General features: G+C 47.6%; 52 protein-coding genes (2 of these 52 only partly in view). 38 read left to right on the plus strand and 14 right to left on the minus strand.

Annotation, left to right across the window (positions count from 1 at the left end; all coding sequences use genetic code 11):
• The 9 genes from MHH28_RS26200 to MHH28_RS26240 all read left to right on the plus strand — a co-directional run.
• Positions 1-188 carry the 3' portion of an SPASM domain-containing protein gene (locus tag MHH28_RS26200; protein ID WP_405106973.1) on the plus strand. 901 nt of this gene lie to the left of the window's left edge, so the window shows 188 of its 1089 coding nt (coding positions 902-1089); its start codon lies off the left edge, out of view; it ends in the stop codon at positions 186-188.
• Positions 189-302: 114 nt separating this feature from the next.
• The gene (locus MHH28_RS26205; protein WP_405106976.1) at positions 303-1409 is read left to right on the plus strand and encodes a radical SAM protein; all 1107 of its coding nucleotides are present in this window, start codon (positions 303-305) and stop codon (positions 1407-1409) included.
• A gap of 32 nt (positions 1410-1441) precedes the next feature.
• Entirely contained in the window at positions 1442-2446 is a 1005-nt protein-coding gene (locus tag MHH28_RS26210) for an ATP-binding cassette domain-containing protein (RefSeq protein WP_405106979.1), read from the plus strand.
• 31 nt (positions 2447-2477) lie between these two features.
• Positions 2478-3233 carry an ABC transporter permease gene (locus tag MHH28_RS26215; protein ID WP_405106982.1) on the plus strand — a complete coding sequence of 252 codons (756 nt, stop codon included), beginning with the start codon at positions 2478-2480 and terminating at the stop codon, positions 3231-3233.
• Positions 3234-3315: 82 nt separating this feature from the next.
• Positions 3316-4050: an ABC transporter permease gene (locus MHH28_RS26220; RefSeq protein ID WP_405106984.1), complete on the plus strand. Its 735-nt coding sequence runs from the start codon at positions 3316-3318 to the stop codon at positions 4048-4050.
• Between the two features lie 39 nt (positions 4051-4089).
• The gene (locus MHH28_RS26225) at positions 4090-4938 is read left to right on the plus strand and encodes an FkbM family methyltransferase (protein ID WP_405106987.1); all 849 of its coding nucleotides are present in this window, start codon (positions 4090-4092) and stop codon (positions 4936-4938) included.
• Between the two features lie 5 nt (positions 4939-4943).
• A complete protein-coding gene (locus MHH28_RS26230) occupies positions 4944-5897 on the plus strand; it encodes a class I SAM-dependent methyltransferase (RefSeq protein WP_405106989.1) in 954 nt (317 codons plus the stop codon).
• Positions 5898-5943: 46 nt separating this feature from the next.
• On the plus strand, positions 5944-6978 hold the full coding sequence (locus MHH28_RS26235; protein WP_405106992.1) for a hypothetical protein: 1035 nt from the start codon (positions 5944-5946) through the stop codon (positions 6976-6978).
• A gap of 417 nt (positions 6979-7395) precedes the next feature.
• Complete coding sequence (locus MHH28_RS26240) at positions 7396-11433, plus strand: S-layer homology domain-containing protein (RefSeq protein ID WP_405106995.1); 4038 nt, start codon at positions 7396-7398, stop codon at positions 11431-11433.
• Positions 11434-11525: 92 nt separating this feature from the next.
• Here MHH28_RS26240 and MHH28_RS26245 read toward each other — a convergent pair whose 3' ends face one another.
• A complete protein-coding gene (locus MHH28_RS26245) occupies positions 11526-12281 on the minus strand; it encodes an SDR family NAD(P)-dependent oxidoreductase (RefSeq protein WP_405106998.1) in 756 nt (251 codons plus the stop codon).
• A gap of 145 nt (positions 12282-12426) precedes the next feature.
• Between MHH28_RS26245 and MHH28_RS26250 the strand changes: the two genes are divergently transcribed.
• The gene (locus tag MHH28_RS26250; RefSeq protein ID WP_405107001.1) at positions 12427-13290 is read left to right on the plus strand and encodes an AraC family transcriptional regulator N-terminal domain-containing protein; all 864 of its coding nucleotides are present in this window, start codon (positions 12427-12429) and stop codon (positions 13288-13290) included.
• A gap of 378 nt (positions 13291-13668) precedes the next feature.
• Here the strand turns inward: MHH28_RS26250 and MHH28_RS26255 are convergent, their stop codons facing one another.
• The 6 genes from MHH28_RS26255 to MHH28_RS26280 form a co-directional block, all read right to left on the minus strand.
• A complete protein-coding gene (locus MHH28_RS26255; protein WP_405117258.1) occupies positions 13669-13749 on the minus strand; it encodes a putative holin-like toxin in 81 nt (26 codons plus the stop codon).
• A 213-nt stretch (positions 13750-13962) separates the two neighbouring features.
• Positions 13963-15021, minus strand: coding sequence for a hypothetical protein (locus tag MHH28_RS26260; RefSeq protein WP_405107003.1), 1059 nt, complete (start codon positions 15019-15021; stop codon positions 13963-13965).
• The gene (locus MHH28_RS26265) at positions 15022-16860 is read right to left on the minus strand and encodes an HSP90 family protein (RefSeq protein ID WP_405107006.1); all 1839 of its coding nucleotides are present in this window, start codon (positions 16858-16860) and stop codon (positions 15022-15024) included. It abuts the gene before it with no gap.
• 213 nt (positions 16861-17073) lie between these two features.
• Entirely contained in the window at positions 17074-17850 is a 777-nt protein-coding gene (locus MHH28_RS26270; protein WP_405107008.1) for a class I SAM-dependent methyltransferase, read from the minus strand.
• Between the two features lie 161 nt (positions 17851-18011).
• Complete coding sequence (locus MHH28_RS26275; RefSeq protein WP_405107011.1) at positions 18012-19892, minus strand: leucine-rich repeat domain-containing protein; 1881 nt, start codon at positions 19890-19892, stop codon at positions 18012-18014.
• A gap of 231 nt (positions 19893-20123) precedes the next feature.
• Positions 20124-21344, minus strand: coding sequence for an MFS transporter (locus MHH28_RS26280; protein ID WP_405107014.1), 1221 nt, complete (start codon positions 21342-21344; stop codon positions 20124-20126).
• Positions 21345-21903: 559 nt separating this feature from the next.
• Here MHH28_RS26280 and MHH28_RS26285 point away from each other — a divergent pair.
• From MHH28_RS26285 to MHH28_RS26315, 7 genes are all read left to right on the plus strand, one after another.
• A complete protein-coding gene (locus MHH28_RS26285) occupies positions 21904-23868 on the plus strand; it encodes an ABC1 kinase family protein (RefSeq protein ID WP_405107017.1) in 1965 nt (654 codons plus the stop codon).
• Positions 23869-23886: 18 nt separating this feature from the next.
• The gene (locus MHH28_RS26290) at positions 23887-24309 is read left to right on the plus strand and encodes a hypothetical protein (protein ID WP_405107020.1); all 423 of its coding nucleotides are present in this window, start codon (positions 23887-23889) and stop codon (positions 24307-24309) included.
• 264 nt (positions 24310-24573) lie between these two features.
• Positions 24574-25578, plus strand: coding sequence for a tRNA dihydrouridine synthase (locus MHH28_RS26295; protein WP_405107022.1), 1005 nt, complete (start codon positions 24574-24576; stop codon positions 25576-25578).
• Positions 25575-26294, plus strand: coding sequence for an SDR family NAD(P)-dependent oxidoreductase (locus tag MHH28_RS26300; RefSeq protein ID WP_405107025.1), 720 nt, complete (start codon positions 25575-25577; stop codon positions 26292-26294). Before MHH28_RS26295 ends, MHH28_RS26300 begins: the two co-directional genes overlap by 4 nt.
• A gap of 30 nt (positions 26295-26324) precedes the next feature.
• Positions 26325-26771 (plus strand): copper amine oxidase N-terminal domain-containing protein, encoded by a 447-nt coding sequence (locus tag MHH28_RS26305; RefSeq protein WP_405107028.1) that lies wholly within the window; start codon positions 26325-26327, stop codon positions 26769-26771.
• Positions 26772-26994: 223 nt separating this feature from the next.
• Positions 26995-28221: an RtcB family protein gene (locus MHH28_RS26310; RefSeq protein WP_405107031.1), complete on the plus strand. Its 1227-nt coding sequence runs from the start codon at positions 26995-26997 to the stop codon at positions 28219-28221.
• Between the two features lie 73 nt (positions 28222-28294).
• Positions 28295-28864 (plus strand): hypothetical protein, encoded by a 570-nt coding sequence (locus MHH28_RS26315; protein ID WP_405107034.1) that lies wholly within the window; start codon positions 28295-28297, stop codon positions 28862-28864.
• A gap of 25 nt (positions 28865-28889) precedes the next feature.
• Here MHH28_RS26315 and MHH28_RS26320 read toward each other — a convergent pair whose 3' ends face one another.
• Together MHH28_RS26320 and MHH28_RS26325 are read right to left on the minus strand one after the other, a co-directional pair.
• On the minus strand, positions 28890-29579 hold the full coding sequence (locus MHH28_RS26320; RefSeq protein ID WP_405107037.1) for a response regulator transcription factor: 690 nt from the start codon (positions 29577-29579) through the stop codon (positions 28890-28892).
• 22 nt (positions 29580-29601) lie between these two features.
• Positions 29602-31746 carry an ATP-binding protein gene (locus MHH28_RS26325; protein ID WP_405107040.1) on the minus strand — a complete coding sequence of 715 codons (2145 nt, stop codon included), beginning with the start codon at positions 31744-31746 and terminating at the stop codon, positions 29602-29604.
• Between the two features lie 380 nt (positions 31747-32126).
• On the opposite strand from MHH28_RS26325, the gene MHH28_RS26330 reads away from it, so the two are divergent.
• Positions 32127-33140 (plus strand): carbohydrate-binding protein, encoded by a 1014-nt coding sequence (locus MHH28_RS26330; protein WP_405107043.1) that lies wholly within the window; start codon positions 32127-32129, stop codon positions 33138-33140.
• A gap of 117 nt (positions 33141-33257) precedes the next feature.
• Complete coding sequence (locus MHH28_RS26335; protein ID WP_405107046.1) at positions 33258-33608, plus strand: hypothetical protein; 351 nt, start codon at positions 33258-33260, stop codon at positions 33606-33608.
• 107 nt (positions 33609-33715) lie between these two features.
• On the opposite strand, the gene MHH28_RS26340 is transcribed toward MHH28_RS26335, so the two are convergent.
• From MHH28_RS26340 to MHH28_RS26350, 3 genes are all read right to left on the minus strand, one after another.
• Positions 33716-34693, minus strand: coding sequence for a phosphotransferase enzyme family protein (locus tag MHH28_RS26340; protein ID WP_405107049.1), 978 nt, complete (start codon positions 34691-34693; stop codon positions 33716-33718).
• A 115-nt stretch (positions 34694-34808) separates the two neighbouring features.
• Positions 34809-36014 (minus strand): MFS transporter, encoded by a 1206-nt coding sequence (locus MHH28_RS26345; protein WP_405107052.1) that lies wholly within the window; start codon positions 36012-36014, stop codon positions 34809-34811.
• Between the two features lie 612 nt (positions 36015-36626).
• Complete coding sequence (locus MHH28_RS26350; RefSeq protein WP_405107055.1) at positions 36627-37367, minus strand: class I SAM-dependent methyltransferase; 741 nt, start codon at positions 37365-37367, stop codon at positions 36627-36629.
• 205 nt (positions 37368-37572) lie between these two features.
• Here MHH28_RS26350 and MHH28_RS26355 point away from each other — a divergent pair, with 205 nt between their 5' ends.
• From MHH28_RS26355 to MHH28_RS26420, 14 genes are all read left to right on the plus strand, one after another.
• The gene (locus tag MHH28_RS26355) at positions 37573-38190 is read left to right on the plus strand and encodes a type 1 glutamine amidotransferase family protein (protein WP_405107057.1); all 618 of its coding nucleotides are present in this window, start codon (positions 37573-37575) and stop codon (positions 38188-38190) included.
• Between the two features lie 122 nt (positions 38191-38312).
• A complete protein-coding gene (locus tag MHH28_RS26360) occupies positions 38313-38621 on the plus strand; it encodes a hypothetical protein (protein ID WP_405107060.1) in 309 nt (102 codons plus the stop codon).
• A gap of 95 nt (positions 38622-38716) precedes the next feature.
• A complete protein-coding gene (locus MHH28_RS26365; RefSeq protein ID WP_405107063.1) occupies positions 38717-38962 on the plus strand; it encodes a hypothetical protein in 246 nt (81 codons plus the stop codon).
• A 599-nt stretch (positions 38963-39561) separates the two neighbouring features.
• Complete coding sequence (locus tag MHH28_RS26370) at positions 39562-40014, plus strand: peptidoglycan-binding protein (protein WP_405107066.1); 453 nt, start codon at positions 39562-39564, stop codon at positions 40012-40014.
• Positions 40015-40028: 14 nt separating this feature from the next.
• Positions 40029-40664, plus strand: coding sequence for a hypothetical protein (locus MHH28_RS26375; RefSeq protein WP_405107068.1), 636 nt, complete (start codon positions 40029-40031; stop codon positions 40662-40664).
• Positions 40665-40813: 149 nt separating this feature from the next.
• Complete coding sequence (locus tag MHH28_RS26380) at positions 40814-40951, plus strand: hypothetical protein (RefSeq protein ID WP_405107071.1); 138 nt, start codon at positions 40814-40816, stop codon at positions 40949-40951.
• A gap of 30 nt (positions 40952-40981) precedes the next feature.
• Positions 40982-41758, plus strand: a complete 777-nt coding sequence (locus MHH28_RS26385; RefSeq protein ID WP_405107074.1) for a hypothetical protein — start codon at positions 40982-40984, stop codon at positions 41756-41758.
• A gap of 210 nt (positions 41759-41968) precedes the next feature.
• Complete coding sequence (locus MHH28_RS26390; RefSeq protein ID WP_405107077.1) at positions 41969-42481, plus strand: RNA polymerase sigma factor; 513 nt, start codon at positions 41969-41971, stop codon at positions 42479-42481.
• Positions 42481-42807, plus strand: a complete 327-nt coding sequence (locus MHH28_RS26395) for a DUF3139 domain-containing protein (protein WP_405107080.1) — start codon at positions 42481-42483, stop codon at positions 42805-42807. Before MHH28_RS26390 ends, MHH28_RS26395 begins: the two co-directional genes overlap by 1 nt.
• A 44-nt stretch (positions 42808-42851) precedes the next feature.
• Positions 42852-43259 (plus strand): hypothetical protein, encoded by a 408-nt coding sequence (locus MHH28_RS26400; RefSeq protein WP_405107083.1) that lies wholly within the window; start codon positions 42852-42854, stop codon positions 43257-43259.
• A gap of 156 nt (positions 43260-43415) precedes the next feature.
• Positions 43416-43739 (plus strand): nucleotide pyrophosphohydrolase, encoded by a 324-nt coding sequence (locus MHH28_RS26405; protein WP_405107086.1) that lies wholly within the window; start codon positions 43416-43418, stop codon positions 43737-43739.
• Between the two features lie 197 nt (positions 43740-43936).
• Positions 43937-46042: an AAA family ATPase gene (locus MHH28_RS26410; protein ID WP_405107089.1), complete on the plus strand. Its 2106-nt coding sequence runs from the start codon at positions 43937-43939 to the stop codon at positions 46040-46042.
• Positions 46029-47075: a 5-methylcytosine restriction system specificity protein McrC gene (locus tag MHH28_RS26415; RefSeq protein WP_405107092.1), complete on the plus strand. Its 1047-nt coding sequence runs from the start codon at positions 46029-46031 to the stop codon at positions 47073-47075. Before MHH28_RS26410 ends, MHH28_RS26415 begins: the two co-directional genes overlap by 14 nt.
• 374 nt (positions 47076-47449) lie before the next feature.
• Positions 47450-48766 (plus strand): hypothetical protein, encoded by a 1317-nt coding sequence (locus tag MHH28_RS26420; protein WP_405107095.1) that lies wholly within the window; start codon positions 47450-47452, stop codon positions 48764-48766.
• Positions 48767-48862: 96 nt separating this feature from the next.
• Here the strand turns inward: MHH28_RS26420 and MHH28_RS26425 are convergent, their stop codons facing one another.
• Positions 48863-52225, minus strand: a complete 3363-nt coding sequence (locus tag MHH28_RS26425) for an Eco57I restriction-modification methylase domain-containing protein (protein WP_405107098.1) — start codon at positions 52223-52225, stop codon at positions 48863-48865.
• A gap of 705 nt (positions 52226-52930) precedes the next feature.
• Between MHH28_RS26425 and MHH28_RS26430 the strand changes: the two genes are divergently transcribed.
• From MHH28_RS26430 to MHH28_RS26450, 5 genes are all read left to right on the plus strand, one after another.
• Positions 52931-53218, plus strand: coding sequence for a hypothetical protein (locus tag MHH28_RS26430; protein WP_405107101.1), 288 nt, complete (start codon positions 52931-52933; stop codon positions 53216-53218).
• A gap of 142 nt (positions 53219-53360) precedes the next feature.
• Positions 53361-54047: a nuclease-related domain-containing protein gene (locus tag MHH28_RS26435; RefSeq protein ID WP_405107104.1), complete on the plus strand. Its 687-nt coding sequence runs from the start codon at positions 53361-53363 to the stop codon at positions 54045-54047.
• 5 nt (positions 54048-54052) lie between these two features.
• Positions 54053-54376, plus strand: coding sequence for a phosphoribosyl-ATP pyrophosphohydrolase (locus tag MHH28_RS26440; protein WP_405107107.1), 324 nt, complete (start codon positions 54053-54055; stop codon positions 54374-54376).
• 54 nt (positions 54377-54430) lie between these two features.
• Complete coding sequence (locus MHH28_RS26445; RefSeq protein WP_405107109.1) at positions 54431-55270, plus strand: copper amine oxidase N-terminal domain-containing protein; 840 nt, start codon at positions 54431-54433, stop codon at positions 55268-55270.
• Positions 55271-56309: 1039 nt separating this feature from the next.
• Complete coding sequence (locus MHH28_RS26450) at positions 56310-57413, plus strand: slipin family protein (protein ID WP_405117259.1); 1104 nt, start codon at positions 56310-56312, stop codon at positions 57411-57413.
• A gap of 96 nt (positions 57414-57509) precedes the next feature.
• On the opposite strand, the gene msrAB is transcribed toward MHH28_RS26450, so the two are convergent.
• Positions 57510-57671 carry the final stretch of a bifunctional peptide-methionine (S)-S-oxide reductase MsrA/peptide-methionine (R)-S-oxide reductase MsrB gene (gene msrAB, locus MHH28_RS26455; RefSeq protein ID WP_405107112.1) on the minus strand. It continues 1392 nt past the right edge of the window, so only the last 162 of its 1554 coding nucleotides appear in the window; the start codon falls outside the window, past its right edge — the gene reads right to left on this strand; its stop codon occupies positions 57510-57512.

Consider the following 57671-nt stretch of genomic DNA (forward strand, 5'->3'; position numbering starts at 1 on the left):
ATGCGGAGATTACGGCAAGGGGCGATGTTTCGCCCTGCCATGCCTTCTATGATTTGACCTTCGGCAACGTGAATGAAGAGAATTTGCTGGATATCTGGAGTAGTGACAAGTACAAAGAGTACCGCGCGTATATGAAAAAAAATATGCTTCCGATTTGTACGGCTTGTTCAAGATATTATATCTACTGATTCATGTGAATGACCTATCACATTTAAGAAGGGTGTGTTGATATGAATCCGAAATCAGAGATTAAACATTCCGCAAAGGATTTGCAAATATTGAAACGTACCATCAGGAATACATTGGAAACCAAGCGGAATATGGAGAAAATAGCGGGTTACGCGACACCATTGCCGGAGTCGGTCGGGATTAAACTGACGAACCAGTGCAACTTGCGCTGCAAGCATTGCTATCAATGGAACGACACCGGCTACCATCACTTCATGACACCGGAGCAGCAGCGGGAACAGCTCGACTTCGGGCTGCTGGAGAAGCTGATCCTTGAGACGGAACCCGCCAAGTCGAGACTCTATATCTGGGGGGGCGAGCCGCTCGTATACAGCCATTTCGACCGTTTGGCCGATTTGCTTGTAGCCTATCCCCGGGAGACGACGATCTGTACGAATGCGGTGCTGATCGAGCGAAGGCTGGACGCCTTGCAGAGAATCTCCGACAACCTGGAGCTGCTCATTGCGCTTGATGGATTCGAAGACGAGAATGACGCGCTTCGCGGCAATGGGGTATTTAATAAGGCGATAGCTGCCATCCGCAAGCTGGTCGAGCTGCGCAAGGAGAATCGGTTCAGGGGCAAAATTTCGATCCATACCGTTGTTAACGATGGTATGACCGACAAGCTGTACGATCTGTTGGATTTTCTGGAGGGCATCGGCGTAGATCTGGTCATCGTCTGCTTCCCGTGGTACATCTCGGACGAATGCTCCCAGGGAATGGACGATCACTTCGACCAGAGGTTCGACTTCCTTCCGGCGAGCGGGCACAAGGGCGAACGAAGCTGGCACGCCTTCAACTATAAGCTCGATCCGGAGCGTATCCCTACTCTCATGAGCGAGTTGGACCGGGTGAATCATCGGGTCTGGAAAATGCGTCTGCGCTACCAGCCGAATCTGGATCAAGACCAGATCGAAGATTTCGTGCTCGGCAAAGAGGTGAAGGGCAAAGGCACGATGAACAAGAAGTGCCTGGCGCTCTCGAACCGGATGGACATTACGCCCGATGGAACGATTATCGCGTGCAAATTCTTCAAGGAGTTCGAGATCGGCACATTAAAGGAAGCGTCCGTACAGGAATTATGGCATAGCATGACCTACAGCAGGATAAGGGAAATGATGGACGAACGGCTGACACCGGCATGTTCCAAGTGCAGTGTCTTGCATTTGCACGGTGTTTAACGATTCTAAATGAACATAAATGAGGTGCACCAGTGAGCATTATCCAAGTGGAACACTTATCCAAAAGCTTCAAATACTACGAAAAAGAATTGGGACTCAAAAAATCTCTGAAAAATTTAGTGAACCGGAAATCACTGATCAAAGAAGCGGTTAGCGAAATATCATTTGTCATCGAGCAAGGCGAGATGGTCGGATTCTTAGGCCCGAACGGTTCCGGCAAAACGACTACGCTTAAGATGCTGTCCGGCATCTTGTATCCGACAAGCGGGCAGGCGAATGTATTAGGCTATGTCCCCTGGGAACGAAAGAAAGAATTCAAGATGCAGTTCTCGATCGTGATGGGGCAGAAATCGCAGTTATGGTGGGATTTACCGGCGAACGAATCGTTGTACCTGAACAAATGCATCTATGAGGTCGAGGATGAGCCCTACAACCTTGTCCTGGATGAGCTTACAGAGATGCTTGATGTTAAAGACCTGCTCAACATTCAGGTACGGAGACTCTCGCTGGGAGAACGGATGAAGATGGAGCTCATTGCATCGCTCATCCACCGGCCCAAGGTGATTTTCCTGGATGAGCCTACCATCGGACTCGATCTGATTTCGCAGAAGCGCATTCGGGAGTTCCTGAAGTATTATAACCAGCAGACGAAGGCAACGGTCATTCTGACAAGCCACTACATGGCGGATATTGAGGATCTGTGCAAACGAACGATCATCATCAATCAAGGGAAGATCGTATACGACGGTGATCTTCGGCGTGTGAACGAGCTGTTCCATGCCAAAAAGATCATCAAGCTGCAATTTACGGACGAAGTGCCGAGACAAGCGCTAAGCGACTATGGCACTATTACTCAACATGACGGCATGAATGCCATCATGGAGATCGATAAGCATGATCTCCAGCGGCTTTCCAAGATGATGCTGGACCGGTTCCCGATCCTCGACTTCACAGTTGAAGATATACCTGTCGAGCGAGGCATCGAAAGCTTATATCAGAAAGATGGGGTCAGACATGAAAGCCTTGCAAAAGTATAAAAGGACGTACACTCTTGCGCTTCAGAATGCGATGGAATATCGGACTGATTTCCTGATGAGTATCATCAGCGGCGGCTTCATCATACTCGTCCAATGCTTTCTCTGGACGGCCGTGTTTCGCAGCTCGCCGCAAGAGATCATTAACGGCTATTCGTATTCGCAGATCATCATTTATTCCGTGTTGTCCGGCGTCGTCTCCAAGCTGGTTTCTGCCGGCTTCGAAGGGGAGATCGCGAATGATATCAAGACGGGTGGACTGAGCAAATTTATCGCTCAGCCCATTCATTATTTCAGCTATCGGATATGCAATTTTTTCGGGGGGAAAACGGTTCAGACCGGGGTCGTCCTTGTCTTATTCGTCATCCTGATGATCGTGTTTACTCAGATTTGGGAGTTTCAGCTTAGAGCGGGGCAGATCGTGATGTTCCTGGTCAGTATTCTGTTCGGGCTGCTCATCAACTTCCTGCTCTTTTATTCGATTAGTGCGCTTGCGTTCATCATTACTGAGGTTTGGGGCGTTTTTATCGCGTTCAACCAAGGCGTATACCTGCTCAGCGGCGCCATCTTTCCGCTTAATATTTTCGGAGATACGTTTGCCAGAATCTCCAGCTATTTGCCGTTCCAGTATGTCGTATTCTTCCCGGTGAAGATCATCAACGGGAGCTTGGCGGTTCATGAAATCGTGAACGGGCTCCTCTTACAGGCGGTTTGGGTCATTGTGCTTATGATCATTTCTAAGTTGTCTTGGGATTCCGGGATGAAGAAATATGTAGCCGTTGGAGGTTAGATCTGTGAGTATCCGCTTGTCTGAGATTCGGAAGCACGTACGTATGTATTTTATTTTCGCAAAGAACAGTTTGATCGGTTACATGGAATACAAAGCGAATTTCTACTCCGGTTTGATCATGGAGACCGTATTTCTGTTTTCCAAGCTGATCTATATCATCTTCGTTTACCAGCTGGGGATCGAAATTAATGGAATTTCTCCTGACCAGATGATGATCTTCACCGGGACCTATACGATTATGATCGCAATCTATACTGGACTGTTTATGGATAACTTTTATAGATTCGCCGGCCATATCCGCAACGGGACGCTGGACTTGTATATGACGAAGCCGCTATCGCTGCAATTCATGATTTCATTACGGCACGTGAACTTCGCGTTTCCGATTCCGAACCTGATTGCCGGGATCACGATGATCGTAATAGCCTGGCAGCGGCTTGGCATCGAACCAAGCTTTATCCACTTGGCCGGATATATCGGCGTGATCTTGAGCAGTACGATCGTGACCTACTCAGTGCTTCTGCTTCCGCAGATTCTCGCCTTCTGGACGGTGAAGTCCGGTGCGATCTTCGACATACTGGACAAATGCTGGGATTTGAATAATATGCCGATGTACATATACCCCAAATGGCTGCGGAGAATAGGACTGTATGTCGTGCCTATCTTGTTTATCACCAACATGCCATCGGTTTATTTGATCGACCGGTTGGACTTGTTCCTTGGGATATGGATTTTTGCAGCTCCTGTGATATCGCTTGTAGTGGTCAGGCTGTTCTGGAAGCTGGCCGTCAGACACTATGAGAGCGCCAGCAGTTAGAGAAATGCCAAAAAACAAATTGTTGAGAAGGTGAATCGGATGAGCAGGATGGAGCATGAGCGCCTTTCGTCGCAGACAGAGGCCATCGCCAAGAAGCGGCTGCACAACGGGATCGAAATCTATCAAAACAATGAAGGCGAGACCGAGTTCCTCTACAACGAGATTTTCCACAAGGAGATGTATTTCAAGCACGGGATTACGCTCCCGGATCATGGCACGGTCATGGATGTCGGGGCTAATATCGGCATGTTCACCCTATATGTCAGCAGCAAGAGCAACTGCAGGGTGTATGCCTTTGAGCCACTGCCTCCGACGTTTGAACTCTTGAAGATGAATACGGGCTCGCTGCCTCGCGTAACGACGGTTAATGTTGGGCTATCCAATGAGATCAAGGATGCGGAGTTTGCCTATTTCCCTACGATGTCCACGGATTCTGTCCAGATCAAATACCGGGAGAACCACGATCAGGATCTCCGGTACGGGTTAATCAACCATTACAGAGATGATTTCCCTGACCCGCGAATGCTAAACCGATTTGTTGATCATCTGATGTCGCCGAGGCTTCTGAATGAACAAATCTATCGCTGCAAGCTAACTACGATCTCCGAAATGATCCGCTATTACGATCTGAACCCAATTGATCTGCTCAAAATCGACGTGGAAAAAAGTGAATTTGAGGTGCTGGAAGGCATCCGTCCGGAGGATTGGGGCAAAATCAGGCAAATTGTAATGGAGGTACACGGGCTGGACGGAGAACAGATCAGCAGGCTCGAAAACATCTTCCGAACCAACGGCTTCCATGTCTCGATCGATTACTACGAAGACTTGAATATCCCAAATTACTATAATGTGTACGCGTTGAATCAAACGCATACATCGACTGAGTGATAGTCATGCTACAGCATCTGCATGCAAGGTTGGTATGCTCCAGCTGCAAGGGCGGGCTGGTCCGGTCGGATGCATTGCTGCAATGCCGCAACTGCGATGCGGCATATACGATCGATCATCGTTATGTATCGATGCTCGACCGGCGGGAGCAGTTTGTCCACCCTTCCGATTGGAATCGTAAAGAGGGCGAAATTCGAGATTATAGCGAGATTTCGAATTCCCTTGCGCTTTCCGGCATCGGCCGGTTCGCCACCTTCTTAAACTATGGTTACGTCCCGCACGGGAATGAGCAACATGCGGTGATCGAGCCCGACGATGCATGGAATAGAAATTCAGTCAAGCTGCTGCTCGAGGTAGTGGGCAGAACGGCGATCCGGGAGCGGCTGGTTATCGACATCGGATGCGGCAGGGGAGGGAATATAGCAGCTTTATATAAATATTTCAAGCCTCTGTCTGTTGTTGGTCTCGACATCTGCCCTTCGAATATTGCGTATTGCAGTGCTAAATCCCGATGGGCTGAAGCTTTCTATCTCGTCGGCGATGCGGAGAATATACCGTTTGCAGACGAGAGCTTCGATGTTGTATTGAATATGGAATCCGCACATGCCTATCCGAATCGATCACGCTTCTATGAAGAAGTGTACCGGATCATGAGAACTGGCGGCGTATTTCTGTATACGGAGCTGATGCTGGAAGAGCAGGTAGCGCAGAACGTGAGGCTGTTAGAGGAAGCAGGCCTGTCCGTAATCCGCAATCAGGATGTGACTTCGAATGTCCTTCTGTCGTGTGAGGAGAATGCAAAGCAACGTACGGGCACACAAGGGATTGCGAACAACGCCAATGCAAGCACGAATATTGGAGATATCAATGATTTCATCGCATTGCCCGGCTCGAAGAAATATGAAGAGATGAAGGCTGGAACGTGGCAATACCGGATGATGAACCTGGTTAAGAGGTAACATCGCTGTACTATCGACAATAATTTTAGTATAGGAGAACTATTTTATGGATGAAATTGTTTCCCTGAATACCTTTCAACCCTTCGACGGTATGATCAAAATGTTTCCTCATCATAATTTTCCTTATTTTAATTGCGACTACAATTTGTTATTAACGCTTGCTAATTATTTCGAAAAAGATGAGCTGCCGATTTTGAATAATGTCATTACTATTTATAGATTTGACAAACAAAAAATAAAAACAAGAGGATATTTCAAGTTAGAAGTGTTGGATCTCGAGAATGAAGAGAAGATACTTGAGGAAATGGGTATCTCTGTTCGCAGAACATCTCCTGCATTAGATACTTTACAAGATGAGATCATACACTCTATTTCTAGTGGTCATCCGGTTTCCATTTTTATCGATTTATTTTATCAACGCGGGAGAGACTTTTACTATAACAAAAAACATGGACTGCACCCTGTTTTTGTCTATGGCTTCAATCTTACGAACGGGGAAATATATACGGTGGATGATATTACAGAATACAGACAATATTCTCTGCCATTTTCAGAATTTAAATTATCATGCCTGACATCGGAACACGTCAAAATGCCAAACTACTTTTGGGAATATGCCCTAGTGTCCCCTGGTGATCATGAGATTTCGAACCATAAGAAGATAGCACACACCAATATCAATAAATTTGTAGATAATATGTTCAGGTATCAAAATGAAATCACGGAAAGCTTGAATAATATATTGTTGCTGGCAGAAAATTACGAGCTCATTCTAACCAATGAAACGATTATAGAAACACTAAGCAGTACTATTTATAGAAAATGTTCTGAGAAATACAGGTTAAATACGCTCTATAAGTACAACCTTGATCATATCCATGCCAAAGATACGCTTGACCCGTTACTGGACCAAATTATTAATGACTGGAAGACGGTAAGGTTCTATTCGAATAAAGCCATCATGTCCCAAACGTTCACTGGGGAAATCATGGACAAGTGCGTGGGTTTATTTACAAAAATATATAAGAATGAAGTGCATTTTCATCATCAATTTTATTTAATGTTAGAGGCTGCGAGATAATTAAAGCTGAATCCACGAGCCAACCGTTGTAATTACAAGACCGCAAGCCTTTGCTGGGAGGGCGGTCTATTTTGCGTTGACCTGAAGATATTCCATTACCACACCAGATTTCCTTTTTCCTGGCAGGGTGAGCCGAGAAGTGTGTCCATTTTCGTAATATATTATAATGAATCGTGCATTACCCGTATTTAGACTTTCGCTTCCTGTTGTTAATATGAGAGCAGTTAGAAGAGTTATAAGCGTTTCAGCGCTGCAAAAGAAGGCGTTTACAGTTGCTGCCCATCTGCTTTTGTGAATACGCTTTCAGTGGATGTCCCATTTCAGTTCAGAGGGGGTGTATGGAGCTGTCGTCAAGCCAGGCATGATCATTACTACAGGAGTAAATATGGTTTCCTTAAGAAAAGGAGTCAAACTAAGATGAACAGTAGAAAATATGTAGTCAGTATCTCCCGCCTTCTCGTACTCATCATGTTGTTCTCCATCTTCACGTATACTCCCGTCCCGGCTGCTGCGGCCGAAGACGCACCAATAACCGAACTGAGCGACCTTATTGCGCAAGCCGAAGCCCTAAAAACCGGCAATGCGGAGTTCCCGCTCCAAGTCAGCCAGTCTGTGTATGGGTCGGTCTATGGTTCAGATGTGAACCAGGCGTTGCCATGGGTGCATGTCGACGAACTTCAAGCACTTAACGATGCGCTTGAGTTCGCACGTAATGCGAACACTCCTGCCGAAGAAGCTATTGCAAGTCTTAAAGAAGCTATAATGAAATTTACTGCAAATATCAAATCTGACGGCTCTGACCCGTATTTCCGGCTTGATCCGGGTCCGGGTAAGGTTCCTGTCAAAGTGACCGCGCCTACGAATGCCTGGAAAGCTAGAACTCCGCTGGATAACCGTGTCCCTGCCGACTTTGCCGGCGGCACATTCAAGACGATCGCGTATCCTTTTGCAGATGCCCAAGGGAAAGCGGAAGTGCTCCAGATTAACTACGCCCACAACGGGAAAAGCACGTTCGGCGGCATCAGTCTGGAATCCCCGTTGTCCCCGGCCGTTAATGTCACAGCGGGTTCAACCATTGAATTCGATGTCTACTATCCCAAGAGTGCGCAAGGCAAATTCATGAGATGGAGAGTCAGAAATACCAATGACAACCTTGACAGCTACCTCAGGGATTACCAGTATAGCAACCTGAATCCTGACTGGGTGGGCAGCTACAACGGTGAATCCTGGCTGAAGGCGCATCACAGTATCACCGCCTCAGCAGGCAATTCCTCAAACTTCATTCTTGAGCTTCATGGGGAGAATGCCCGGCCTGAAGAAACGGGGATTCTGCTGGTCTCGAACATCCAGATTACCGCCCCAGATCCGAATGGCGAGGCCCTTCCGAACGTAGTCAACAAGGAACACCAGAGTGCCGTAGCGCCTCTAAAGAGTGTGTACAATAAGGAGAATGGCCTGTTCATGGTCGGCGCAATCGGCACCGGGCCCGTAACCGGAACCCGCGCCAATCACTATGAGATCTTCGTCGACGGCAACAATCTGAAGGCCGAGGGTACGCATCCCCGTGGCCCGGAATGGCTGAAGAACGTGAACGGCGAGGCGCTGAACGGCGCAACCGCTGCCCCCGGCTTAGCGGAATACAGCTTCCCTACCAGTTCTTATCAGGCGATCCGAGATTCGGGAACTCCCGGACAGTACAAGTCTCATGGCCATGTTCTGGCATGGTATAACCAGGCCCCTGGTTGGATGGCGCAGATGATTCCTGCAAGCCTTCCTTCCGGTTATAACGGCTCTGCCAATTTCTACGGGCTGGGCAATGGCGTTACAACCACGGTTAAGGTAGACAAAGACATGGCGAGAAGAGTGCAGTTTAACCACACCATGTATGTGATGAGGCACTTCCTGACTACAGATACGAAGTATGGCTCAAGCGAAGCCCGTGGCGTCATTCCTTTCAATTCCTGGGATGTACTCAACGAAGAGGTACACGAGAGCCGCCACAGCGAGATCATCCCGGGGGATGCGAACAGCTGGAGAGCGAGCCTGAAACACACCAACTGGCTTGCTGCGATGTCGGATGATCAGATTGGCGGCGACATCACCGACCATTACATTTACCTGCTCTTCCGAAATGCGCACATCGCGGCCCCCAACGCCAAGATGGCGGAAGCTTACAAAGCCAATTACGCGAACCTTCCAGAGTACATGAAGTTGGATGGACACGACACTAAAGGCAGCATTGACAGTTACATCGTTGACAATCCTCCGAAGCTGACCTACAACGATTACGGGCTTGCCACCCGCAGTAAAGCTAGAACCGTATACAACATGGTTCTCGAATTAAATACCGCATGGCGCTCCGATCCGCTGTATGACGGAAGACCCCTGATCGAGGACATCGGTATCCAAGGACATGATGCGGTGGGGAAGACCCTTGCCAGCGATAACCAATACGCGATGGCCCTCTATGCCTCACTGGTTGACCGCGGCCTGTTGTCGGGTATTACCTATTCAGAGCTTGACCTGAAGGTGCCGACGGATGCCCCCGGAGGCGGCGCGACCGCTCCCGCAGTGCTCAATGTGAGACAGTCGGACGCCCTGGGTTATCAGTACGCACTGCTCTACAAAATGTTCAACAAATTTGCCCCGTATATCGATCACATCATCAGCTGGGGCGTAACCGGTTCGGGATGGCAGGGAAGCTATGTCCTGTTTGACGGTCAGAGCAATGCGAATGCCGGTTATTATGGCGCCATGAAGCCGGACCGATTCATTCTGGGGCATTCGTATCTGGATGATTATTTTGCAGGCGAATACGGGCAAATCCAGAACAATGCCATCGACCTTGGCGATCTTGGAGTCTATACCCCAAATAGTGTGAATGCCGACCTCAGCAGCTTGTCCCTGAGTGCGGGAACACTCGAGCCGGCGTTCATCGCAGCCACCACAGAGTACGAGGTGTCCCTGAAGGATGCCAGCAGCATTACCGTGACAGCGGCAGCGGCAGATAGCAGGTCAACCCTTAAAGTCAACGATAAGGTGGTTGCTAGCGGTACAGCTTCCGAAGCTATAGCGCTGACACCGGGCACCAAAACAGATATAAAGGTTGAGGTCACAGGTGCTGACGGCAGGGTTAAGATATATACCCTACAAGTAACCAATAGCAAGACGGAGACTCCGTCCACTCCAGAACCAGGAACACCATCTGCAACACCTGAACCAGCAACACCAGCGCCTGCAACGCCTGCACCTGGTGGAACCTATGCAACCTCTGCACCTGTTGCATCTGCAACACCGTCACCTGCAGTACCCGTTGTAGAAGGTCAGACAGTAACCATGCAGGCAACAGTGAACAATGGGACTGCATCAGTTAAGGTATCGGATCTGGCACAAGCAAAGGAATTCATCAAGAACAATGTGACGCTGGACATCCCTGCCGTGCAAGGAGTGAATACCTACTCGGTAGGCTTGCCTGCCGCAGCGCTGACCGGCGGAACCAGGGATAACAAATTGACCCTTTCTACCGAATTCGGTCAGGTCGTCATCTCCGGTAATATGTTGACAGGCACACCTGAAAGCAGCGGCAAGGAAGTATCGCTGGAGATTGGAAGAGGCGACAAGTTGGGGCTCCCGGCAGAAGTGCAGGCGGCTCTTGGTGATAAGCCAGTCATTCAGCTTAGTCTTAAGGTGGACGGCAAAGAAACAGCCTGGAGCAATCCCGGTGCACCTGTAACCGTATCCGTGCCCTACCAGCCGTCAGCGGACGAATTGAAGAATCCTGAAATGATAGTTATCCGGTACATGGACGGAAGCGGAAAGGTGATGACCGTACCAAGCGGACGTTATGCTTCCAAGACCGGTATGGTAACCTTCACAACTACTCATTTCGGCGACTTCGCAGTAGCTTATGTATCCAAGACATTCACAGATCTCGGAAAGGCAGGATGGGCCAAGAACGCAGTCGAAGTTCTTGCATCGAAGGATATTCTTAAGACAGAGGGCCAATTATTCAATCCGTCAACAGATATCTCCAGAGCGGATTTCCTGTACTCCCTTGTCAGAGCACTTGGCTTGAATGCAAAGGTAAATGGCAATTTCAGCGATGTACAGGAAAATGCTTACTACTATAATGAGATTGGAGTGGCCAAAGCGCTTGGGATTACGAATGGCCTGGACAATGGCAGATTCGGCAGCGCGCTTAAGATCACAAGACAGGACATGATGGTCTTGACCGAAAGAGCTTTGAAGCTGGAGAAGAAGCTGAATAACCAGGGTACGGCTGCGGATCTGCAGAAATTCTCCGACAAGTCCAAGGTTGCATCCTATGCGCTTAACAGCGTAGCCGCCATGGTCAAGGAAGGGCTTATCCAAGGCAGCGGTAACAAGGTCAATCCGGCTGGCAACACCACTAAAGCAGAAGCTGCTGTATTCCTCTACAGATTGTATAATAAGTAAGAGATTCGCATAAGAACAGGGCATGTCAAATAGACCGCACTCCCTTTGCCGGGAGGACGGTCTTTTGGCTTTTATCGGGCAGGGGCATGATCTTAAAGCAAATGTCCGCCAGATACTTCAATGTCCTGGGCTGTTACCCACCCGAATTCATCGGACAACAAGCTCATAATAACCTTCGCTATATCTTCGGGGTGGCCGATTCTGCCAAATACAGATTGCTCCGCCAGCGGCTTAATGAATTCGGGATGTTTATCGAATACTCCATCGCCAAAATTGCTGTGTGTTGGACCAGGCGATACGGCGTTGACCCGAATCTGGCGGGGGGCAAGCTCTTTGGCAATGTAGCGGGTCCAAGTTGAGAATGCTGCTTTTAACGAGCCATAGACGGAATAGCCCGGAAATGATTGATTTTTGGATGAACTCGTAGTATTTACAATAGCTCCGGCGTCCTCCATGAATCCGGCAAGCTGTTGGGTTAGAAAAATCGGTCCTTTAAAGTTCGTATTCAGAATCTTGTCGAAATATTCTTCACTCATCTCACTGAACAGGATGGGTCCGCCGATACCGCCATTATTCACCAAGTAATCAAAGGTTGTCCGGTTCCAAATGTCTTGGAGGCTCTGTTTCACTTCTAGAATAAAGCCTGCAAAAGTTGAGATCTGAGTCAGATCCAGCTTCAGTGCGACTGCCCGGACACCTGCATTTTTCTCGATATCCAGTACGACATCTTCTGCACGGTCCTTATAGGAATTGTAGGTGAGAATGACGCTAATTCCGTGATTGCCAAGCTCCAGTGCCGTCGCTTTTCCAATGCCATTACTTCCACCCGTGACTATCGCAATTTTCATAAGATCCTCCTTGTTTTGTGTTCGGCCTGGTTCTAATTGTAGCGGCAGCTGACATATCAAAATAGACCTGAAAGTGCCTATTGATTGCCTAAAAGCACCATTCGTGTGATAAACTATGTGCATGAAAAACGTCCTTGAAGAAATAATGGAGCTGATGAAAGATGCGGGCACCAGGCAGATGGAGACCGGAGTACCGGGGCTGAGTATGATTAAGGGAGAGATCCCCAATCATCAACTTGCAGCGCTATACGAGCCAATGATTGGCTTTACGGTTCAAGGAAGAAAGATTCTATCAATAGGGGGGCGCAGCACGGAACTGGCAGGGCCATCATATTACGTGTTACCCGTGCATGTTCCTGCAACGGCGATTGTACATCCAGACCGCTATGGCCATCCTTACATGTCCCTTGGTCTCAAGTTGAATCAGAATGTTCTTCAGAGTCTGCTAAGAGATCTCCAGGAGAATCTATTACCGGCTGCCTCCGGGCCATTCGCAGCTTGCGACATGGATATTGAATTGATGGAGGCCTGGCTGCGTTTATTGCGATTATCAAAAGCATCCAGAGATATTCCGGCTCTTGCACCAGCTTATGAGCGCGAAATCCTGTATCGCGTACTGATGGGACCACAAGGAGGGAATCTGAGGCAATTTGGTCAGCGGGAAAGTGATTTGTCCAGGATATCTCAAATTGTAAAATGGTTTCGGAGTAATTTTATGAGTCCAATAGACATTGGCGAGCTGGCATCGAAATCGGGGATGGCTATAAATACCTTTCACCGACAGTTTAAACGGGCTACGGGGTTAAGTCCTATTCAATTTCAAAAGCAATTAAGGCTCCTGGAGGCCAGAAACCTCATTGCCTTCGAGGGCTATCCAGTAGCAAGTGCCGCATATCATGTTGGCTATCAGAGTCCCTCGCAGTTCAATCGGGAGTATTCTCGCTTCTTCGGTGCATCTCCAGCCCGGGACACGGAGAGCCTAAGACGAATTGAAAGCATGAGGGATTAGAAGGTCAGGCAAGAGCTGCGGGGAATGCAGGAAGTCACTCCTGAGCTCCCGCGGCTGTCCCCGCTTCATTGAATAACGCCGGCTGTTTGCCGAAAAGCATGTTCAGTGTCTCCAGCACTTCCAGCGGATTGTCCTCGTTAAACTGAGTAATAAGCAGCTCCTCAATACGGGAGCTGCGTCTTCGGACTGGAGCTCACAAATTTGTTAACCACTGTTAACATGAGTTAACACCTGTGGTATAGTATAAGCAGAACGGGCGTACAATGCTAAGAGAGCCGTGCGTCAACACGACTCTCCAGAGCAATAGCCGCTTTTAAGGGCGGTAGGCATCAACAACAGGATACGACAAATAGACCGCATACCTTTGTGGGGGGCGGTCTATTTGCGTGTATTGGACAGCAGCGCTACGATAAGCGAACCAAAGGTTAGCATCAGCATGATTGCTTCAAACACTGTCACAAGGCATCCCTCCCTTCTGAGAGAGGTAGCCGACCGGCCCTTCTAAGCCTATTCTATTGCTCAATCAGTATAACATATCAGATGCCGTAATATTACCTATGTTTGGAAAAGTTTTGACGTAAATGCGTAATTATTATGCGTAAAGAGCAGCCCCCCAATACGGGAGCTGCTCTTATTTGCGCTTATCCTTACACATCGGTGCAGGAAAGCATCCTACAACTTCTCCAGAAGCTCAGTATAGTACCCGTTACCATTCCGCTTATCCAGCTTTTCTGCGGTGGCTTGAGCTAATTGCCGGAAGTACTTCGCAAGCGCTGCTACATCCTCAGACTGACGATCACACGGGTGTCCGGCTGGAAGCTTGACCTGGAACCGGATGGATTCCTCGGACAGACGGCGGAACATCTTGGCCGAATAAGCATTGAAGATCATCTGATCGACCGGGTTCTCATGATCGAGCGAGGAGGCGATATACTCTTCGAAGACCTCCAGCGCCTTGACCGGGTCGGTCAAGGTCAGGTAACCGATATGCTCTCCCTGATGATACAGGAAGTCGCGGTTGCCTTTGACCAGCTTGTAGCCCTTCTTCTGAAGCTTATCCGCTTCCGCCTGGCGGCCCAGCCGCAGGAGAGGGAACAGCACCTTCGTAATGGTCACATGAGGGACCTCACCGCAGGTCATCCGGCCCTTGAGAATCGGCTCGGCTGCCTTCACGGTTGCTTCGTCGTCCCCCCGCTTCGCCAGGAACTCGACCAGGCTATGCTGCTCACAAGCCTCACAATCGCTCATCTCGTCCCGGTCCATGGTCTGGACAATCGCCCATTCGGCCTGTGAAGCTTCCAGCTCCCCGAAATCTTCGAGAATATTTGCCCGGTAATAGTGATAGGTACGGCTGCTGTAGCCTTCGGCCGCATAGCGGGCCTTCATATCCTCGAGCAGGTTCTCAATCTGAGTGCGGCTGATATCTGCAAAAGCAGTGATACGGTCCAGCACCCATTTGTACGACCACATCAGGCTGTAATCATCGAACCGGCCCGGGTTCTTGTCATACTGACCAAGCTGCCAGGAGAAGGCGACCAGCGCCTTCATCGGATACCCGTGGAAGCTGCCCAGCTCTACAATTTCACTGCGGGCCTCATAGCCCTGATCGATATCGCCTGCGGCGTCGGCCACCCGTACCGCCTGCTCCAGCAATTCCAGCTTAGCCTTGCCTCCGGGCAGGCTATAGGCTTCTTCCATCAATTCATCGAAATCCATCTCGGTAACGTTCATTTATTTCTCTCCTTCTGCGGATCGACTGGCCGTCAATCCCCAATCAATAAATTGAATAATGCCTTGGTTCAGGAGCGCGATCTCCTGGCGGTTCATCGGATAATGTCCCATCAATAGCGCATTGCAGTATAGCATCTCGACAATAGAAGGCAGCGTGGCCTGATTCCCCTGATGGAATACCTTCTCAATGACGGGATTGTTCAGGTTAAAGTAAAGGGTAGCGTATGCCGTATCCTTAAGCGAAGCGCCCAGGCTGCCTAGCACGGAGGAAAGAGCGTCGGTGCTCACTTCCTTCGTTGCCTCAAGTACCCGCCACTGGGCGGATTCCTCGGACAGTGTGTAGAGCACCGGAATCTCTTCCGGCTTGAAACGGCGAAGCTGCACCTGACAGCGGAATTTCTGCAGGACACTGTCTGCGAGTCTTACAGATTCATAGTAGTCCAGACGCTCTTGAGGGGTAATGTCGGTAAAGGATAACGAGACCTCCTCCGGCAGCAGCCGTTCCGTCTGCACATCCGGGTCAATGAGCGGCAGCCGGGACAGCAGCTCAGCATCATAAATATACCCGCCGTTCACCACTAGCATGGATTGGGCAGAAGCCACATGCGTAATCTGACGGTATTCGTCCAGCGTTGCCGTGAAGTACAGGGGAGGCTGCTGCTTCAGCTCGCCAAGCGTTTTTCTGCCATACGTGCTCTCAAACGGCAGCCACTCATGAATGATAGAATAGAACGACGAATCTTCCACCGCGAGCGCCTTCATGGATAAGGCGTGCAGTGAAATGATCGATTGCAGGCGGTCCGGGTCATACTCGGCCATCCGCATCAATTCCTGACGAATGGCATTCCCGAGCTCTTCCCGCACCTGCTCCAACTGGGCATTCTCATAGAAATGCTCCCGGGACGCGGTCGGCTGGAGTTCATCGGTCCAGATCAGGCATTTCACGAAGAAGGCCCAGTCCGGCAGGATATTGCTGGCAGCTTCGGAGACCAGCATGTGCTTCAGGTACACCCGATGATTGCGCTTGGCGTTCAGATTCACCGCATGTGGCAGAATGAAGGCGATGCCTCCCGTCCGGCCCGAGGCGGTGTGCAGGGGGATGAAATCGCGGAACGTCTCTCCAAGCACCTGCTTGCCGAAGGCCAGCACCTCTTCACGGTGCTTCCGGGCCAGCTGCGGATCTTTGACCCACGGCGGGGTCAGCGGATTAATCAGGCGGGTGTTACGGTCCGACACCAGCTGAATCGGATAAGGCAGTAGTGCGCCGTAATGGAACAGCCCTTCCTGCAGGTTGTTCTCCTCGAAGTAGGCTTCGGAGCCTTCTTTGCAACGCAAAAAAACCTTGGTGCCAGGAGCATGTTGCCCCTCGAGCTTGCGGATCGTATAGGTGCCGTCCGGCTTCCCGCGCCATTCCAGGGCAGGGCCGCCCTTGGCCGATTGGGTAACCATGACGATATCGTCACTCACCATGAAGCAGGACAACAGCCCGATGCCAAACCGGCCGATAAAAGAGGTATTGGTGGAGAGGAAGTCCTCGCCCCGCTTGGAGGATTGTCCGATCATGGCCAGGAACTCATGAATCTCTGCCTCGTTTAACCCGATTCCGTTATCTTCGACCAATAAAGTCGCCCCGGTGGACGTTCCGCTGACCTCGACATGAATCTTGCCCTCGTATCCTTCCGGCGAATAAGCCTGCCGTGCAGTAATCGCGTCTATGCCATTCTGGAGCAGCTCCCTTAAGAATACCTTCGGGCTGCTATACAAATGGTTAGACAAAATGTTGATCATACCGCTTAAATTCACCTGAAAGCGGTAGGTATCCCGGTCTTGGTTCTCCATCTTGATTCTCCTGTTCTGTAATCATTTTGCTTGTGCTCATGCCAACAATCAATAACTATGTAGACGGACGCAACCCTATGTATTACCCAGATGCTGTATGATGAGAAACATATATTCCCAAGCGTTCTCTATCATTGCATTATAAAAGAAACCCAAGGTCTTGAAAGGACCGGGGCTTCTAGTCAATATGAAGGCAATCCGCTTATCTAATACTCAGTTTGCCTGCTGCACTGCACAGACCCGCAGCCGCCGGTAGTCGGCGATCCATTGCCCCTGCCGGTAATGCTCCGGCCGCAGCTGTTCTTCAACCCGGTGATAGACTGCAACCTTGTCCGCTGCGTTGACATCGAAGAAGAAGTCATCGGCCATCATGTCCAGCCAGTCCCGGATGCCGCTCTCTCCCTGCAAGGGAGTCGGCCGCTCGAAATGCTGGACCAGCGTGACCAGGAAGCCATGTGCCTCCAGCACTGCCGCATATTCTCCGGCGGTAGGGAAGTACCATGGATTGCGCCCCTGCGGGTCATAACCATGCGCGGCCAATGCCGCCTCGGTAGCTTCAACTAGAGCGGCAACGTTGCGGTAGCCGCCGAATTCGGCGACGAACCGCCCGCCGGGCCGCAGTGCACTTGCTACCGTCGCGGCAACGGCGTGTGCGTCCTTCATCCAGTGCAGCGCAGCGTTGGAGAATACCGCATCGAAGGGCTGAGCGGTCCGGTAAGTATACGCATTCCCTACGCTGAGATTCAGATGCGGGTACTTGCTGCTGCCGCGCGCGATCATCTCCGGCGACAGATCAATGCCGACAGTCTCAGCTCCGGCGGCTGCAATCTTCGCCGTGAGGTCGGCTGTCCCGCAGCCGATATCCAGCACGCGTTCGCCGGGCTGAGGCTGCAGCAGCGAGAGGACATCGCCGCCCAGCTTGGAGACGAAATCCAGTTTGTGATCATACGTGTCCGCCTGCCATTGGTTGTTGGAAGTTGGTTGAGTCATGTACTTCTCCTCCTTTTGAAATTCAGTATAGTGCTGCGCATCTTATAAATGAAATATATAGTGTCTATACAGTTAATAAGATTTCCCTATAAGAGTACTGTCGACAAAATAGACCGCGAACCTCTGCCGGGAGGGCGGTCTATTTGCGCATTCATGGGGATTTAATATACCAGCACGCCCGCATCAAGCACGGACTTATTCGCCACGGAATTACCAGCCAGGAATACCTGTTGCAGCTTGGGCAGCTTGCTCAGAAGCTCTATATCGGAAATCGCGTTGTTCTCCAGATGAAGCTCTTCAACAGCCTGCCACTTGCTCATGAACTCCAGAGAAGCAAGGTTGTTGTCCTGCAGGGTGAAGGATCGCAGGGCGGACAGGTTCGCGAAATAAGGCATTATCTGGTCAACCTCACTGATAGAGGTGTTGTTCCTAGAGAAATAGGGCCGGTCCAAGGTCAGACGTTCAAGCGCGCTGTTTGGCGCGGCTGCCGCCTGACCGAAATTCAGGCGGCATTCCGAGCACACGAGTGAGTTCACCTGCTTCAGGCGGAACAAGGCGTCGCTCTCTGAATACAGCGATGAATCGTAGATGCTTAGTGTCTTCAGCCGTGGCAAGCTGTCCAGCTTGCCAAGCTGGGTGATATCATCAATGCCCCAGAGGGACAGCTCCGCAAGCGCCGGGAATTTCCCCAGACCGGCCATGCTCAGCTCCCCGTTTCCGCCCCGGAGTGTCAGGTTCGTCACCGCAGGAGCCTTCAGTCCGGAGAGAAGGGAGGTTGGGATCTCTACCCGCTTGGCTCCTGGCAAGGTTAACGCCTTAGCCTCCTCATAGTAACCGGACAATGTGAATTCCCTCAGAGAGGTCAGGGTGTTCACAGCCGCTACCGATCCAAGCTTGCTTAAGGAAGCCAGGCGGAGTGAAGTAAGGGAAGTTTTGCCGGCCAGACGCTCCAGGCTGGAGATATTAACATTTTCGAGATCAAGCGTCTGCAGGGCAGGCATATTCTGCACGAAGTCGATCGATTTCACATTGGCCAAATAGGATAGCTTAAGCTTCTGGAGCCCGGTTAAGGCGTATAACGGCTGCAGATCTGTGGTTTCACTGTGATAGATAGCCAGAGAAGACAGCCCGGTCATGGAAGATAACCACCCCAGGTCATTAACGAAGGTAAGGGACAGGGACTTCAGCGGCAGCTTACTCAGCAGATGCAAATCCGTTACCGACTCGTCGACATAGGTAATGGCCAGAGAGCTTAGATTAGGGAAATCCAGCAGCATGGCGAGTTCCTGATTGCTGCGCAGCTGAGTGGACAGCTCCGTAATCTTAGACTTGTCGCCGAAGTAGCCGGAGAATTTACTGAAAGATTCGTTAAAGGCGCCGCCGTAGCTTTTTAATCCGGGCATGTGGGCAAATGTAGTCTGATCTGGCTGGTTGATCTCATAGGTACCCTTCAGGTCCAGTGCCGTCAGCCCCTTGAACGCCTCGAAATCCCGCTGATCAATCCGCTGGGTATTCAGCTTCTTGTCTTGGGTCACATAAGTGAGCTTCTCAGCCTGCGCATTGCTGAAGGGGTCGGAGAAGCTGTAGGTAAATTGCCACTGGTCATTGTCTGTACGTTCCACGGTCAGATAGCGCAGAGAGGCCAATTCCTCCTCTGTCGGCATCGCTGATCCCTTATTCAGAATCTCCCGCAGGAAGGTGAGCAGGACCTCGCTTTCGGGCATCGTCCGTACAGACAGATTCGCTTTGGTTGCCTTCTGCGGAGAGCTGAGGCTGGAATAAAGATAAGTACCGACGGCCCCTCCCAGCACCAGCAGCAGAATCAGCACCAGCCTTATGGGGATGGAGACGGAGACGGTTGGCTTCGGCGCAGCCTCAGGAGGGGGTGTCCCGTGATAATGATTAATGGTCTGATCCACATAGTAGACATTATTTTGCTTCAGCAGCAGCTCTGTTTGGCAATAAGGACACTTGAGGATGGTCCCTTCCTTGTATTCAATTCTTCCGCTGCAATTGGGACAGTTCAAGGGAATAAAAGCCACGAATGCCTCCTCCTTCATGATGTGATGATGACCTCTTTAATATTGCTTTTATTCCATTATACCTGCCTGAGAAGAGAGAGCCAGCCAACTGATGGCAAAAAGAATTTTATTTGAGCGCAGCAGGGTGTGGCTGCCTCTGGTGGAATACTGCGGCATTGCGGGGGATGAGTGCCGATGTAATACCAATAGACCGCCTTCCCTCTACAGGGAGGACGGTCTATTTTCCTCTATCTACTCACTGGCAGGCTGCTTCTCCGTGCCTCTACCCGCGAACCTGATAAACAGGAACAGGCCGATCAGAACCACGACTATCCCCGACCAGAAGAACCAGAACGGCACCCCGAACCGGTCGGCCACAGGTCCTGCCAGTGCCAGCCCGATCGGGGAAGACAGCAGTCCGATGCTCGTCACAAAGGAGAGCACACGCCCCAACAGCTCAGGCTCATAAGACTTCTGGATCATCGCCATGTAAGGGCCGTTGAACAAGGGCGCTGCGGCACCCATCAGGAAGGAGAGGACGGTAAAAGCTAGAAACGCCTCGCGCCCTACTACCCCGCTCAGGACACAGGTAAGTCCAATTACGACCAGACTCACACTCATGTAGGTGGTGTCCTTCCACCTGGAAGCAAGCACCGATAGCAGCGCGCCGCCAAGGATCATCCCGATCCCGAAGACGGCTTCAATCAGGCTGGCGCTGTACCCGCCGCGTCCGAAGTGGGACAGCGTCATCAAGGGAAACAGCATCGCCAGCGGCATGAACACCACGCTAAAGACCGCCATGGCCACCGTTATCGTAACAATGGGTTTTTGCGACAGAAACGCTCTCCAGCCCAGAGTAAACTCCTTACGGAACGAAGGTGTCTCTACGATCTCCGGCTTCGGCTGATGAATCTGTACGAACAAGAGCATCAGATTGGCGATTAAGGCGCCAGCGACATCTAAGAGCAATACGGTTCCTAGCGAAGTAGCCGAGTATACCGCTATTCCAAGGGCCGGACCAAGTACGCTGGAAGCGGAGAATACCAGTTGATTCCAGCCTGCTACCCGGGTTAGTTGGTCTTCCGGCGCAATCAGTGGGATCGCAGCCTGGAACGAAGGGGCATGGAAGGATGAGGCTGCTGAACGAATGAGCAGGATGGCATACACAATCCATAAGCTCGGCTCCCCCCATAGATAATAAGCACCCAGAATCAGACTGGTTAGTGCAATGGCGCTATCCGCGGCGATCATGGTGAGCTTTCGGTTCCACCGGTCGAGCCAGACGCCGATGAACGGGCCTAAGACCGCTTGCGGCAGGAATCCGGCCAGACCGGCAAGCATCAGCACGGCAGCCGACCCCGTGGTTGCAGTCAGATGCCAGATGATGGAGAACTGAACCATCGCAGAGGTTAAAATTGAGAAGATTTGCCCGCTGAAGATGAAGGCGAACGTCTTTTTCCATTGAATATTCATAAGTTTGTACCCTCCCTAAATAAAGACAGACCCAAGTCCGCATAGGGGCTTGGGTCTGCAACAATTACATGATGGGACAGTGCGAAACCGGGCATAGTGAAATAAGCCGTAGCGGATCGCAGCCGATGTCCTTAACGTAAATAGCAGCAGCTCAAAAAAGCCCACACATGGTGAGAAATCAGCTTTTGTTGAACGTGCTTACCATATACGTGGAATCATCGGCTGCCATCCTCCTCAAATTTTATAGCTGGAGTTTAACATTGGAATGTTGGAGATGTCAATAGTATTGAAACCTGCATCAATGTATCCGTCTGCTCGTAAACAGCCATCCGCCAGCCACGAAAAAATATAAAGCAGCAGGTTAAAGCCGACGCCCAGCCAGAGAGAGCCGCTAAGCAGACGCGTTATCCAGCACTCACCAGCAAATCCCGGATCCATATGATCAAATCGCTGAAGGGTTTGGAATAGCGGCGGGACGGCTGCGTCTTGATCCTGTTTCCGTAGCTTCAGCCTCCTATGCTATAGTGGGATTAATGAAGCGGATACAGGGGGCTGGAAGATGTTCTTTTTCATTGTATTGGTTGTGTGTTTCCTCGTGTTTGTGACGCTGGCTTATGTATTCAATGCGAAGCATAAGATTGTGATGCCGATTGTCAGCGCGGTGGCGGTCAGTATGCTGGTGCAGGTGCTGGAGCAATTCTACATGAGCAGTATTATTGTCGTGGCGTTCATTCTGTATTTCATCATAAGCAGCATCAGGACCTTCAAGCACGAACAGTTCCAGTTGATGGTAGCTATCTTGTTCAGCACATCTATCGTAACCCTGGTCATAACCTCAACCTACTTCAAGCAGCCCGTGGTTCCCTCCGAAGCGGAGATGGTCAGGGTGATGTTCATCTATTACCCGCTGCTGATTCTGTTTATCTCCTGCTATGTCTACATGCTGCTTAGCGTATTCCAGTTCAAGCTGCTGCAGTCCGGGAACCCGCTCCGGTATATCATGGGCAAGCTCCGCGGCTTCAGGCGTATGATCCGTCTGCTCTGGATCGCTTCGCGCAAAGGCCTGAACCATCTGCTCCAGCAGGATCATGCGAAGCTGCCGCAGGTCATTGCTGCCATTCTGGATAACATGGGCGGAGTCTTCGTGAAGTTCGGGCAGGTCTTATCGACCAAGAAGGATACGCTGCCGGCGCAATACATCGAAGCGTTCTCCAGTCTGCATGACCAGGTCAAGCCACTCAGCCAGAAGGAGCTGAAGGAGATCATCGACAGTAAGATTGGTGATCTTGAGGAGACATATGAAGACTTCGGGATGGAGCCCATTGCAGCCGCTTCGATCGGGCAGGTACATCTGGCGCGGCTGAAGTCTACTGGAGAGAAGGTCGTCGTCAAAATCCTGCGGCCGGATGTGAAGCAGAAGATGAGCGTGGATCTGGATTTGTTAATCCAATTCGTGTCCTGGCTCTCCGAACGCTCCTCCAAAATTCAGAAGCTAGGCTTAATCCAACTCGCCCAAGGCTTCAAAACGAATCTTATTGAAGAGACGGACTTCGATATCGAAGCGCTCAATACCAACCTGCTGCGCCAAGCGTTCCAGGAACACGATATTCCGATACAAGTGCCGAAGATCTACGCCGAATATTCGACCAAACAGATTCTGACCATGGAATATATTGAAGGGCACCGGTTCACGAAGAAGGTGACCAGCGACGTATCGGAAATGATCATGCACGCGTTCCTGCAGCAGATTCTGATGATCGGCATCTTCCATGCCGACCCGCATCCCGGCAATCTGATGCTGACCCGGGACGGGAAGGTGGCGCTGATTGACTTCGGTTCCGTGGGGTATCTGACGGAGGAAGAGCGGGCCGGGATGTTGAACTTCCTGGTGGGCTACAGCCGGAAGGATACGAAGCAGATGGCCCAGGGCCTGGCCGGGGTCTGTGAAGAAGGAGAGCTGCTAGATGTCAAAATGATTGAGCAGCGCCTCGGCAGACTTTTATCCGAAGCCTCCTTCTCACCTGATCCTACCAGTGTCATGATGAGACGGCTGATGTCGATGATTACCGAGCTGGGGATGTCCTTGAAGCCGACGGTGGCCGGGGCCTTCCGGGCGATTATTACCGTGGACGGGACCTTGTCCTCTGTAGATGAATCGTATTCCTTATCCGCAGCAAGCCAGTCGTTCGCAGGCCAGATGGATCAGGGAGAGATCGTCAAGGAACAGTTGGGCAAGGTTAAAGGACGGCTGGAGGATTATATCCCGAAGCTGCTGGAGCTACCTCTCTTGAAGGAGAACCGGATCACGCTGGCGCGTGAGGACAATCATAGTCTGACCGATTTCGTGGGGACGCTGACGGTCGGGATGTTCACGATGATCTGTATGGTGATCATGCTTGCCAGCTTCTGGGTGCAGGGGGAGATCATGCGGTTTGTCCTGGCCCCGTTATCGATGTCAGGCTTCGGCACGGGGATGATCATCCTGATCATGTCTGTAATTAAGCAGTTGAAACCCAAGAGCTAACGGAGGGCAGATCAGACTATGGCAAACCCGCTCCTGAACAAGAAAAAAATACGCGGCTGGAAGCGCAGAGTGAAGCAGATTGAACAGTGGAAAAACCGGTATATGCACCTCGACCTGGAGGAGCTGCGAGCCAGCCCGAGAGATTATGTGAAGCTGTGGATCGACCCCTTCTACAGACTAACAAGGCGCAATCCGCCGGTGTGGTATTCCCGCCTGCTGCTGGCGGCGATGATTAAGGTGTACCACTCCTGGTCCCGGCAGATGGCCGGGTTCAATGAACCTTTTTACCTGAGAATCTGGTTCTATCATCCGAACTTCATCCAGTCGCAGATCGTGGTCGCCTTCCGGGATGCGCTGCATTTCTACGATAATACCTTCGAGACAGGGGGGGGAGAGCCAGAAGTTCCCTTGGGAGCTGTACGGGGCAGTGCCCGGTCTTGAGGACTTCACCTGGGTGCCTGCCGCTGAACCGGAGCCGTACTGTCTGCCCGGACAGCCGAGGTCCCAAGCCGCACAGGTATGGTTAGGCAGAATTCAATAGCAGTGAATACACACACAGCCTCAGAGACTTCTCTGGGGCTTATTGTCTGTAGAAGGGGGAGACCTCTTGGCTGGCGGCTACAAATCCCAAGGAGTTATGATATAATTTAGTTTTACTACGGCCGGATAAGGGATTATCCCGGCACGCATAGAGAGGTACTTCAGATGATAAATAATTTCTGGCGTGAATTGCCACGCCCTTTCTTTATACTGGCCCCGATGGAGGATGTGACGGATGTGGTGTTTCGTCATGTAGTGAGCGCGGCGGGCCGGCCGGATGTGTTTTTTACGGAGTTCGTGAATACAGAGAGCTATGCTCACCCGGAGGGGAAGCAGGCGGTGCGGGGGCGTTTAACCTTCACCGAAGATGAACAGCCCATGGTCGCGCATATCTGGGGGGACAAGCCGGAGTATTTCCGGAAGATGAGCATCAGCATGGCCGAAGAGGGCTTCAAGGGCATCGATCTGAACATGGGTTGTCCTGTAGCGAATGTAGCCGAGAATGGCAAGGGCAGCGGCCTGATCTGCCGTCCGGAGACCGCAGCGGAGATTATCCAGGCAGCGAAGGCCGGAGGACTGCCCGTCAGCGTCAAGACCCGGCTCGGGTTCACGGATGTGGACGAATGGCGGGGCTGGTTGACTCATATTTTGCAGCAGGACATTGTGAATCTGTCCATTCATCTGCGGACCAGAGAGGAAATGAGCAAGGTGGATGCCCACTGGGAGCTGATTCCAGAGATCAAGAAGCTGCGGGATGAGATCGCGCCGGATACGCTGCTGACGATCAACGGGGACATACCGGACCGGGAGACGGGCCTGAGGCTTGCCGCAGAGTACGGAGTGGACGGGATTATGATCGGGCGCGGGATTTTTCATAATCCGTTTGCGTTCGAGCAGGAACCGAGGGAGCACAGCAGCAAGGAGCTCCTGGATCTGCTGCGGCTGCATCTGGATCTCCATGACCACTATTCTGCGCTGGAACCCCGTTCCTTCAAGCCGCTGCCCCGCTTCTTCAAAATCTACGTCCGCGGCTTCCGCGGCGCCAGTGAACTCAGAAATCATCTAATGAACACCAAGTCCACCCGCGAGGTGCGTGCGCTGCTGGATGAATTCGCCAGCAAAGAGCAGGACGGGACCGGAGAGCTTGGGGAAACGAGGGAGGGCGTATGAGAAACTTTATTATTTTCGGAGCAAGCAAAGGCTTAGGAGAGGCCTTCGTCAAGGCGTTGCCGGTGCCGGGCGATCAGGTCTGGGTGGTCTCCAGAACATACCCGGACAGCATGAAACTGGAGGATGGGGTGCAGCGGACCTGGATTGAGGCTGACTTGGGGAAGCCGGATGCTGCGGGCCGGATTGCAGAGACATTGAACGGCGTTCCCCTGGATGTATTCATCTATAATGTTGGCGTATGGGAGAGCAAGGGGTTCAGCGATGACTATGATTTTGAACAGGACGACCCGGCTGAGATTACCAGCATCATTAACATTAATGTGACTGCGGCGATTACGTGCATTCAGAAGCTTTTGCCGAATCTGAAGCAGTCTGAGCATGCGAACATCTTCTTCATCGGTTCTACGGCAGGCCTCGATCATAATGACTACACCCAGGTCTCGTTCACCGCTTCCAAGTTCGGTCTGCGCGGAATTACCAATGCCATCAGGGAGCATGTGAAGCCGTATGGCATCGGGGTGACCTTAATTAATCCCGGTGAGATTGCTACCCAGATTCCGCTGGAAGCCGGGGTAGAGCCCGTCTTGTCCGCCTACAACGGCGCGCAGATCCCGCTTCAGGACATCGTATCACTGGTGCAATGCGTCATGAACCTGTCCAAGGCTTCCTGTGTGAAGGAGATTAACATTCCGGCGATGCTGGATACGAATGCGTAGGGATGAACTCTTAATTTGGAGGAGAGCCTTATGAAAATGAAAGTTATAATACCGTTTCTTGTTTTCATCATGGCCGCATTAGGCTGTATTCCAGTATCCAGTGTGAGTGCAGCAACACCTACTACGTATGGCTCCGTTATTGTTGACGGGAAGCCTCTCGGCTTCGATACTAAGCCCATCATCATCAATGGGAACACAATGGTACCGTTTCGTAAAATATTCGAAGCATTAAATATGGAAGTCCAATGGGATTCCAAAACCGGAAGTGTTACGGCCCAAACTACGGGGACAACGATTAAAATGACAGTGGATAGCCTTAAGGCCAATGTCAATGATAAAGAATTTACTTTAACTCAAACGCCATTTAATACTCCTGAAGGTACGGTTTATGTGAACCTCCGTTTTATTAGCCAAGCCATAGGGGCAACGATAAGCTGGGATAATGTGAGAAAGATTGCAACCATAAATACTAAATAAAATCTTATGTGATAGTAAATAGGCCGATTCCGTTACCGGGGCGGTCTATTTATGTTCTCGAATTCCGGCAGCGTATGCTACATTGTTAGATATCCCCAGTTCGTAATACTTCCGCCATGTACTTGGGGTCCCGGATAAGCGAATATAGACACAGAAGCTTAAGAGAGCATAGAGGACACTGCAGCATCATCGTAGTGTCTCGATCATAGGAGGTTGAACAAATATGGCGTATCAGAATATAGACGGTGTGCGCGTGTGGGGGAAGCCGGATGAAGGAGCCATGGTGCAGGCCCGGATGTGTGCGGAGAATGGCAACGTGGTGCAGACCCTGCTCATGGCGGATCATCATAAAGGCTACAGCCAGCCGATCGGCGGCGTGGTGGTGTACGATGGACAGATTTCCCCGTCTGGAGTGGGCTACGATATCGGATGCGGGAACAAGGCGGTGCGGACCGGCTTGACGATGGCGGAGCTGCGGCCGCGGCTATCGGGGGTTATGGATGAGATTGCCCGCCGGATCTCCTTCGGTGTAGGCCGCGTTAATAACGAGCGGGTAGATCATGAACTGTTCGATGACCCGGATTGGGCCGTGTTCAATGCGGTTGGTAACGGAGTGCACGATAAACTTAAGACTCTGGCCCAGAGCCAGCTCGGCACCGTCGGCAGCGGGAACCACTTCGTAGACATACTAGAAGAAGACGCAACCGGCCGGGTGTGGATCGCCAACCATTTCGGCAGCAGAGGGTTCGGGCATAAGACAGCGAGCGGCTTCCTTAACCTGGCAGCAGGCAGAGACTTCTTGGCGAATGCCCCCGGTGAAAAGATGGATCAGCCGCCCGTTCTGCTCGACCTGCACAGTGAGCTGGGCGACATGTATTACAGAGCCATGAAGCTGGCTGGACGCTACGCTTATGCGGGAAGAGACTATGTCATCCGGCAGGTCCTGGCGATTCTGGGGACGGAAGCGGACATGGAGGTGCATAACCATCATAACTATGCCTGGAAAGAGACGCATGACGGCAAGGAGGTCATTGTTGTCCGCAAAGGAGCTACTCCGTCCGCACCCGGCCAGATGGGCTTCATCGGCGGGAGCATGGGAGACATCTCCGTGATCGTCCAAGGCAAGGACAGCGCGGAGAACCGGGAGGCTTATTACAGCACCGTTCATGGAGCGGGCCGAATCATGAGCCGGACCCAGGCAGCGGGCCGGATGAATTATAAAACCCGTACCCGCAGCGGCGGTCAAATTACGACAGCGCAAATGCTGGAGGCGGTCCGGCAGTTCGGCGTAGTGCTGCGCGGCGCGGGGACGGACGAGAGTCCGTTCGTATACCGGAAGCTGCAAGAGGTGCTGGATGCACACGCCGGAACCATTGAGGTTATGCATGTGCTGAAGCCCGTAGGCGTATGTATGGCTGGTGCGGATGAGTTTGATCCGTATAAGGATTGAGGGGGAAGTATGGTATCATAGGACTTCAGGAAGAGGCCGGCAGGCCTTTTCCCATTTTCATGGAGGTGAATACATGTCCTGGAGCAAACTAAAGCAACAATTGGAGGGCTTCCTCAGTCCTGCGGTAGAGGGCCGGGTGGAGTACCGTGCGCCCGCTTACCGATATTCGCCAGATAAATCAGGTACCTGTTATATTACGGTGGACAAGAAGAACATCCTCACTATGACCGATAAGTCCAGCCCCATCCGCTGGTACTCGTCCGAGCTGGAGGTTAAGAATGACCCGGAGCTGCATATCTCCGTCACCCATGAAGACATTGAAGCAGTCAGACTGACGGCCAAGGGGCCGATCCCTGAGGACCGCCTAGTCATCATGGCCCGAAGCCGCTTAACCACCGAACACGCTAAGGCATTAATGTTGGCCCAGGCTGCCCTGACGAAATCGAATTTCATTGTGGTGGCGAATAAGTTCCTGGTTACTCCTATTGAGGAGAGCCTGGAGAGCAGTGATATTATCTTGAACATTCTGGCCCTGCTGGACCGGAGAGTCGGGCGGAAGCGGATCGAGGGGATGGCCGGGAAGATGCAGCGGAAGCATCCGGCGGTGGAGTATTTCTATGATTTGCGGCGCGGGGCACGATGATTGTTATAGCCGTTTCCGCTTGTACTCAGCGTTTCCCGGCAACCAGCATATATCCGGCCCCCCGGACGGTAATGATCCGCTCAGGATGGATAGGGTCGTCCTCGATTTTTTTGCGCAGATTACTGATGTGGACAGCGACCGTCCGCGTATCCTCCAGACTCTTCATCCCCCAGATGAGGTGAAACAGCGTATCGGCAGTGACCACTTGATTCACGTTCTGTGCCATGTAGGAGAGCAGGCTGAATTCTTTTTTGGACAGGAAAATCGTTCTGCTGCCCACGTTGACCGACTGTGCATAGAAATCAAGCGTTAGTCCCGGCAGCTCCAGCAGCTGTTCCCTTCTGCCCGTGGATACCCTGCGGAGATGGGCCTTGATCTTGGCCATGAGTACGCCCGGACTGAACGGCTTGGTCACATAATCATCCCCGCCATACGATAAGGCGCTGATCTTCACCTCATCCTCCTCTTGACTGCTTAGGAACACAATCGGCGCATTCGTGTAATTGCGTGCGTTCTTGCACCAGTCAATGCCGTTCTCATTCGCCAGCAGCACATCCAGTACGATCAGGTCTGGATTAAATGACGCAAGCAGCAGCATAGCATCGGTCCCGCTGTGGCAAGACGAGGAGTCGAAGCCCTCCCGCTGGCAGTATAGCTGAACAATCTCACAGATATGGGGATCGTCGTCGACAATCATAATTCGGTATGTGTCCATTCTATTGTCACCTTCCTGCTTCTCAGATCAACGGTAATATGACCTGGAAAATCGACCCTGTCTTCCCGTCACTCTCCGCCCGGACACTCCCGCCATGCGCTTGTACAATTTCCCGGCATATTGCCAGCCCCAGCCCGCTACCCTCTACACCCATGTCCAATCCCGGCCGGTCCACCCGGTAATTACGGTCGAAGATCTGCTCCAGCTGCTCTGGAGGAATACCCATGCCGGAGTCCTGCACGCTGATGACCGCAGAGCGGGTGTCATTCACCTCGTCCAGAGCTAAGGTAAGACGCACCAACCCGCCGCCAGGCGTGAACTTCATCGCGTTCGACACCAGATTGAATAGTGCCTGTTCTAATCGTTGGGTATCGATCCGGGCAATAGACTGGTCCGCGCTTGAAGCTGCTGTATCCCCGATGTCCAGATCGAAATCCAGCCCCGCATCCCGCACCACCAGCTCATATTGTTCATAGAAGCCGCGCAGGAACGGAATGACCTGAACCGGCTTCATCCGGTATTCCACTTGCCCTGTCTCCAGATGGGACAAGAAGCTCAGCTCCCCGATCATGCGGTTGATCCTTATCGTGTTATCGCGGATATACTTCAGGTACTGGTCATTGCGCTCCGGCTTCACCCTGTCCATCACCGCTTCGACATAACCGAGCATACTGGACAGCGGCATACGCAGATCGTGCGTAATGTAGGCTAGCAGCTTCTTCCGGCCTTCCTCGGAGTGCAGTAACCGCTCATACGACAGGCGGAGATCCTCGTGGGCTGCGGATAAGGCATGGGTGCGCTCCAGCACGATCTGCTCCAGGTTGGCATTCATCCCGGTCAGCTTGTGGTTGGCCTCCTGCAGTTCCCGGGCAATCCGCTCTTCATTCGTTGCTGCCCGGGTGAATCTGGAAGAGAGCAGCAGCATCTGGGCGACCGTGAAGATGAGCAATCCGAACGGGGAGGTATTTGCGATGGGCGACCATTCGTTGTAATACAGGAAATCGTTGATCACTGTAGCCAGAGCCACCACCGCCACCAGCAGGAAGATCAGCGCTCCCTCCATCCGCCGCCAGGCCGCATGAGCTAGCCCGACCATCAGATACACCATATGGAGAACCACGACCACACCGATCAGCACCAGCATCCGGGAATAGACGAGGGCAGGCGTTACCATAACCACCAGACAGAGTGCGCCGGTGACGATCCGGGAGCCATAGCGGAACCACCGCGACACATAATCCGGGAAAATGCATTCAAAATACATCGTGATCATCCACCCGCCCAGGCATAGAATCAGATACTCCAGCTTGAACTGTAACTCCCACGGAAAATGCGGCAGCCACTGGGTAAGCATCAGCTCGCCGTTCAGCAGGGAGCGGATAGCGAACATCACAGTGAACAGACCGAAGTATAGTGGTGCACGGTCTTTACGCCGCAGCATGAACAGCAGCAGATGATACACGCCGATCACCAGCAGGCTGGCCGTGATGAACATATCCGCAGCAATCTTCAGATGGGTCCGCACCGTTAACACATTACTGCCGCCCAGCTCGATATCCTTGGTGATGCCGCCCCGCTTATGATGGAAGTTCGCTACTTGCATCACCAGCTCCACCGTGTCGCCTTCAGGCTGGAAGAACACCAGTCTCGTCGCCAGACTCGGCGTCATGCCCTCCTTGTCCTGATCCACCACACCGACCTCTGTCAGCAGCTCTCCATTCACCCACAATTTATAGGCATGAAAAATAGTAGGCAGCCGCAAAGCCAGCCGCTCCTTGCTATCCTGCTCACTAAGGCGGACCACCAGCCGGAAGGTGGCATAGCCCTCGCTCTTCAGCGCTTGACCATCCAACTGGTAGCCCAGCCAGGAGCTGGGAATGTTGATATACCGGTCCCGCTCAGCCGGTTCTCCGCCTGCCGTCCGGCTTTGTATATCCTCGGGCGAGAGCAGCTCTTGCCAGTAGAAGTCCCATTCACCCTGTAACTTCAGCGGATTCTGATAGATAGAGTCGTGCGTTAGATCCAGAAGGCCTTCTTTGCTTCGAGGCTTGGGGGCATCCGGCGTTGCAGACAGGATGGCATAGCTTGCGATCAGCCCGATAACTACGACCACAGCGATATGTAACCAGATATTACGAGAACCGGATCTTAGTATACCCCTCATCATGAAGCCGACCCCAATCTACAAAATTCGTCATTCTTAAGCTCAATGCCTTAATGATAGCATCATTGCCGAAAATTGTGTGAAATTGCACTATTTTAAGTTTTCTTTTCTTTCATGAACAGGCTGAATTCCTGTGTAGAATGCTAGGTAAGGAGATGGGGATGTCGAAAATTGTAAGTTTCTCGGGGTGATTCAAAAACTACATAAATGTTGGAATGAATTAGAAAATCGGTAATAAAATATAGTACCCTGTGGATGGCTTCTTGAGGGGCCTTTTTTAGTGTTATGTTTTGGGGCCCCCGCAAGGTACCTGAGTAAGCATCGAAGCTTAGCATCACTTTGTGGGGTTATTCTATGGGAAACGATCTGAGGAGGCTTGGCTATTGTATACCAAAGTGTCAGCTAGAGCTGTATCCCTGTTGGCCGCATTCGCATTATTGATCTCTGTGTTCTTCACCGCCTTACCGAATGCAAATGCAGCCGCGAGAGGAGCGTGGTCGCCGAACACGGCCTATGCGGTGAATGACACCGTAACCTATGGCGGAGGTACATATACCTGTCTGCAAGCGCATACGTCTCTGACCGGCTGGGAACCGGTGAATGCCCCTGCACTATGGAAAAGCGGCAGCACCACCACACCGACGCCCACTAACCCTCCCGCCACGAACGGTGCTATCTTCTATGCAGACAGGGACTATGGCGGCAAGGCCGTCACCTTGGGAACAGGCAATTATGTGCTGTCCCAGCTCAACAATGCGGGCATTCCGAATGACTGGATGTCCTCGCTCAAGGTACCGAACGGCTGGACAGTCGAGGTGTATGCGGACGATAATTTCAGCGGCACCAAGTGGACCTATACCTCAAGCTCCTCCTGGGTCGGCGACAGTGTGAATGACAAGATGTCTTCGGTCAAAATCTACACCGGTTCACCGCCCGCAACCGGCGTCACCCGCCCCTCCGAGGTGCCCAGCCAGATCTGGACGTATGTCATGAACGTGGACAATAAATTCGGCAAAGGCGGAGACTTCGCTCTACTCCTGAGCGCGGTGATCAAGAAGGAGAGCAGCTTCGGAGCAGGCCTGCCGGGCAGCCCTTCCGCCGGTGACGGATTGATGCAGGTCGAACCGAACACACGGGCCGCGTATGCCGCCCAATTCAGCGCCAGATTCGGCCGCTCCTATAATCACAGCAGCGAACAGGATCAGGTAGCCTTAGGCGGACTGATTCTCGATGATAAGATCAGCAGATTCGGCAACATCTACAACGGACTCTTACACTACAACGGAGGCGACAACTGGTATCCAGGCGCCACCGATTCCTACGGCCGCCCGATTCTGGCGGATCAGTATGCCAATGCCGTATACGGGACGTATAAGGGGTATGGCGGGAAGAATTAATAGAAGGTATGAGGACGCTCGGGAAGTTCCCCGCAGCGTCTTTATTTTTGCGTACATAACGGGCTGTAGATGTTAATATCTAATCATATACCAGGAATAGCAGAAAAGAGGGGTTATATGACATTATCCAAATGCCTTAAGCTTTCAATGACATTGTTTCTCGTATTCATGTTTTGTACATCCTGCCAGAATAATAAGGGAGCAGGAGAATATATTTCTTTGCATGAATTAAAGAGCTTATCTGAAAAGGGAACCTCACTGAGTTGGAATGATCTGGGCAAGTATCCGTTCGAAGATATCGGTTCAGGCGTGTATATAAGAAAGTACCCCATCGAAGGGGAACGGCAGTTGCTGGTTAGGGGAAAGAGCCTGGAAAATCCGCCTGAGCAAATTTCCATTGTTGATTCAAATGGTACAGAACGGGAGTTTACGCCAGAGATTGTGGGCGAGATGGAAGATGTGAAGTGAAATGGTATAAGGGGGATGGGCGGATAATTAATAAAAGGTAAGAAGACGCTCGGGAAGTTCCCCGCAGCGTCTTTATTTTTGCGCTTGTGCCAAGTCCAGGTGAAGGGTCATACCCAATACGGCACGCCACTGAAGAGGAACGATTCATTGTTTAAGTAGGCCTTAATCTCTCTATTGGCTAATTTACCGATATGCCCGGGCAGCCATTCCTGCCAGTCCGGCAGGCCCAGCCAGAAATTCATCGTCTCCAGCTGCGCTGCAATGAAAAAGCCCTCTAACCGCTGGGTATAGTTATCCGGTAACGGATGGTGCCTGGAATAAGACTGAAGCAGCTGTTCTCTGAACGAAGGATGGATGTAGGAGAACGTCCAGCCTAAATCCACTAAGTAATAACCGAACCCGCAAGCGCCAAAATCGATAGGCCGCACCTCTTGTTCATGGAACACTAAATTACTTGGAATCAGATCGGCATGAATCATGCCCCAATTGCTTGTTGTTCGCTCCATAGAGTTCATCATGTGAATGACCCGCTCACCTGCATGAAGTAGAAGCTCCGTATCTCCTGCATCAAGCAGTCCGGCATTAGCGCGTTCCTTAAGCATATTAAGGGATTGCTTGATCCGGGAGGGATCAAAGGCCGGGCGTTCAAAGGCAGCGGGGATGCTCCAGTTCGAGGCTTGCTTATGTAACTTGCCGATCAATTCACCTATGGCCCCGGCATCTTCTATAGTAGGAATGAAAGGCTTCTGTTCACCCTCCACCCATCGTAATAAAGTGCAGTGGGTATGGTTCACGTCCGTAATGAATTCTCCGCGAATGTTCTTGCAGGGTGAAGGCAGGGTCACATCGGTATCCAAGGTTAACGCTTCCAGCCAGACCATCTCGGATTGAAGCACTTCCCGCTTACTCCAGATTTGCTCAAGGGCGTCACCTTTGGAGATATGCAGCCGGAGGCTGTAACTATTGTTGTCCAGATCAGTGACTTTGTAGATCGTATTGCCGCTCTGTGCAATGAAATCAACCGATTTGCAGCTTATAGGGTAGTGCTCCAGTGCTTCCATTGCGGTATTTAAGTGTGCATCCAATCGCAGCTCGCTCCCTTATTTATCAAAGTATAATAGGTACGATATCATAGTTGTTCATGGGCGGGAATGGAACCGTTGACTATATTTGTTTTTTATTGATAAGGGGAGCCGGAGCTTATTCCGGAGCTGTAGATGTTAGTATTTCTGCTCTTTGACTCTCTTGGCGCGACCGATAGCTTATCCTGCCGAACAACGCAGCAGAAATCATAGCCGCTACAGCAACGGAGGCAGCAGCGACCCACATAATGGCTTGCAGCGATAAATAGTTAATGACAATGCCTCCGAGTCCAGCCCCCGCCGCTATCGCCAGCTGCAGCACAGATGTGTTGAGGGCAAGCATGACACCAGATGTCTTGGGAGACAAGGTAAGAAGATCATATTGCTGGCTTGGAGAAGCTGCCCAGGAGAAGAGCGACCACAGCACCAGCATCGAGAAAACAAGGAATATGGAAGTGCCAGAGACTACCGATAACAATATCAGCATCACCATATTTAACAACGTTGCTCCAGTTAACGTTCTGCCTACACCCCATCGATCGGTGCCGCTTCCCCCTGCCTTTGACCCGATCAGACTGGCGATGCCGTATGCGAACAGGGCTCCGCTTACCCAGCGATCGCTCATTCCGGCCACTTCCAGCAGATAAGGCGACAAATACGTGAAGGCAATGCCATAACCCATCGTCATAAAAAAGTTAATGGCGAGAGAGAGTGCGATTCGCGGTCTCTTCACCATAGCCAGTTGTTTGGCAAAGGAGATCGGCTCATCGCCTTCCATCCGCGGTATTGAGCTTGCCAGGATGGGCAGACTGGCCATAGCAAGAAGGCTAATGCCGCCGAAAATCAGCCTCCAATCGTACGCGGCGGCAATCACCCGGCCAATGGGCACGCCCAAGATAAGTGAAGCGGTGACACCCATTAACACCGTTGCAATCGCACTCCCCTTCTTGTTCGAAGGCGCTAACTTAGCGGCTAAGGCAAGCGATGTCACGACAAATACACCAGTTCCGAGCGCCATGACTACCCGTGCAAGCAGCATAAATCCATATCCCGGCAAAATCATGATTATCGCATTACTCACGATAATTAAGCCAAGCGAGTACAACAACAGCTTTCGACGGTCAAACCGGGCCGTGGCCCCCATTAGGACCGGGGTACCTATGGCGTAGGCTAGCGCGTAGACGGTCATTAACTGTCCAGCCTGAGATAATGTCACTCCGGTATCTGCGGCGACTTTATCTAAAATGCCCGTGATCATGTATTCGGATGTCCCGACAATAAAGCAGACCACAGCAAGTATGAAGATTTTCCAGTTTTGTCCCAAATTAATCATTCCCCCTCGTTAATCAATGGCTGATGTTAGTGTAAACAGTAAATAAGAAATGTAGAAGTACGCACTTTTAAGTCCTATAGGATGATGCTGGTGCTATAGGAACATGGAAGTTCCCTAGAAAAGAGGACAGAACTAAATAGAAGGCACCCAAGACGCCCAGGTTTGCCTGCGGCGTCTTGGGTGCGCGAAGGGGAGGGGGAAACCAGCTTATGATATACTTGGGGATGAATGTAAGTTCGATATCATGACGAATGAGCAGACAAGGAGATCAGTACACTGACCTTCATTCCTGGAAATGACGCAGAGAGCGAATTCAGGATTACCGGCGATGAACATATTAGCGATCTCATAACCCGGCTCTCCAACCTGCAAGTGAAGGAAAAGAGAAAAAGTGACCAAAAAGGAGCCGATCAATTCGACTCCATATTTTTAGGCGTCCAGGGTGGCCTAAGAGTGATTCTGGATGTCTCCGAAGATAGGAAGGAGCTGCTTCTGGCGAAGCTTAGCAAGGATAACACAAACACCCGCTGGTATTCTGTTCTTAACCAAGAGGAGTTGGAGCAGATCGTGAGCTTAATATTGGAAAAGAGGACAGATTGAAGCTTACGATTTTTTGCATACGCTAATAAGGAGCGGGGAGCTGGAGGTGAACGGGGTACGATCCCAGTCCGCATACTGATGCTCGATACGGAATCCGTAACGGGCCAGTAACTCCGCCAGCACAGCCGGTGCTGTGAACCGGCAGTCGATCCGTGACTCTGTCCGCTTATTGCCCCAATCGCGAAAAGTTACCCAGTGCATGATGGAACGTTCCGCATCGTAGGTCTGTGTGCCCGATACCTTGACTACGTTGCCATCTGAATCGGTGAATTGGCCCCAATCCGTCTCCCCTTCATCGGACAGGTCAGTTCCTGCGGGATTGCGCGTCTCGAAGATCAGACGTCCTCCGGGCTCCAGATGATTGTAGACGGTGCGGAGTAAGGCGGCCTGATCCTCATCACTCAAAAAAGCCTGAAACGCATTCCCCGTTAAATAAATCATGGCAAACCGCTTATCGGAGCGGAAGGTTCGCGCATCGGCTTCGATAAACTCTACAGGCAAGTTCCCGGCCTTCATCCGCGCATAAGCCAGCATAGAGGAAGCAATATCAACGCCAGTCATTGCTATTCCCGCCTGAGCCAGCGGCAGAGTCGTCAATCCGGTTCCGCAAGCCAGCTCCAAAACCTCTCCGGCAGACGCCTTAGCCCATTCCAGATAGAACTCATATTTCCTTGTCTCCCCGCCGAACTCCAGATCATAGTTGACCGGGTCACGGTACTCTTCCAGATTGTTGTGTGCAGTCAATGCCAGCTCCTCCTTGCCAATACAATATAAATGCATAAAGGTAAGATAGCATAGCTGTTCATAGGCAGGAATGGAACTGTTGATTATAGCTGTTTTTTATTGATAGGAGGGAAAGGAAATATGTTCAGCTTAAACAGCTTCACTGACAGCAGTTGTCAGTGAAGCTGTTTTATTATAGAGATAGTCATAGAGAGAGGAGCTACACATGAAACATACAGTATATCTATATGTGTTAGACACCATGGCAGACTGGGAGATAGGGTATCTAACGGCTGAACTGAACTCGGGAAGGTGTTACAAGGAGGGACAAGCTCCATCTACAATAGTTACCGTAGCCAATGAGAAGACACTGATTACTACCATGGGCGGACTGAAAATCATGCCTGACATCACGGTAGATGAGTGCAGCTTGGTAAGCGGAGATGCCTTGATCCTACCCGGCGGTGAGACATGGACCGAAGCCATCCACAAGCCGATCCTTGGGCTCGCTGAGAGATGTATACAGGAGGATATAGTAGTGGCAGCCATCTGCGGAGCCACCATGGGACTGGCCCAGGCCGGACTGCTGAATGCACGCCCGCATACAAGCAATGACCTGGAGTACCTCAAAATGTTCTGTCCCACGTACACCGGCGAAGAGTTCTACCAGAACCAGCCTGCTGTAACGGACAGCAAGCTGATCACAGCAACCGGCATCGCCCCGCTGGATTTCACGGTCCATGTCTTGAAAGCTCTGGACGTAATGACTCCACAAAAATTAGAGGCTTGGTATGGTCTGTATAAGACACAGGAAGCGAAGTATTACTATGCGTTGATGGGATAAGATCAGTTAATAAGGTTACCCTCTCTTCACGGAGAGGGTATTTGTGCTGGTCTGGGGGAATCCAAGATATGGTACGATGTAATTATAGCCCAATTGAAGGTGAAGGCTAAGGGGGAAGGCTAATGGATAGGATACGCTCTCATAATTGCAATCTGGACATATGGTATTATCTACCCGATGAAGTATGGAATAAAGTTGCTAAGTTATATGAGCGTATGCCTGGTTGGATCGGGTACATCGACGGTATTCCACACTGGCATGGGCAGGAAGAGGATGATGTATACATTAAGGCATCCGTTGAGCCAAGCGGATTATCATTTTTTGCGCGAATGAATCAGAGTGATTGGGATTCTTGGATCGAAAGGTTTAAATCAGAAGCGACCAAGGTATTGGGGTTCGAGGTGGGGGAGCCTGAGGATGGGTTTGAGTGAAGGATATGTATTCAACACCAAATTACTACGCAGAGCATACCGGCTTCATCGTAAAGGTTAATTAACTTAACTGTACCCCTAAGGAGGATAATGACATGTCTGTTCTAGCTGCTTCCAGATCATTGCTATCGTGGTGTGCCGTGTTGACGGTTATTATCCTCATATGCGTTGTTGTTTACCGGACAGGTTCCGCATTGTATCACAACCATCAGTCACGTAAGGATTTCTCTACTGCCGCAACGGCCAGCCCCTATCAACAAGGGAATCCTCTGGAGCAAATGAACCTGAAAGCGTATAGTCCTATTTTCCCAGCATTTTTGCAGAGCCTGCTTATTCGTTAACGCGTATAGAAACCCCTGTATTCTTGCAGTATTATACATAGATTCCATCCGGCGAAACGGCCGTTGCCTTAGAAATCCCCAAGGGGAACGATGAGTGTGGCCATTCCGGAATAAACACAAGGCTCCTCATTCTATGGGTTAGGATATGGCTATACCAGCTATCCTACTTATGAGAAGGGGGGGCGGTATGTTCGCCAGTTCAAGACGACAGAGGATGCAAGCTCTGCATGGAGCGAAGAGTATTATTATGTGAAAGCTTAGAGGAAGTATTGGATACAGTGATTGGTGCAAACAAGCCTTTTCGTGCCGCTGTACGTCAGCAGCATTGAATCCTGAATCGGGGAACGTCTGTGATTGCACTATTTATCCTTCAGTAGAATTTTCCACCTCTAAATTAATATAACAACCTGAAGCCTGAATAACTCCTCTCCTACTCTACTAAAAATGCTACTATAGCCCGCTCCCTATATACATAAATGGTGTATAATGGAATGCATATGTATTCATTGAGAAAAATATCCATATCCTTTCAAGGAGGTGTTTTGATAGATATACTATGATTTATATGTAACTGTAAATTTAAAAGGAAGAATATCTAAGTGAAAAACAAAAAGTTACTTTTTATAGGTTCTCTTTTACTTACAGGATCACTTTTAGTTAGTGGAATGGCTGCTCCTGCTGGATTTTCTGGTTGGCCTACTCTGAGTCAAGGTTCGTCTGGAGGTTATGTTAGGGGGCTGCAAGCCAATCTTTATTCCTTTGGGCAACAATCCAACGTGGGTTCAATAGTTGGAAATTTTGGCTCTGGCACAAGAAACGGATTAATTAATATGCAAAATTCCACCGGATTAACCGCCGATGGTGTAGCAGGCTCTGGCACATGGAATACGATGAGCAACTACTCCATTTTCGAGACACAATACAATTGGATTGTTCATACACCCTTTAGTACGACATATAAGACATCGTATTCCAAACGTTGTAGCTCGTTACAATATCGCCTTATGTATAAAAATACAAGTACTACTGTACAAAGCGGTTACATCTATTAAAGGAGGATCATACAATGAAGAAGAAAATTATTATTGCTGCCTTAACGAGTGCACTTGTGTTGACAAGCAGCGGCATAGTATATCAGGCATATGCTTCAGACGTAACTACAACAGTTCCAGTTGAAGAGGTAGTACAAGATGGGATTACTCCCGTAACTGCACCGCAAAAGGAAATAAAGATAGATCTTGATCCAAGTGTCCAACAAATAGGCGTCGATCTATCGGAAATCCCGAAGGAAGAACTCATTCTTCCTCAGACTATTGTAAATACTTCCAGTAAATTATCGAATAGCACCGTTTCTGCGCCTGCATTAAAGCAAACAAGCTTAAATGCCAAAAATTTAAATAATCAATTGAGCTTCCAAGCGACTTACGAAACTCAGGATGGAACTGAATATTTGGTCCTACAAAATCCAATTGACACAGACGCAAATACAACGATTGAACAAATCAAAGGTTTTTACAAGGAACCTGTTCAGGATACAGAACTAAACGGCCAACCAGCGGTTTATATTGATGGAATGGCTAGAAAAGTTGTACACTTCTTCTTAAAGGACCGTAGTTTAGCTGTATCATCTTACAGCGGGACGATTGAAGATGTATTAAATGTAGCCAAACAAATCGTTGAGGCATCTTTACTAGAAAAATAAAATTATAACTCTCTCATGATTAGAATTCTTTTTTAAAAACTGCTTACTCCAACTGGAGTAAGCAGTTTTTAAATATAAAAGAATTGATAGTTTCTAACCTACACTTCTAGTCCCAGCGGCTATTATGATATAGCGGCGGACCAGTGTATATGAAGGATGGAAGTGCGAACAAGCTGCATGGCATTGTAACGGCCAGAAGCAATCCGACGAGCGGGCCTGCTAAGATTATGTATTCCACCCCGATTTATTATGCGGAGCATGCCGGCTTGACCGTCAAGGTGAATTAGTTCAACTGTACCCATAAGGAGGATAATGACATGTCTGTTCCCTCAGTCTCTAGACCATTTCTGTGGTGGTGCGCCGTGTTGACGGTCATTATCCTCATTTGCGTTGTTGTCTACCGGACAGGGTCTGCGTGGGTTCACAATCACCAGTTACGCAAAGACTTCTCAGCTGCGGCAACGGCCAGCCCCTATGTACAAGGCATTCCGCTGGAGCAAATGGATCTGAGTGCGTATAGCTCCTATTTTCCCGGCATATCTGGAGAGCCTGAATATTCATTAACACATCGTATAGAAGCGCCTGTGTCTCTGCAGTATTATACTGAGATTCCAGGCGGGGCAACGGCGGTTGCCTTAGAAATTCCCAAGGGAACGATGATTGAGGCCATTCCGCCAAAATCCCAGGGATCTTCATTCTATGAGTTAGGGTATGGGTATACCAGCTATCCTACCTATGAGAAGGGGTGGCGGTATGTCCGCCCGTTCAAGACGGCAGAGGATGCAAATCCTGCATTGAGCGAGAAGTATTACTATGTGCAAATGGACAGCTTAGAGGCTGTATTGGATTCAGCGATTAGAGCAAACAAGCCATTTCGTGCTGCTGTACGTCAGCAACATTGGACCCTGGACCAGGGGAAGCATACCTTTGCACGGTATATTGACGACGTACTGTATCAGAATGGAGCGTACCTCTCACCGGATTTGTTCTACCGGACCTTTGACCGCTGGAACATCATGCTGCTTGGGGCGGTGGTGGTGATCACCATTGTCCTGTTAAGTCCAAGCTCATGGTTTGCCCGAAAACGAAGATAGAGAGATCTTAGAAGCTACGTGATACTGAATGATTAAGAGAACGCCGTGGCGTTCTTTTTTTCTGTGCCAGCCTATTATTCACGAGCCCGAATCACCAGGAAAAAGGGTATAATTAATTAAAAATGGAATTAATATGGATTATATGGGGAGGGGTTACAAAGTTCACTTCGCGTTCTAAAGGCTTGTGAACACGATGATGATAGAACATTCATGAAGAATTTATATGAGAACCACTATCCTTTAATGAGAAAGAAAGCATTTAATATTATTAAGGATCAAGAAGTCATTGATGATCTAATTCAGGAAGCTTTTATTAAGCTGATCCCCAAAACATCTCTATTGCGCTCCTTAAGCGGCTGCAAAGTTACCTCTTATGTCGTTAACACCATTAAGCATTATTGTTATGACCATATCCGAAGGCGCACCCGCCGTTCCAGGAAGGTCTATACCGGCTTGAAGAACGATGTAGCGGAGCAAATCCCAGATCCCGCAGCCGCGACAGAAGAGAACTACATCCAAGCTGAAGCCATAGGAGCACTTACGGAAGCAATGCTACGGCTATCTGAACACGACCGGAATCTGCTCTACTTCAAATACAAGCTGGAGCTGCGGGATCAACAAATCGGGGAGCTTTTGAATATTCCCACGCAGCATGTTCGGCAGTATATATCGAGAGCTAGGGGGCGGGTGCTGCGGGCTTTGAGGGAAGAGGGTGGGGTATAATGAAAAAGATAAAAATACTACTTCTGGTGATTGTTCTGATGGCTTGCGCTTTAGGAGCGGCCGGATTAAAAATCTTCATAGATAAAACAACGAGCGAAGTTGAAGCATACTTATTAGAAAACCGAGGGTATAACCCTAATGATATTTATGAAATTTATACTCAAATTGGTAAGGCTCCTCTGGTAAGTACGACCGTTATTTTTGAGGACGATAGGAGTTCCAGATATTTGTATCGTAAAGAAAATGGAAATATATATCAATACAGTATGGCTCCAGTTCAAGGTGTGGACGATGGAACAAAACGATATAAGCATATTGAAGAATGACAGGGGCGAGGTCTTTATTCCTAATATTTGTATGGAGGAATATCATGAAAAGATTGATAGGGATTTCTCTATTAATAATATTGACCGCTTGCTCAAATTCTCAAGAATCTAATACAACAAAGAAGGATATTACTTTTACAGAAATTAAATCCTCTCAGAGTAACGCAGCTCCTATTTTAAAATGGAATGACCAGATTTATTTAGTAACTGACGAAAAGGTATCTGCCAGTGAAGTTGAGTTGGAAATCGGAAAAGTTACCAGTTACTCTATCACAGGCGAAAAAATAACACCGAACAATTTTTCGAATTATTATGATACTGGCACACCTTTTTTTATTATTAAAGGGAAAGACAAATTAAAAGAATTAGCGATCCAAACTAGTAAAGAAACCTTTGTGAAGGCAATAATTCCATTGGCAGTTACCAGCTCCAATTCAGAATTTCAACTCTAAATAGTTCTACACCTTGTGGCGAACCCGGGCTCCAATAGGAGTCCTTTTCTGTGTAATTTTAGGAATATCATAGATTTACATTAAGGATTGGGCTATCATCATTACATACAGAGAAATTGTGGAAAATTGAATTTGACCAACATGATGGGGGTACATATGGACGAATTAATGAAGAAAATAATCCAATTCCGTGACGATAGGGACTGGAAGCAATTCCATGATCCCAAGGATCTGGCGCTCTCGATCACGCTGGAGTCTAGCGAACTGCTGGAGCTTTTCCAATGGAAGAACAGCCAGCAAGCCATAGAGCAACATTATTCCGACATGCAGGACGAGATCGCTGATATTCTCATCTACACGCTTACGCTTGCGCATGATCTGCAGATCGATGTTAAGGACGCTATCCTTCAGAAGATAGACAAAAACGCGAAGAAATACCCCATATCCAGCTCCAAGGGAAGCTCTTTCAAGATTACATAGATAAATACCGGTCTTTATTATCTACGAGGTCTATGCTATATAGAGTACCTCTGCTGTAACAGGTTGCTGATATCACAATGTTGGTGCCTTTACAAATAAAGTGACTGATACCTCATCGTATATCATAAGTTGGGCGAAACACCTATTTTTCAGAGCTTTTAGTGAAAGTCATTTTATCTTAATTTTGGAGGTGCACTATGAATGATGTTGTAAATACTCAAAAAGAAAAGTATAAAGCTTGGGTTACGGAAAACTTGGGTGAAAAAACAGGTGGATGGTACACGCCATATCTTGAGAAACTTGGGCAGTTGTTAGAAAAGTTTGCTTTAGGTAGCGGTTTTAAGGGGAATTTCTTTGATTATCAATCATATTCAGAATATAAAAATATTTATCAGCAAATAACAGAACAAAGTGATCAGGATATTGAGAGGTTAGTAAGTGGTAAAGGTACACCACGATATCCAGATAAGTTTGTTGCGAGAAAAAATCAATTTATAAAAAAATATGCGGAAGAAGAATACAGTCGCGGCGTAAGAAGTAAGCCTGATAGTATAGGTGGGATACCTGACTGGGGCGTTTTAATGCGATCATATTTAATATTTCTATATTATGATGAGAATCCTACTTTAACTTATCCTAAAAAAGAGAAGAAAATTGCAAATCAAGAAGATAAAATTGACAACAGTGTTAATTATTGGTTGATTTCTCCGGGTGAATATTCGAGATTATGGGATCAGTTCCAAAACGAAAATATGATTGCCCTTGGTTGGGACTATTTAGGGGATCTAAAACACTATGATTCAAAGGAAGATGTTGAACGAAAAATAGCTGAGCAAAGAGCGGATGGGGTGCGCCCTGTAAATGATACAAAGGCTGTATGGGATTTCTATAGGGAAATTCAAGCTGGTGACATTATATATGTAAAAGAGGGAATTAAGAAAATCCTCGCGCGCGGAGTTGTTACGGGAGATTATTATTTCGATAATGAAGCATCAGAATATAAACATAGAAGAAAAGTAGATTGGCTTCAAGTTGGAAAGTGGGAATTAAATCAGACTTTTGCTCAGAAAACGTTAACATGTCTAAATCCTTATCCAAATTACATTCAAGAAATTGATCAAGTAATGAATGAAGACTTTATTGATCCAAAAATGGCTGAAGTGAATGAATTTCGAAATTGGTTATCCAATCAAGTTACGGATACAGGAGTTAGCTTAAATGATAAAACAGTTACGCAAAAAGTAAGTGCGTTAAAGGATATAGAGCACCATTTTGATTCTCTAATTTTTGGTGAAACAGATATTGAGCAACTAAAACAGTTGAAAGATGTTGTTGTATCAGATAAATCCTACACAAAATATAAAGGTGTATCGGGCAGTTCAATTGACTACTACATTCGTTTTATTGAATCTAAGCCCACTGTTCAGGAAAATGAATCCTTTACAATGGAGGATTTTCTTTCGGATGTTTTTATTGAAAAAAAGGAAATTGCACGTCTGATTTCTCTACTTGAAAATAAGAAGAATCTTATATTGAAAGGTGCACCAGGAGTAGGTAAGACGTTTATTTCCAAACGATTAGCGTATGTAATGATGGAAGAAAAAGATGAAACGCGTATTCATATGGTTCAGTTCCACCAAAGCTATAGTTATGAGGATTTTATTGAAGGGTTACGTCCTAAAGCTGAAGGGGATGGATTTGAACTGAAACAAGGTCCGTTTGTGAAGTTTTCTAGAAAAGCAGCACGAGATCCTGAACGAGACTACTTCTTTATTATTGATGAAATTAATCGTGGAAATATGAGTAAAATACTCGGGGAATTAATGATGCTTATCGAAGCGGATAAGCGAGGTGAACAGATCAATCTTCTATATTCTAATGATAAGTTTTCTGTCCCGTCGAATCTATACATCATTGGAATGATGAATACAGCCGATAGAAGCTTAGCCTTATTAGACTACGCACTTAGAAGAAGATTTTCGTTTTATGAAATTAAACCAGCTTTCCAAAATGATACATTTAAGTCCTATATAAATGATTTAAATAATCCACAATGTTTAAATCGTATCATTGATGAAATCAAAAGATTAAATAATCAAATTGTTAAAGAGCTAGGGTCAGGATTTCAAATTGGGCATAGCTACTTTACAGGCGATGCTTATAAAGTAGATACCGCAAAGCGTGTAGAGGAAGTAATTGAATATGAAATTATTCCACAGCTATTCGAGTATTGGTTTGATGATGAACAGAAGGCAGACGATTGGGCTAAACGACTAAGAGGTTGTTGCGATGGAGAGAAATAATAATATTCCAATTCGTAATATATACTATATGCTTTCTTATGCATATCAAACGTTACATCTTTCCGAGTACAAACAAATTGGAACAGAAAAGTTTGAGAATGTTGAAGAGCTGTATTCAGAAATTTTAGCGATTGGGATACCCATTTTGATCCGTGGAGGATTAATAAAAGATTATATAAGTATCGAAGATGCTTCCAATGTCATTAAAGGGAAGATTGATATCAATTCAACGATAAATAAAAATACATTGATAATTAAGAAAGTTTCAGTAGTTTATGATGATTTCTCTGAAAATATATTGTTGAATCAAATTATCAAAGCGACACTTGTGTACCTATCACGCTCAAATAAAATAAATAGAAAGACACGTAGAATTTTTTACGGTTTACTGCCTTATTTCACAGAAGTATCAGATGTAGAGCTAAACTTGAATCTATGGAAAAACCTTAGATATAACCGCCAAAACATTCGCTATCACTTTATTGTAGATGTGTGCAGATATCTTTATGAGCAGTTATTATTCGATGAAAGCTCAACATCCCAAAGGATGAAAGAGATTCAAGAAGAACAAAGATTATGGTCTTTATATGAAAAATTCATTTATGCATTTTTCAAACGTGAAACGGAATATAACGTATCTCATCCTCAAATCCAGTGGATTGTTGATGATGAATTTACAGATGCCTTACCGATTATGCAAACAGACCTTGTACTTCAAAAGGATAAAAAAACATTGATTGTGGATGCAAAATTTTATTCTGAGAATATGGCAGCGAGGTTTGAAGGTGGAGTTCCAAAGCAAATATCTTCTAACCTATATCAAATGTTTGCATATTTAAATAACTGGAAAAAACAGAATGATGAGACTGTGGCAGGTATGATACTTTATGCTAAAACAACCGCTTTAAATCAACCTAACCATATTTACAGTATAAAAGGTAATCAAATTTTAGTTGTATCTCTTGATTTACAACAAGATTTTAACGGCATAAAGGAAAACTTAATAGCTTATGCTAATCAATTTTTTGCATAGCTTCATAAATTCGCTTTTGTGCCGGGGAAATTCGATGTAGCATGATAAGATAATATGAAACTTAAGAGGGATCATTATAAATGCACTGAGAAATAAGGGCATCCCAGCCAGGTGTCTAAAATCGCTTTATTAATGATAAGGTAAACCCTAGAAATAAGTTGGGCGAAAAATAATAAAATAATAGGTATATTTTAAAATATCACGAAAAAAGTTTTAATTAAGTAACAAGCTTTGACAAATTTCTACCAATGAACTATATTTCCATTATAATGTAATGTTTATTAAAACCTCAGGATCACGAAGACCTATTATCGCTTAGAGAAAGATTTTGTTGTTTCTTAAAAAGTAAACCAATATTATAGGAGGATATTCAGATGGAATATGGTAGTCAAAGTGAAAGCCTAAAGTACGTCCAGGTTTTTGGAAGTGGGCTTGAGAAGGCTGTGAAAAATGCTTTGGGATGGAACAGTGGAAGAGTAATATATAACAACCATAAGGGTATAAAGTATGATATACAAGTAGACTCTTGTTGGCCAAATACTACTTCACCGATGGCCTTCGTATCTGTTACATACTGCAAACCAGATAAACCTGGACATAGTAATGAAAACAAATTGCAATTAAAACTTGGAGAGCTTATTTTATTGAAGGCGGCATATCCGAATATAAGAGGTATCCTAGTAATAGGAGGAAATAAGCATACGTGGGCCCCATATATATTAGAAGCGTTTCAATACTTTTTTGATAAAACTATATTTGTGTGGGAGACTAATTTTGACGATGAGATAAATAGAGTAAAAGAAAATCCTATGAATATACCTTTAAAGCATGAAGTAACTTGGAGTAAACTTGCAAGTGAATGGAAAGCTAAAGAAACAAAACTTTGGGATGCAGAACCAATTAGCTCTTCGCTTCGGTTAAGTATGTGGGAGGCAATGAGCGAGATTGGCTGCGAGGGAGAGCTTCCCTCCTACATAACAAACGAAATATTTAGACATTGTATGGACACAGCATATCAACGTTCTGTTGAAACGAGAAATAGAAATGGAAAAGAATGGACAAATTATGTAAATGATGATTGGAGCAATATTTGGGAATCTAGGTCATTCTTTAACCCTGCTGAAGCGGCCATAGATTTACTCTTAAAATATGATGGTTTTGCTTATTTAGGCGGATTAGCAAAAGATGTTAGTGTACCATCATTAATACATCATCTGGGTGGTATGCACGTAGATAATACAAAAGTATCAGAAGATTTTGTGCTATATTCAAATAAGCTTGATATGCCAGTTTTTATACAATCTAAAGCAACTGGTGGCGGAAAAGAAGGCCATGGAAAAAACATACAAAACAGAACTAAAGAGCAGGTAGCAAGAAGCCTTTTTTATAGAGGAGAAATCATAGATAAAGAGATAAAGATAAGAGAAAAAGATTTTTACTGGATAGGAGTACTGGACGGAAATTGGGGAGTAACTAAAAAAACACCTCTTAAATACCTGCATATGTTGGAAATGGCAGGGTATGACTTTTTAATTGGTGCCGATTCTCTAGTTACAGATGAGTTGAGTTTGCTAAGAGATAATTCTCTATTAGAGAATTTAAAATGGTTAGAATGCATAACGGATGAAAGTGAATTTACGATAAAATGGAATACATGGAAACGGGCGAGATTTAAAAGATTGGACTTGTAATAGTGAATTCTCAATTTAATTGATGCTAACCTCCAGACTCATTTGTTGAGTTTGGAGGTTTTATTAATATAAATAAAATAGATTAAATGAATTGTCCTAATAGTGCAGTATAACAATCGATTCTCGCACAGGAATTTTACCATGTCTTTTCATTTGTTGAGGACTATTCCCTTTAAAGCGTGTAACTAGTGTTTTTTCTGTGGTGAAACCAACCTTCTCTGCAATCAAGGATAACAAGTGATCTACTGGAATAACTACCCCACCCCATCTCACATTACCGACTACGAATGCCATCTTTCCATTTTTGCGCATCATTTTTGACAAATTTAGTAGAGTGGCACTCAAGTCATCAAAGTACCCTGCAACCATATGAGGAATTTTTGCATTATTGTTATCCGTCAAAACTATCTTTTTTATGATATCATTTACCTCCGGAATAACAGACTCGGGGTATTTGTTAAATCGTCCTTCAACGTGGGATCGTAGTGAAGATTCAACTATACTTTTAAATTGCGCTTCATTTTTTAGTAGTCCTAGAATACTAAGCTCTGCTTTTTGCTGAGTTAAATAATTATTTCTATTAAGGTATGGTGGAGATGTAATAACATAATCAATTTTTTCATGAGTCGGAATGCTGACTCTTGAATCTATATTAAAGATTCTAGATTTAGCTAAGGGATCTGGGAAATTCACTTTATGAACATCGTCAATCATCAAATGCAATTTGTTTAATAAAATAGGTCTGATATTAGCAAAATCATTAATTACTTTAATATTTAGTTTTTTGAGACCAACACTATCAGTATTATCTAAAAAGCGATAATGAGACCCATGTTTCCTTATCTTGCTAATCTCCTCAAGTATACTGATTAAACCCAAGAATAGAAAATCCTTATAGACTGAATCCAATTCTAGTTGGTTTATATAATTTTTCCATCCAACAATTTGAGTTAAGATTTCAGGAGAAAATGCTTTATTTAAAAATTTTAAAAATAATAAATCCCCGTAAGACTCATGGTCAGTAATTTCAGCATTCTCTATCAGCTCTATCATTGAGAGTAGTTTATTTGTGTCCCATTTAGTTACTTTTAGCTGTGCTAACCATGTCATTAATGGAGAAACGTCGCTTCCTAGTGAATTAATACCAACTGAACGGCAAGTTAACAATGTCGTCCCACTCCCTAAAAAAGGATCATAAACTAAAGAGGAAGAGTTAGCATTAAATTCATTAAGCAGAATTTTAACAAGATCGTCAGAATATCCTTGAGTATAATTATACCAACGGTGTATAGGAGTATCTTTCTTATTTTTAGTGAATGTAACTAATTTTCCAAGATCAAATCTTTGTCTGTGGGTCTTGTTGTATTGCATAAGTTCAACTGGATAATACAGACTTCTTTGTTCATCTGTAAGTTCAGGATACGCCGTTTCTTCTTGATCTATGTTCGTAGAAATAGAGAGGATTTCCTTATCAAGAACATTTTCTTTTTTTACAGGACAAGATATCGCGTGTATAGGAGTAAGATAATCAATAATTTTAGTTCTCATATCGGACGTGAGGTTAAATGCTTCAGCTACTACTTTATCTAAATTATCCCACAATAATAAATTGAGTGGATCATTATTAATTTTCCTAGCTAACTCTTTAGCGTTCTCCCTTTGATTAATGGAAAAATTAGGTAATTTTAATCTATTCAAATGTTGCTTTAAAAGTCTAAACCAACCGCTGTGCAATTGAGTGGAGAGAAATCTTAATTGAAACTCAATTGTCGGTGTAGATAACACAGCAGCCCACATTTTAAGTTCTAGATCTGGCATACTATCAGTACAAATCAAACCATATCCAGAACTGAAAATAAATTCTCCTTTTATATCTGCTGCAAATTGAGAGGCAGGCATCATCTCTTTTACTAATATTTTTCTGCTTCTCGATAAATTTAAATTTTGAACACGTGAAAAGCTATACCATTTATCTGTATTATCTACATTTCGTTCTATTAGTTCGTTTTTATGTTTTTGAAAATAGTCCCAAGTAGCTATATATTTGTTTTTCATTAACTCCTCAGGAATCAATACTGTTTTTTTGGTTTCTGAGCTATATTTATAAGGCCAAATTAATGAATGTGTGGGTTTAATAATTCGACCTGCTTTAATATTTTCACCACTGATGAAAGGGAGAAGTAGCTCTTCCTCAAGGCCATACTCCTCTAATAAAGAATTTTCAATGACAAACAAATTATTAGCCCCTGTTCTAACTCCTTGAAGAACTTTAGGGAAAATATCTGTAAGATTAGGAAGATCAGCATGTTGCATTAGATTGAAAATCTTATCGTGCATCCCAGTAGTAAAAGTCCAGGGATGTGATTTTAAGCGATCAGCAGGGATCTCTATTTTTCGAGCATCTGCTAAATGACTACCCTCCATATCCCACTTCAATCCAGGAGGGAATTGATGTAAACTGAAGCTATCCGCAGGAGGCAATTTAACAAAAGTTAGTATTGCAGTATAAGTTGTTTTTCCAGTGAATACTTGACCGTCACCAAAGTCAACTATATCTAAAATACGAACTTCCTCTGAAAGCATTTTACAGATAAAGGCACCGTATTTCGAGCTCATAAACTTACTAGATACAATAATTGAGGCTACTCCACCAGTTTTCAACGCTTGTATCGTTTGGAGAATAAATAAGACTGTCATATCGAAATTTCCATTTGTGATCTCAGGATAAAATTGTTTCAATAATTTACTATATGAAGGGTCTAATAATTGAGAACGAATATAAGGAGGGTTTCCTATTACAATATCAAAATCATGTAATATATAGCTGCTTTCATTTGAAACATTAGAAAATAAGTTGTAATTATCGATGAGACTATCAAAACAATCAATACTAATGGATTTCCTTTTATCATAAGAAATTGTATGGAGTCGTGCGAGTGCAACATACTCAGGGCATGAGTCGACACCGATAATTTTTGTTTTCTCTGTTAAATTATTAAATAAGTGGTATAAAAAAATGCCCGGTCCACAGCTAAAATCACCAGCCAATTCAGGCTCTCCTTTTCCGTTGTTAAATTGTCTCCAGTAACGCAGTGCTTTTTTTGTGATATAAGAAGATAACCAAGAAGGAGTGAATATTGCACCTTTAGATTTAGTTTCTTCAGGAGTGAAAATATTCTGAGCACTCTTGTTAATTAAGTTGTCTGGTGTTAATTTTAAAGTCTTAGCTTTTACGCTTAGTTCCTCATATTCTCCCTTAGATAAACTAAAAAACCAAAATTTGAATTGTTCAAACTTCGTTGATGAAATACAATTAAGAGACGATTTAATAACAGGATGGGACAATAGTTCCTTTTTCGAAAGAGAAGCTGTGGTTAACATTTGGGAAGCGTTAATTATCCCTTGAGCAAGAATACTATGAAACTCTAAATCAAAATTTGTAATATCTTTTGTTAACATTAATTAGCCTCCAAAATCACGAGAAGTATATACACGTAATAATTATAATGGTATTTTGATTTAACTACAACTTAATTTTAAAATAAAGGTTTTCGCTTAAACATTTTCTCCGGGAGAAACTAGAAGAGGTATTGCTGAGTATATAGGTCATGATTTTATCTAATTTAGACTTTAGAGAGGGAGTACGGTTACCCCTTTCTTTTTCTTAGTTATCTCTAGTTTTAACTATCAATAAGCTATAGAGGGAGTCTACACACTCCCCCAACAACTCCCCTACCGAAACCTCCAGTATCTTCGTAACAGCTACCACCTCATAATCCTGTAAATCTATGCTGAACTTCCAATCGTAGAAATTGGTCGGGTTAATGTCCAATTCAAAGGTTATAACCGGGTGATGAAATCTTTTCTGCTTCATTTTCTTGGAATTTCAATTTTCTGAAACAGGATATACTCGTCGCTCCGGGGCTCTAAGAGTTGTCTTATGAAATTTATTTTTAATTCGATATTCGCATTAAAATTATACTTACCTCGTTTACACTTTAATCAATATAATATATTCCCGCAAGAAGATTGGTTTAGCCAGAAAGCACTCTCCAGCAAAGAAGTTCCCTTAGTTTTTCAATGAAGTGCTTTAATTCCATAAATGGAAGTAAATGATTTAGAGCAGATATTCAAAGGGTAAACTACAGTTTAGGAGGAGATACGATGAGCTTTCCAGCATGGTTTATAGAAACAATTGAAAGCCGTTTGGTTGAGGTGAGTGCACAGATTGAACATGAATCAGAGCCAAGACAAACTTTTGACGAAGAACGCAAAGCCTTTCAAGCGTTGTTTGCTTCTATGGATATTGCACATAAGTCAGAATTTGAAATCTGGGAGGATAAGCTTTCTATAAAGCAATCCGTTATTTATGAACGTCTATATCTTCAAGGACTCAAGGATGGAATGCAGCTTGCACATGCTTTTAATGCTCCTTCAGTTCTCTCGGAGTAAGCAAAATAGACAACATAAGCATATTCACGTTTGGGCTGTCCACGCGACAGTCCTTTTCTTATGCTTATTTTCGGAAGGGAATCCTTCCCATATTGTCGAATTACCATACATATTGTAAATCCAGAGGATATGAGGTTGGGGTATGTTTGAAGCACTAAAGAAACTCTTCCAAAAGTCAGACCCTAAGCCGCCACAGACATTACATAAGGCACAAGCTTCTAAGGCTAAGCCCAAGGTTGCTCCCACCCGAATTGGTGAACTAGGCGAGCATAAAATTAACATTCAGCTTGATCAGCTACCTAAGGACTGTAAATCACTAAGTGATCTATTGCTCCCTAATCCCAAGTCTAGAACAGGTTACGCTCAGATTGATCATGTTGTTATTTCCCCATATTGCATATTTGTCATTGAGACGAAAAACTACAATGGAGAAATTAAAGGTGGGTGGGCGGATCAGCAATGGTCGGTGAGTAACCGGTACAAGATGTATAATCCGCTGAAGCAGAACTATGGGCATATCAAGGCCATTGAAAGTCTGCTAAAAGATGTAGCCACCGTAAAATACATCTCTATGATTTCATTCACGATGAGATGTAGGTTCAGTATTGACCCGGAGCTGCGGAAGATCCACTCGGACGAACTGGTTGTCTATGATGTGGAATTAAGCGAGTTTATCTCCAGGAAGCTGATCAGCTTGAAAACGGTGAACCCTGAGCCTCCTATTTCTGCGGTGCAGCTCCAAACTGTATATGATCATTTGGTTCAGGCTAATATTACCGATGCCGAGATACGCAAGCTTCATATCGATAAAATCAAGAAACGGAGCTGATTGGAATGCCGATCTACAACAAGCTTGTTCGTGACAAAATCCCTGAGATTATTCAAGAGTCGGGTAAGGACTGTAATTGCATAACGTTGGAGTACGAATCCTATGTTTCTGAATTGAAAAAGAAGCTTCGTGAAGAGGTAGAAGAGTATAATCAAGCTGCTGGTGATGCAGAAGCGGTGGAAGAGTTGGCCGATATTCTTGAGGTGGTTCATGCTCTTGCTCAAATACATAAGATCCTGCCAGAGGATCTAGAGAAGGTACGGGCAAAGAAAGCGGAGGAACGTGGAGCCTTTAGAGATCGAACTTTTCTAATTGAAGTGACGGAGTAGTCATTAGGCATTTAATTCTATTCAAATTATTCACGACGAAGGGAGAGAAATATTATGAAAAAATATCGCCATCGTCCATTCTTTCGGCTGGCTATGAAAACCTTGATTATGCTGCTGTGTGTTGGTCTGCTGCCAGCCATACATTCGGCGGCTCCGGCGCAGGCCACACCGGTAGTGGGGAACCAGATTAGTCCGCTGCTGATCAATAGCCAATATGTGCTGTTTCCAGGTAAGCTGGCTCCCTATATACAGGCAGGCAGATTGATGGTACCTGTCCGTGCGTTCGCAGGTGCGCTGGGTGCACAGCTGACGTATGATGCTACAACAAAGAGTGCCACGGTATCCCTTCTTGGGGAGAGTGTAGGACAGTTACGGGCCGGGCAGGCTACGGCGGTAACCAAAGACGGGAATACAATAGCGCTGGGAGTATCCCCGCAGCTGCAGGAGGGCGTGCTGTTTGCGCCCATGAACCCGATCCTCTCTGGGCTAAAGAAGGTGAAATGGGAGAACATGTATAAGGTGCTCAGACTCAAAGTACTGATAGTGCAGGGCCGGGGAGACACGGTGCTGCCGCAGGCCAAGTCTTGGCAGAGCGTGACCCCGTTTGGAGATTTGGGAGGGGAGCACCACAATCCCTTTTATCCGACACTACTGACGCAGTCTGCTGATAGCAAAGGCTTCCGGCTGAGTCTCAGTGTGATTAATGCCTCTGGGTTTGTTATTCCCAAGGGCGCTTCCAGCTTGGAGTTTGTCGCTGTGAACAGCCAGGGGCAGGCCGTAGTCCGGCAGCTTCCCGGCCCTTCGCAACCGACTCCTAAGGCGGCTGCCCTGTCATTCACCATTCATGTTCCCGCAGCGCCGGATTATGTGATTTTTAATTCACGGATTGAGTAAAGAACACAAGGAGGCCAGGCACGGAAGAGTGGGCTCGGGCTAATGAGAAATTCTAAGAGAGCGGTGCAATAGGCAGGAGAAAGTATAATAAAAAGAGAGCCGTGCTGGTAACACGACTCTCGGAGCAATAGCCGTTTATAAGGGCGGCGGCTTCTAAAGGTTATCCATTGAAATAGGACGCTTACCGTTGGCCGGGGTGGCCTGATTCTTTTTGTGGAAAGAGAGAATCAACACAACCAGATAATAAAAAAAGAGAGCCGTGCGCTAACACGACTCTCGGAGCAATATCCACTTTTAAGGGCGGTGGCTTGGTAATAGGTTTAGGCAGAAATAGACCGTCTCCTTTGACCAGGGCGGCCTATTTCCTTTTGTAGTAATTTTGAATATACAAACCCAATCCCCCTAACCAAGCCCAAAAGCAGGCCCCCCACCTGCTTTTGGGCTTTTTCCTGTGCCTCATACAATCCCCCCTGGAAATTTATTCTCCCATCGTAATACTTCCGCCATGTTCGCCCCGCTGGATATCAGCGATGATAGACCCTGTAAGGTAACGCCAAGCGCGTTCATCCTACAACCGGTTCTTATCCGGGCGGGCGTAACGAGGCGGGGATCTCTGGTGATCCCGCAGTGCCGGCATGTATGTTACGGTATCCTGTACGGTCCGTTGCGGTAAGAGCAGATAAGGGGTTCGATTCCCCGATCGCCTTCACAGCGACGTTGGTTACACTACTCGATTTCCATCGAGCCACAATTGAAGCACAATCTGAGTAAGGAAACCAATGGACAGAATCCCTGGCGGCTGGTCTAGCGCTACTGTGGCAGGGCTTTGTAATCCGTGGATACCGGCAGCAGGGAAGCTTGCGGAGACTGAGGTAAGGACAGAAGGGAACGAAGGCTGGCTGAAGGTTGGGTTAGCTCAGGTCTCAAGTAGTCCTCCCGGATCTCCCGGCAGATCGGCTGTCTCAAGCGTGATTCCGTCCGGGTCCGCAGCGGGATTCTGTCTTCCATTGGTCCAATCATGAAGGGGGTAATACATATGATGTTGAAGCCAATCACGATTCAAGCGGACCAGCGCGGTCTGCTCTTTCATAAGGGAAGTTATGTGAAGCGTCTGCTGCCGGGAACCTACCGTTATTTCTCCTGGTCGCAGCATACTGTGGTGGTACTGGATATTGCTAAGCCTTTTAGTGCTGGCGGGAAGGACCTGCAGCTGTTCTTACAGGATGATGAGCTCCTGCGGGAGCTTGAGGTGGTCCGGGTACAGGATCATGAGAATGTGCTGCACTATGAGGATGGTCAGTTCATGCAGCTGCTGAAGCCGGGGGTGTATGCGTATTGGAATCCGCTGAGGAAGCACACCTTCGTCCACACGGACATTCGTGTGCCGGAGCTGCCCGCCGGAATTGACCGCTCAATCATCGCGCGGCTTACGCCGTATGTACAGAGCTGCGAAATCGCCAGCCACGAGCTGGGGTTCCTGTTCTACGATCATACGCTTCAGCGGGAGCTGACGCCGGGGAAGTATTATTTCTGGAAGGGACCCGTCTCGGTGCTGACCAAGAAGGTCGATCTGAGACAGCAGCAGATGGACCTGCTCGGCCAGGAGATGATGACGGAAGATAAGGTTACGCTGCGCCTGAACTTCGTCTGCCAGTACAGAATCGTAAGTCCGCACCGTGTGTTGGAGATGAAGGATTTCGATGAGCAGATTCACATCCAGCTTCAGCTCCTGCTGCGGGAATATGTCGGGACGCTGAGATTGGACGATCTGCTGAAGCAGAAGGAGGATGTGGCGACGTTCATCCTCGATCGTATCCGGGAGAAGGAAGAAGAGTTCGGGGTGCGCTTCCTCGGGGCAGGGGTGAAGGATGTGATTCTGCCGGGAGAGATGAAGGACATCCTGAACACCGTACTGCTCGCTGAGAAAAAAGCCCAGGCCAACCTGCTCACCCGCCGGGAAGAGACAGCCTCGACACGCAGCCTGCTGAATACGGCGAAGCTGATGGATGAGAACCAGACGCTGTTCCGGCTCAAGGAGCTGGAATTCCTGGAGAAGATATGCGACCGGATCGGGTCCATCTCGGTTACGGGCGGCGGCGATCTGCTGGAGCGGTTAAGCTCGCTCATCGGCGCAAGTAAATAGACAAGAATCGCCCTCCGTACAGCTCAGCGAATGAGCTAGTGGAGGGCGATTCTTGTTATATGAGAAGCTCCTTACATCTGTACGATTCCGCTTAATCTACTTCACCAACCCCGTCAAATACCCGTAATGCTCCCCCTCCATCTGGTCCAGAGGAATGAAGCGGATAGAGGCGCTATTGATGCAGTAGCGCTTGCCGCCGCGGTCAGCGGGACCGTCGTCGAAGACGTGGCCCAGATGAATGTCGCCGGATTGGCTGCG

The sequence above is a fragment of the Paenibacillus sp. FSL K6-1217 genome (genome assembly GCF_045040735.1).
Lineage (GTDB): Bacteria > Bacillota > Bacilli > Paenibacillales > Paenibacillaceae > Paenibacillus_AQ.

Bases quoted from the DNA above. Each gene is read 5' to 3' on its own strand.
- MHH28_RS26215 (WP_405106982.1), top strand. From the start codon at position 2,478: ATGGAATATCGGACTGATTTCCTGATGAGTATCATCAGCGGCGGCTTC.
- MHH28_RS26220 (WP_405106984.1), top strand. From the start codon at position 3,316: ATGGAATACAAAGCGAATTTCTACTCCGGTTTGATCATGGAGACCGTA.
- MHH28_RS26225 (WP_405106987.1), top strand. From the start codon at position 4,090: ATGAGCAGGATGGAGCATGAGCGCCTTTCGTCGCAGACAGAGGCCATC.
- MHH28_RS26230 (WP_405106989.1), top strand. From the start codon at position 4,944: ATGCTACAGCATCTGCATGCAAGGTTGGTATGCTCCAGCTGCAAGGGC.
- MHH28_RS26235 (WP_405106992.1), top strand. From the start codon at position 5,944: ATGGATGAAATTGTTTCCCTGAATACCTTTCAACCCTTCGACGGTATG.
- MHH28_RS26240 (WP_405106995.1), top strand. From the start codon at position 7,396: ATGAACAGTAGAAAATATGTAGTCAGTATCTCCCGCCTTCTCGTACTC.
- MHH28_RS26245 (WP_405106998.1), bottom strand. From the start codon at position 12,281: ATGAAAATTGCGATAGTCACGGGTGGAAGTAATGGCATTGGAAAAGCG.
- MHH28_RS26250 (WP_405107001.1), top strand. From the start codon at position 12,427: ATGGAGCTGATGAAAGATGCGGGCACCAGGCAGATGGAGACCGGAGTA.
- MHH28_RS26260 (WP_405107003.1), bottom strand. From the start codon at position 15,021: ATGAACGTTACCGAGATGGATTTCGATGAATTGATGGAAGAAGCCTAT.
- MHH28_RS26265 (WP_405107006.1), bottom strand. From the start codon at position 16,860: ATGGAGAACCAAGACCGGGATACCTACCGCTTTCAGGTGAATTTAAGC.
- MHH28_RS26270 (WP_405107008.1), bottom strand. From the start codon at position 17,850: ATGACTCAACCAACTTCCAACAACCAATGGCAGGCGGACACGTATGAT.
- MHH28_RS26280 (WP_405107014.1), bottom strand. From the start codon at position 21,344: ATGAATATTCAATGGAAAAAGACGTTCGCCTTCATCTTCAGCGGGCAA.
- MHH28_RS26285 (WP_405107017.1), top strand. From the start codon at position 21,904: ATGTTCTTTTTCATTGTATTGGTTGTGTGTTTCCTCGTGTTTGTGACG.
- MHH28_RS26290 (WP_405107020.1), top strand. From the start codon at position 23,887: ATGGCAAACCCGCTCCTGAACAAGAAAAAAATACGCGGCTGGAAGCGC.
- MHH28_RS26295 (WP_405107022.1), top strand. From the start codon at position 24,574: ATGATAAATAATTTCTGGCGTGAATTGCCACGCCCTTTCTTTATACTG.
- MHH28_RS26300 (WP_405107025.1), top strand. From the start codon at position 25,575: ATGAGAAACTTTATTATTTTCGGAGCAAGCAAAGGCTTAGGAGAGGCC.
- MHH28_RS26305 (WP_405107028.1), top strand. From the start codon at position 26,325: ATGAAAATGAAAGTTATAATACCGTTTCTTGTTTTCATCATGGCCGCA.
- MHH28_RS26310 (WP_405107031.1), top strand. From the start codon at position 26,995: ATGGCGTATCAGAATATAGACGGTGTGCGCGTGTGGGGGAAGCCGGAT.
- MHH28_RS26315 (WP_405107034.1), top strand. From the start codon at position 28,295: ATGTCCTGGAGCAAACTAAAGCAACAATTGGAGGGCTTCCTCAGTCCT.
- MHH28_RS26320 (WP_405107037.1), bottom strand. From the start codon at position 29,579: ATGGACACATACCGAATTATGATTGTCGACGACGATCCCCATATCTGT.
- MHH28_RS26325 (WP_405107040.1), bottom strand. From the start codon at position 31,746: ATGATGAGGGGTATACTAAGATCCGGTTCTCGTAATATCTGGTTACAT.
- MHH28_RS26335 (WP_405107046.1), top strand. From the start codon at position 33,258: ATGACATTATCCAAATGCCTTAAGCTTTCAATGACATTGTTTCTCGTA.
- MHH28_RS26355 (WP_405107057.1), top strand. From the start codon at position 37,573: ATGAAACATACAGTATATCTATATGTGTTAGACACCATGGCAGACTGG.
- MHH28_RS26360 (WP_405107060.1), top strand. From the start codon at position 38,313: ATGGATAGGATACGCTCTCATAATTGCAATCTGGACATATGGTATTAT.
- MHH28_RS26365 (WP_405107063.1), top strand. From the start codon at position 38,717: ATGTCTGTTCTAGCTGCTTCCAGATCATTGCTATCGTGGTGTGCCGTG.
- MHH28_RS26375 (WP_405107068.1), top strand. From the start codon at position 40,029: ATGAAGAAGAAAATTATTATTGCTGCCTTAACGAGTGCACTTGTGTTG.
- MHH28_RS26380 (WP_405107071.1), top strand. From the start codon at position 40,814: ATGAAGGATGGAAGTGCGAACAAGCTGCATGGCATTGTAACGGCCAGA.
- MHH28_RS26385 (WP_405107074.1), top strand. From the start codon at position 40,982: ATGTCTGTTCCCTCAGTCTCTAGACCATTTCTGTGGTGGTGCGCCGTG.
- MHH28_RS26390 (WP_405107077.1), top strand. From the start codon at position 41,969: ATGAAGAATTTATATGAGAACCACTATCCTTTAATGAGAAAGAAAGCA.
- MHH28_RS26395 (WP_405107080.1), top strand. From the start codon at position 42,481: ATGAAAAAGATAAAAATACTACTTCTGGTGATTGTTCTGATGGCTTGC.
- MHH28_RS26400 (WP_405107083.1), top strand. From the start codon at position 42,852: ATGAAAAGATTGATAGGGATTTCTCTATTAATAATATTGACCGCTTGC.
- MHH28_RS26405 (WP_405107086.1), top strand. From the start codon at position 43,416: ATGGACGAATTAATGAAGAAAATAATCCAATTCCGTGACGATAGGGAC.
- MHH28_RS26410 (WP_405107089.1), top strand. From the start codon at position 43,937: ATGAATGATGTTGTAAATACTCAAAAAGAAAAGTATAAAGCTTGGGTT.
- MHH28_RS26415 (WP_405107092.1), top strand. From the start codon at position 46,029: ATGGAGAGAAATAATAATATTCCAATTCGTAATATATACTATATGCTT.
- MHH28_RS26420 (WP_405107095.1), top strand. From the start codon at position 47,450: ATGGAATATGGTAGTCAAAGTGAAAGCCTAAAGTACGTCCAGGTTTTT.
- MHH28_RS26425 (WP_405107098.1), bottom strand. From the start codon at position 52,225: ATGTTAACAAAAGATATTACAAATTTTGATTTAGAGTTTCATAGTATT.
- MHH28_RS26430 (WP_405107101.1), top strand. From the start codon at position 52,931: ATGAGCTTTCCAGCATGGTTTATAGAAACAATTGAAAGCCGTTTGGTT.
- MHH28_RS26435 (WP_405107104.1), top strand. From the start codon at position 53,361: ATGTTTGAAGCACTAAAGAAACTCTTCCAAAAGTCAGACCCTAAGCCG.
- MHH28_RS26440 (WP_405107107.1), top strand. From the start codon at position 54,053: ATGCCGATCTACAACAAGCTTGTTCGTGACAAAATCCCTGAGATTATT.
- MHH28_RS26445 (WP_405107109.1), top strand. From the start codon at position 54,431: ATGAAAAAATATCGCCATCGTCCATTCTTTCGGCTGGCTATGAAAACC.
- MHH28_RS26450 (WP_405117259.1), top strand. From the start codon at position 56,310: ATGTTGAAGCCAATCACGATTCAAGCGGACCAGCGCGGTCTGCTCTTT.